The sequence below is a fragment of the Streptomyces sp. CT34 genome, from assembly GCF_000805335.1.
Taxonomy (GTDB): domain Bacteria; phylum Actinomycetota; class Actinomycetes; order Streptomycetales; family Streptomycetaceae; genus Streptomyces.
The window spans coordinates 2,862-59,492 of record NZ_KN708638.1; the positions used below are offsets into that span (position 1 = coordinate 2,862).

The 56,631-nt window shown below is 69.0% G+C and carries 54 protein-coding genes and 8 pseudogenes; 21 read left to right on the forward strand and 41 right to left on the reverse strand.

All coding sequences use genetic code 11. The features are described from left to right. Positions 1-88: 88 nt before the first annotated feature. From RZ84_RS00095 to RZ84_RS00130, 8 genes are all read right to left on the reverse strand, one after another. Positions 89-568: a hypothetical protein gene (locus RZ84_RS00095; protein WP_043262611.1), complete on the reverse strand. Its 480-nt coding sequence runs from the start codon at positions 566-568 to the stop codon at positions 89-91. A gap of 28 nt (positions 569-596) precedes the next feature. Next, positions 597-1,745 carry a hypothetical protein gene (locus tag RZ84_RS00100; protein WP_052229621.1) on the reverse strand — a complete coding sequence of 383 codons (1,149 nt, stop codon included), beginning with the start codon at positions 1,743-1,745 and terminating at the stop codon, positions 597-599. Beyond that, a complete protein-coding gene (locus RZ84_RS00105; RefSeq protein ID WP_043268631.1) occupies positions 1,742-2,545 on the reverse strand; it encodes a hypothetical protein in 804 nt (267 codons plus the stop codon). The genes RZ84_RS00100 and RZ84_RS00105 overlap by 4 nt, the downstream gene beginning before the upstream one ends. Beyond that, complete coding sequence (locus tag RZ84_RS00110; protein WP_107068046.1) at positions 2,542-3,936, reverse strand: hypothetical protein; 1,395 nt, start codon at positions 3,934-3,936, stop codon at positions 2,542-2,544. The genes RZ84_RS00105 and RZ84_RS00110 overlap by 4 nt, the downstream gene beginning before the upstream one ends. A gap of 74 nt (positions 3,937-4,010) precedes the next feature. Continuing rightward, entirely contained in the window at positions 4,011-4,856 is an 846-nt protein-coding gene (locus tag RZ84_RS00115; RefSeq protein ID WP_043262612.1) for an AAA family ATPase, read from the reverse strand. Continuing rightward, complete coding sequence (locus RZ84_RS00120) at positions 4,850-5,674, reverse strand: AAA family ATPase (RefSeq protein ID WP_043262613.1); 825 nt, start codon at positions 5,672-5,674, stop codon at positions 4,850-4,852. Before RZ84_RS00120 ends, RZ84_RS00115 begins: the two co-directional genes overlap by 7 nt. Then, complete coding sequence (locus tag RZ84_RS00125; protein WP_241777460.1) at positions 5,671-7,227, reverse strand: Mu transposase C-terminal domain-containing protein; 1,557 nt, start codon at positions 7,225-7,227, stop codon at positions 5,671-5,673. Before RZ84_RS00125 ends, RZ84_RS00120 begins: the two co-directional genes overlap by 4 nt. 613 nt (positions 7,228-7,840) lie before the next feature. Next, entirely contained in the window at positions 7,841-8,632 is a 792-nt protein-coding gene (locus RZ84_RS00130; protein WP_052229623.1) for a helix-turn-helix transcriptional regulator, read from the reverse strand. Positions 8,633-8,686: 54 nt separating this feature from the next. Here RZ84_RS00130 and RZ84_RS00135 point away from each other — a divergent pair, with 54 nt between their 5' ends. From RZ84_RS00135 to RZ84_RS40180, 8 genes and pseudogenes are all read left to right on the forward strand, one after another. Continuing rightward, entirely contained in the window at positions 8,687-9,913 is a 1,227-nt protein-coding gene (locus RZ84_RS00135; protein ID WP_078894492.1) for an MFS transporter, read from the forward strand. Between the two features lie 315 nt (positions 9,914-10,228). Next, a complete protein-coding gene (locus tag RZ84_RS00140) occupies positions 10,229-11,797 on the forward strand; it encodes an AMP-binding protein (RefSeq protein WP_241777461.1) in 1,569 nt (522 codons plus the stop codon). Continuing rightward, entirely contained in the window at positions 11,794-12,987 is a 1,194-nt protein-coding gene (locus tag RZ84_RS00145; RefSeq protein WP_052229625.1) for an acyl-CoA dehydrogenase family protein, read from the forward strand. Before RZ84_RS00140 ends, RZ84_RS00145 begins: the two co-directional genes overlap by 4 nt. A gap of 80 nt (positions 12,988-13,067) precedes the next feature. Continuing rightward, positions 13,068-13,634, forward strand: coding sequence for a hypothetical protein (locus RZ84_RS38575; RefSeq protein ID WP_043262615.1), 567 nt, complete (start codon positions 13,068-13,070; stop codon positions 13,632-13,634). Positions 13,635-13,643: 9 nt separating this feature from the next. Next, the gene (locus RZ84_RS38580; RefSeq protein ID WP_043268643.1) at positions 13,644-13,877 is read left to right on the forward strand and encodes a hypothetical protein; all 234 of its coding nucleotides are present in this window, start codon (positions 13,644-13,646) and stop codon (positions 13,875-13,877) included. A 38-nt stretch (positions 13,878-13,915) separates the two neighbouring features. Beyond that, complete coding sequence (locus RZ84_RS38585; protein WP_157878699.1) at positions 13,916-14,620, forward strand: thioesterase II family protein; 705 nt, start codon at positions 13,916-13,918, stop codon at positions 14,618-14,620. Then, entirely contained in the window at positions 14,610-15,476 is an 867-nt protein-coding gene (locus RZ84_RS00165) for a nitrogen regulation protein NR(II) (protein WP_043262616.1), read from the forward strand. Before RZ84_RS38585 ends, RZ84_RS00165 begins: the two co-directional genes overlap by 11 nt. A gap of 116 nt (positions 15,477-15,592) precedes the next feature. After that, a pseudogene (locus RZ84_RS40180) lies at positions 15,593-15,852 on the forward strand (peptidoglycan bridge formation protein FemAB); the annotation flags it as partial. A 337-nt stretch (positions 15,853-16,189) separates the two neighbouring features. Here the strand turns inward: RZ84_RS40180 and RZ84_RS40185 are convergent. From RZ84_RS40185 to RZ84_RS34835, 5 genes and pseudogenes are all read right to left on the reverse strand, one after another. Further along, a pseudogene (locus tag RZ84_RS40185) lies at positions 16,190-16,368 on the reverse strand (SAM-dependent methyltransferase); the annotation flags it as partial. A 156-nt stretch (positions 16,369-16,524) separates the two neighbouring features. After that, positions 16,525-17,751 (reverse strand): MFS transporter, encoded by a 1,227-nt coding sequence (locus tag RZ84_RS00175; protein ID WP_052229628.1) that lies wholly within the window; start codon positions 17,749-17,751, stop codon positions 16,525-16,527. A gap of 34 nt (positions 17,752-17,785) precedes the next feature. Continuing rightward, positions 17,786-19,042 carry an ATP-grasp domain-containing protein gene (locus tag RZ84_RS00180; protein ID WP_043262618.1) on the reverse strand — a complete coding sequence of 419 codons (1,257 nt, stop codon included), beginning with the start codon at positions 19,040-19,042 and terminating at the stop codon, positions 17,786-17,788. Between the two features lie 98 nt (positions 19,043-19,140). After that, positions 19,141-19,764, reverse strand: coding sequence for an RraA family protein (locus RZ84_RS00185; RefSeq protein ID WP_043262619.1), 624 nt, complete (start codon positions 19,762-19,764; stop codon positions 19,141-19,143). A gap of 65 nt (positions 19,765-19,829) precedes the next feature. Continuing rightward, the gene (locus RZ84_RS34835) at positions 19,830-22,499 is read right to left on the reverse strand and encodes a YCF48-related protein (protein ID WP_198539914.1); all 2,670 of its coding nucleotides are present in this window, start codon (positions 22,497-22,499) and stop codon (positions 19,830-19,832) included. A 206-nt stretch (positions 22,500-22,705) separates the two neighbouring features. On the opposite strand from RZ84_RS34835, the gene RZ84_RS39440 reads away from it, so the two are divergent. Together RZ84_RS39440 and RZ84_RS40190 are read left to right on the forward strand one after the other, a co-directional pair. Then, positions 22,706-22,912, forward strand: a complete 207-nt coding sequence (locus tag RZ84_RS39440; RefSeq protein WP_043262620.1) for a hypothetical protein — start codon at positions 22,706-22,708, stop codon at positions 22,910-22,912. A 65-nt stretch (positions 22,913-22,977) separates the two neighbouring features. Beyond that, positions 22,978-23,130, forward strand: coding sequence for a YkoF family thiamine-binding protein (locus tag RZ84_RS40190; protein ID WP_241777990.1), 153 nt, complete (start codon positions 22,978-22,980; stop codon positions 23,128-23,130). A 108-nt stretch (positions 23,131-23,238) separates the two neighbouring features. Here RZ84_RS40190 and RZ84_RS40195 read toward each other — a convergent pair whose 3' ends face one another. Together RZ84_RS40195 and RZ84_RS00210 are read right to left on the reverse strand one after the other, a co-directional pair. Beyond that, positions 23,239-23,844 carry an LbetaH domain-containing protein gene (locus tag RZ84_RS40195; RefSeq protein ID WP_241777462.1) on the reverse strand — a complete coding sequence of 202 codons (606 nt, stop codon included), beginning with the start codon at positions 23,842-23,844 and terminating at the stop codon, positions 23,239-23,241. 97 nt (positions 23,845-23,941) lie between these two features. Continuing rightward, positions 23,942-24,913 carry a LysR family transcriptional regulator gene (locus RZ84_RS00210; protein ID WP_043262621.1) on the reverse strand — a complete coding sequence of 324 codons (972 nt, stop codon included), beginning with the start codon at positions 24,911-24,913 and terminating at the stop codon, positions 23,942-23,944. Between the two features lie 789 nt (positions 24,914-25,702). Here RZ84_RS00210 and RZ84_RS00215 point away from each other — a divergent pair. Continuing rightward, entirely contained in the window at positions 25,703-26,182 is a 480-nt protein-coding gene (locus RZ84_RS00215; protein ID WP_241777463.1) for a hypothetical protein, read from the forward strand. Between the two features lie 36 nt (positions 26,183-26,218). Here RZ84_RS00215 and RZ84_RS35690 read toward each other — a convergent pair. The 6 genes and pseudogenes from RZ84_RS35690 to RZ84_RS38595 all read right to left on the reverse strand — a co-directional run. Continuing rightward, positions 26,219-26,476, reverse strand: a pseudogene (locus RZ84_RS35690) (hypothetical protein); the annotation flags it as partial. Between the two features lie 121 nt (positions 26,477-26,597). Then, a pseudogene (locus RZ84_RS40200) lies at positions 26,598-26,888 on the reverse strand (hypothetical protein); the annotation flags it as partial. Positions 26,889-26,952: 64 nt separating this feature from the next. Further along, positions 26,953-27,471, reverse strand: a complete 519-nt coding sequence (locus tag RZ84_RS40205; protein ID WP_043262623.1) for a hypothetical protein — start codon at positions 27,469-27,471, stop codon at positions 26,953-26,955. Between the two features lie 2 nt (positions 27,472-27,473). Then, on the reverse strand, positions 27,474-28,394 hold the full coding sequence (locus RZ84_RS00230) for an amidase domain-containing protein (RefSeq protein ID WP_157878701.1): 921 nt from the start codon (positions 28,392-28,394) through the stop codon (positions 27,474-27,476). A gap of 485 nt (positions 28,395-28,879) precedes the next feature. Next, positions 28,880-29,269, reverse strand: a complete 390-nt coding sequence (locus RZ84_RS00235) for a peptidase inhibitor family I36 protein (protein ID WP_157878702.1) — start codon at positions 29,267-29,269, stop codon at positions 28,880-28,882. A gap of 102 nt (positions 29,270-29,371) precedes the next feature. Continuing rightward, positions 29,372-29,563 carry a hypothetical protein gene (locus RZ84_RS38595; RefSeq protein WP_157878703.1) on the reverse strand — a complete coding sequence of 64 codons (192 nt, stop codon included), beginning with the start codon at positions 29,561-29,563 and terminating at the stop codon, positions 29,372-29,374. Between the two features lie 515 nt (positions 29,564-30,078). On the opposite strand from RZ84_RS38595, the gene RZ84_RS38600 reads away from it, so the two are divergent. Continuing rightward, positions 30,079-30,252, forward strand: a complete 174-nt coding sequence (locus RZ84_RS38600; protein ID WP_157878704.1) for a hypothetical protein — start codon at positions 30,079-30,081, stop codon at positions 30,250-30,252. Positions 30,253-30,279: 27 nt separating this feature from the next. On the opposite strand, the gene RZ84_RS38605 is transcribed toward RZ84_RS38600, so the two are convergent. Both RZ84_RS38605 and RZ84_RS00250 read right to left on the reverse strand, forming a co-directional pair. After that, complete coding sequence (locus RZ84_RS38605; RefSeq protein WP_043262627.1) at positions 30,280-31,674, reverse strand: hypothetical protein; 1,395 nt, start codon at positions 31,672-31,674, stop codon at positions 30,280-30,282. Between the two features lie 1,325 nt (positions 31,675-32,999). Next, positions 33,000-33,854: an alpha/beta fold hydrolase gene (locus RZ84_RS00250; RefSeq protein ID WP_043262628.1), complete on the reverse strand. Its 855-nt coding sequence runs from the start codon at positions 33,852-33,854 to the stop codon at positions 33,000-33,002. Positions 33,855-33,893: 39 nt separating this feature from the next. Here RZ84_RS00250 and RZ84_RS00255 point away from each other — a divergent pair, with 39 nt between their 5' ends. Beyond that, positions 33,894-34,520: a CGNR zinc finger domain-containing protein gene (locus RZ84_RS00255; RefSeq protein WP_043262629.1), complete on the forward strand. Its 627-nt coding sequence runs from the start codon at positions 33,894-33,896 to the stop codon at positions 34,518-34,520. 373 nt (positions 34,521-34,893) lie between these two features. On the opposite strand, the gene RZ84_RS00260 is transcribed toward RZ84_RS00255, so the two are convergent. Beyond that, positions 34,894-35,322 (reverse strand): hypothetical protein, encoded by a 429-nt coding sequence (locus RZ84_RS00260; RefSeq protein WP_241777464.1) that lies wholly within the window; start codon positions 35,320-35,322, stop codon positions 34,894-34,896. A 125-nt stretch (positions 35,323-35,447) separates the two neighbouring features. After that, complete coding sequence (locus RZ84_RS40215) at positions 35,448-35,645, reverse strand: hypothetical protein (RefSeq protein ID WP_241777465.1); 198 nt, start codon at positions 35,643-35,645, stop codon at positions 35,448-35,450. Between the two features lie 475 nt (positions 35,646-36,120). Here RZ84_RS40215 and RZ84_RS40220 point away from each other — a divergent pair, with 475 nt between their 5' ends. Both RZ84_RS40220 and RZ84_RS00270 read left to right on the forward strand, forming a co-directional pair. Next, positions 36,121-36,612 (forward strand): hypothetical protein, encoded by a 492-nt coding sequence (locus RZ84_RS40220; protein ID WP_241777467.1) that lies wholly within the window; start codon positions 36,121-36,123, stop codon positions 36,610-36,612. A gap of 57 nt (positions 36,613-36,669) precedes the next feature. Then, positions 36,670-37,014 (forward strand): hypothetical protein, encoded by a 345-nt coding sequence (locus RZ84_RS00270; RefSeq protein ID WP_052229631.1) that lies wholly within the window; start codon positions 36,670-36,672, stop codon positions 37,012-37,014. A 416-nt stretch (positions 37,015-37,430) separates the two neighbouring features. On the opposite strand, the gene RZ84_RS00275 is transcribed toward RZ84_RS00270, so the two are convergent. Continuing rightward, positions 37,431-37,667, reverse strand: coding sequence for a hypothetical protein (locus RZ84_RS00275; RefSeq protein WP_043262631.1), 237 nt, complete (start codon positions 37,665-37,667; stop codon positions 37,431-37,433). Positions 37,668-37,822: 155 nt separating this feature from the next. Continuing rightward, entirely contained in the window at positions 37,823-38,539 is a 717-nt protein-coding gene (locus tag RZ84_RS00280) for an N-acyl homoserine lactonase family protein (protein ID WP_043262632.1), read from the reverse strand. A gap of 114 nt (positions 38,540-38,653) precedes the next feature. Here RZ84_RS00280 and RZ84_RS37670 point away from each other — a divergent pair. Beyond that, positions 38,654-39,420: pseudogene (locus RZ84_RS37670) on the forward strand (IS5 family transposase); the annotation flags it as partial. Positions 39,421-39,456: 36 nt separating this feature from the next. On the opposite strand, the gene RZ84_RS35450 reads toward RZ84_RS37670, so the two are convergent. Further along, positions 39,457-39,996, reverse strand: a complete 540-nt coding sequence (locus tag RZ84_RS35450) for a hypothetical protein (RefSeq protein WP_043262634.1) — start codon at positions 39,994-39,996, stop codon at positions 39,457-39,459. Between the two features lie 254 nt (positions 39,997-40,250). Further along, positions 40,251-40,433 (reverse strand): annotated as a pseudogene (locus RZ84_RS40225) (hypothetical protein); the annotation flags it as partial. Between the two features lie 111 nt (positions 40,434-40,544). Between RZ84_RS40225 and RZ84_RS00300 the strand changes: the two are divergent. After that, positions 40,545-40,757: a hypothetical protein gene (locus tag RZ84_RS00300; protein ID WP_043262636.1), complete on the forward strand. Its 213-nt coding sequence runs from the start codon at positions 40,545-40,547 to the stop codon at positions 40,755-40,757. A gap of 27 nt (positions 40,758-40,784) precedes the next feature. On the opposite strand, the gene RZ84_RS00305 is transcribed toward RZ84_RS00300, so the two are convergent. Then, on the reverse strand, positions 40,785-41,258 hold the full coding sequence (locus RZ84_RS00305; RefSeq protein ID WP_043262637.1) for a GNAT family N-acetyltransferase: 474 nt from the start codon (positions 41,256-41,258) through the stop codon (positions 40,785-40,787). A 608-nt stretch (positions 41,259-41,866) separates the two neighbouring features. On the opposite strand from RZ84_RS00305, the gene RZ84_RS00315 reads away from it, so the two are divergent. Beyond that, positions 41,867-42,076, forward strand: coding sequence for a hypothetical protein (locus tag RZ84_RS00315; protein WP_043262638.1), 210 nt, complete (start codon positions 41,867-41,869; stop codon positions 42,074-42,076). A 36-nt stretch (positions 42,077-42,112) separates the two neighbouring features. Here the strand turns inward: RZ84_RS00315 and RZ84_RS00320 are convergent, their stop codons facing one another. Next, complete coding sequence (locus RZ84_RS00320) at positions 42,113-43,384, reverse strand: pyroglutamyl-peptidase I (protein WP_198539915.1); 1,272 nt, start codon at positions 43,382-43,384, stop codon at positions 42,113-42,115. Positions 43,385-43,560: 176 nt separating this feature from the next. Here RZ84_RS00320 and RZ84_RS38610 point away from each other — a divergent pair, with 176 nt between their 5' ends. Next, positions 43,561-44,118 (forward strand): hypothetical protein, encoded by a 558-nt coding sequence (locus tag RZ84_RS38610; RefSeq protein ID WP_157878705.1) that lies wholly within the window; start codon positions 43,561-43,563, stop codon positions 44,116-44,118. Between the two features lie 55 nt (positions 44,119-44,173). Here RZ84_RS38610 and RZ84_RS37675 read toward each other — a convergent pair. Further along, a protein-coding gene (locus RZ84_RS37675) for an IS5 family transposase (protein WP_198540106.1) occupies positions 44,174-44,988 on the reverse strand; the annotation gives its coding sequence in 2 pieces (ribosomal slippage) (positions 44,174-44,643 and positions 44,643-44,988; 816 coding nt in all). Between the two features lie 107 nt (positions 44,989-45,095). Here RZ84_RS37675 and RZ84_RS35720 point away from each other — a divergent pair. After that, a pseudogene (locus RZ84_RS35720) lies at positions 45,096-45,921 on the forward strand (IS5 family transposase). A 1,235-nt stretch (positions 45,922-47,156) separates the two neighbouring features. Here the strand turns inward: RZ84_RS35720 and RZ84_RS00350 are convergent. The 8 genes and pseudogenes from RZ84_RS00350 to RZ84_RS40230 all read right to left on the reverse strand — a co-directional run. Beyond that, entirely contained in the window at positions 47,157-47,744 is a 588-nt protein-coding gene (locus tag RZ84_RS00350; protein ID WP_043262642.1) for a hypothetical protein, read from the reverse strand. Beyond that, a complete protein-coding gene (locus tag RZ84_RS00355) occupies positions 47,744-49,447 on the reverse strand; it encodes a helix-turn-helix domain-containing protein (protein ID WP_043262643.1) in 1,704 nt (567 codons plus the stop codon). The genes RZ84_RS00350 and RZ84_RS00355 overlap by 1 nt, the downstream gene beginning before the upstream one ends. A gap of 14 nt (positions 49,448-49,461) precedes the next feature. Further along, entirely contained in the window at positions 49,462-49,842 is a 381-nt protein-coding gene (locus RZ84_RS00360; protein ID WP_043262644.1) for a hypothetical protein, read from the reverse strand. Positions 49,843-49,953: 111 nt separating this feature from the next. Further along, positions 49,954-50,118, reverse strand: a complete 165-nt coding sequence (locus tag RZ84_RS38615; protein ID WP_157878706.1) for a hypothetical protein — start codon at positions 50,116-50,118, stop codon at positions 49,954-49,956. A gap of 440 nt (positions 50,119-50,558) precedes the next feature. Then, positions 50,559-51,977 carry an aldehyde dehydrogenase family protein gene (locus RZ84_RS00365; protein ID WP_043268663.1) on the reverse strand — a complete coding sequence of 473 codons (1,419 nt, stop codon included), beginning with the start codon at positions 51,975-51,977 and terminating at the stop codon, positions 50,559-50,561. Between the two features lie 194 nt (positions 51,978-52,171). Next, entirely contained in the window at positions 52,172-52,465 is a 294-nt protein-coding gene (locus tag RZ84_RS00370) for a hypothetical protein (protein ID WP_043262645.1), read from the reverse strand. 146 nt (positions 52,466-52,611) lie between these two features. After that, positions 52,612-53,427: an SDR family NAD(P)-dependent oxidoreductase gene (locus tag RZ84_RS00375; protein ID WP_043262646.1), complete on the reverse strand. Its 816-nt coding sequence runs from the start codon at positions 53,425-53,427 to the stop codon at positions 52,612-52,614. Positions 53,428-54,160: 733 nt separating this feature from the next. Continuing rightward, positions 54,161-54,632: pseudogene (locus tag RZ84_RS40230) on the reverse strand (IS5 family transposase); the annotation flags it as partial. 289 nt (positions 54,633-54,921) lie between these two features. Between RZ84_RS40230 and RZ84_RS00380 the strand changes: the two are divergent. Then, entirely contained in the window at positions 54,922-55,110 is a 189-nt protein-coding gene (locus RZ84_RS00380) for a hypothetical protein (protein WP_043262647.1), read from the forward strand. Between the two features lie 39 nt (positions 55,111-55,149). On the opposite strand, the gene RZ84_RS00385 is transcribed toward RZ84_RS00380, so the two are convergent. After that, a complete protein-coding gene (locus RZ84_RS00385) occupies positions 55,150-56,310 on the reverse strand; it encodes an alpha-hydroxy-acid oxidizing protein (RefSeq protein WP_043262648.1) in 1,161 nt (386 codons plus the stop codon). Between the last annotated feature and the right edge of the window lie 321 nt (positions 56,311-56,631).

Sequence of the window (56,631 nt, forward strand, 5' to 3'; positions counted from 1 at the left end):
GGGGTGGAAGAGATCACGGGCAACCTCGGACTCGCGGTGACAACGGCACGTCCATCCTCCCGGATCCCGGCCTGCCGGTCGGGGTGGGTTACTGGTACAGGAAGTCCGTCCACCACACCTGGAGCCCGTCGACCAGGGCGACAGCGTTGTCTGCCACCTGACGGCGCTGGGCCGTGTCGTACGTGGCGTACACGGTGTCGAAGGCCGGCGCGGGATTGTGGTGCTCCGCGGCGAGACGGCAGAAGAGCGGCGAGGGGCAAAAGATGGTGTCCGCTGCCGCGTCTTCATCCACGAGCTCTGCGGGAAGCCCGCCATACACTTCGGAGGCGATCCAGCATGCCCAGTCCACCAGCGTGCGCGTCGCCCCTGTATCGGCCGCGACGCGGTCGAGGAGCAGCGGGCGGCAGTTGGGGTCAGGGCATTCGTCCACCGTCGCGTAGAACAGCTGGTCCAGCAGGGCGTCGCCGTTGCGGTCCTGGGGGCCGGATGAGTACGACTTGGACGGCGGGACGAACGTGCGTTGCCGGCGGCGGACCGTGGCCGCAGTGTGTACATGGTCAGCTTCCATCACGTCTCTTTCTGCTGGCTGGTGTCGGTCATCGGGTGGTCGGGCTGGTACGGCGGGGCCGTACGCTGTCTGGCCGCCTGCGGGCGCGTCCTGATCGCGGGGCGGGCGCAGGCGGCTCGTGCAGCGCGCAGGCACGGGCGGCTTCGGTTACGGCCGTCTGATCCCAGCCGCTCAGGTGCAGCGGCTGATCGCCGCGGGCGGGCCGGTCCAGGTTCTTGAAGCAGTCTGCTGCCTCGATGAGGTCCGCGGCCCACGACGGGGGCTGTGTCGGGCGGCCGGATTCTGGCCGGGTGCTGGACGGTGGCGCGGTGGGGCCGGGCAGCTGGGTCTGCGGGCGGCCTGTGAGGATGTGTAGGGCCAGTGCCGCGGCGTGGACGGGGTGGGCGATGCGCGCGTGCAGCCGGTGTGCGAGGAGCAGGGTGTGCTCATCCGGCTCGGGTGTGAAGCGGCCGGATGCGGGCAGGGGGAGCACGGTGGCGCCCAGGTACCTCGATGCCGTTTCGGTGTCGGCGCGGGAGAGCCTGCGTCGCGTCGGCAGCAGGAAGCATGGCTCGGTGGGGTGGGGCGAAAACTGGGCGGCCGCTTCCCACCACGCGAACCGGCCGGGTGCGGGCTCCTCGTGCGGCTCGGTGGCGGCAAGGACGTGGCGGGCCGCGGCCAGGGTGTGCACCTGCTCGTGTGCCAGCGTCGGCAGGGCGGCGGCTAGGGCGGGCGGCAGCGGGCCGTGGCACAGCAGGGTCAGCCGTATCCCGGTCAACTCCCGCAGTGCGAAGAGAGGTTCGAAGTTCCGGGAGCTGATGCGGTGGGTTCGCGTGACGACGAGATGGCCGATCCGCAGTGCGGATATCCAGGCGGCCGCCGCACGCCAGGCGATCTCGGCCTGTGCGGCCCAGCCGACGGCCTCCGGGCTCCCGTGGAGCGGGAGGTGTTTGCCCATGGAGCGCAGCAGGTCGTGGGCGAGCGAGGCGGGGGCGCCGGCCACCGGAGTGGGGTGGACGGTGATCCGGCCGCGGGCGGGGGTGTGGGCGGCCAAGGCGATGGTCATGAAGGCGTAGTCGTCGCCGTGGTCGTGGACCACGGTGAGCGCCGGCAGATCGGGGTGGGTGCGGTTCGGTGACCATGTCGGGCGCCAGGGGGTGGCGACCCGCTTCTCCGTAGCCGTCTCGCGCGGTGTCATCGCCCGGCCCCCTTCTTGGGCGGTGGCGTGCCGGTCGCCGCGTTAGCGGGGCCGTCGGCATCGGCGGCCGGTCCGGTGGCGGGCAGGGGGCGCTCGGTCAGGCCGAGGGCGAACAACACGTCGGGGTGCGGGGCCGGTTGCTCACCCGCGGGGTCGAGCAGCCCGCGCCCTTGAAGGCGCGGGATCTGTCCGGCGGGCGGGGGGTGTGCGGCGCAGTGCAGCAGGCGCATGAGGGCGGCGGCCTCACTCGGGCTGAGACTGGCGGCGCTGTGGCCTCCGTCGTACAGGTTCTGCTGCTGCTCGGGGGTGAGCAGGCCGGGCTGTACGGCCAGGTAGAGGGTGGTGTCGGTGTGGACGAGCCGGTGCGGGCCCGCCTGCTGTTCGAGCCGGGCAGCCAGGACGGCGGCGGCCCGCTCAAGCCGGTGCGCCGGCCACTGAAGTGCCGAGGCCGCATCGTCGGGGTGGACAGGACCGGTTTGAAGCAGAGCCGCGTGCAGCACGGTGGCATACGGGGCCGCCCCCGCCGTCCCTGCGCGGTGCGGGCGAGGCCGCGGGCTCCGGGTGTGCCCGGGAATGCGTAACAAGGACTCGGGGGCGGTATCCAGGGCGCGGGCCAGGGCGAACAGCGCCGCGGCCGAAAGGGTGTACGGGGTCAGGCGCCGGTCCCAGTCGGCGGTGGGGATGCCGGTCAGGGCGGCCATGTCCTCGTCGGTGAGCTGGCACTCCAGGGCGCGCTCACGGGCGAGAGCCAGATCGAAGACGGTCACCTCCCGCTGATCGGGCGGCAGTTGATCCCTCATCGGCACCCCGGGCTCAGGTGTGCCAGAACATCCGGGGCGGGCAGGGTGGGGGTGTGCAGGTGCCAGCCGCGGGCGGCGGTGTGCCAGTCGTCGGTGGTATGCGGGTGGTTCAGGGCGGGAACGGCCAGGCCTGCGTCGGCAATCAGGGCGTTGAGGCGGGGCGTGGTGCCGAAGCAGTTCGCGAACAGGCCGTGCGCGGGGGCGGTGCGCGGGGTGCGGCGACGGAATTCGAGCGCGGCAGCGAGCAGCGGGCGGGCGCGGGGAGGGATGGTGTACAGGTGCCGCGGGGTGGGCGGCGCGCCGATGTTGATCCGGGCGTCGCGGTCGATGGCGATCTGCGTGGCCTCCTCGTCGATGCTGGCGATCTGCGTCATCGCCAGCAGCGGGCTGGCGGTGCCGGTGAACAGCAGGGCCGCGATCGCGGCGGCGCGCAGCGGGTTGGGCAGGTGTGTGGTGATCGTGTGCACGGTGCGCGGGGTCAGGGGCACGGTGGTGATGCCGGGCCCTGCGCGGCGGGTGAGGTCGTCGGGCACGTTCAGCAGCACCGCGCGGGTCAGCAGGCCGGCCTGGGCGCCGCGTACGCGGGCCACGGTGTGCGCGGGACTGGGGCTCAAGACGGTCAGCCGGGACAAGAACAGCCGCAGCGCCTCCGTCTCGCGCAGGCCGAAAGGGGTGGGCTCGGTGGACTCGGTCAGATGGTCGGTCTCTTCGGCGCTGGTGGATGTGGGTGGCTTCAGCGGCAGGGTGCGCGCCCACCAGATACGGGCGGCGGCGTAGCCGGCGCGGTACTGGGCGTCGGTGCGTGCGAAGTCGGCCCCGTTCTGGCGGCGCCAGCACTGGGCGCGGAAGGCGGCGACCGAGGCACGCGGTACGGCGGGCAGGGGCTGTGCGTGATCGGACGGAGGCGGGCCGGTCAGGCGGTCGGTGGCGGCCGGGCCGATCGCGGCAAGGACCTCCACGGTGCCCCCCACGTGCACCATGTCCGTCAGCTGGGCGGCGGCCAGATGTTCCACCAGGCGTCTGACGTCGGCGCCTTCGGGGGCATGGGCCACCAGGGTGAGACGAATGTTGGTCTCGGTGCGCCAGGCGGCCAGGCGGCGCAGCCGCTCGACGGTGAGACGGTGGGCACGCAGCACGATCACCTCCCGTATGCCGGTGGCCAGGCTCCAGCAGGTCACCGCCCGCCAGGCCGGGTCGGTGGACATCCGCTCCGCGCCCTGGTGGGAGAACCCGGCACGGCCCATCGCGCGCAGCACGTCCAGCGCGAGGTAGGCGGGGCTGGTGGTGTTGGGGGTGGGATCGGCGGTGATCTTTCCGCGGGCCGCATCCGCCCAGGCGCAGGCGGCACGGTGCACCGTACGGTCGTCGTCGGTGTCTAGGAGCAGCCGCACCGGCCCCGCCGCCTCGGGCTCCTGTGAAGATGCGGTGGCGGAGGGGGTAAGAACGGGCGAGGGCGCTGTCATGTTCACCGTCCGCCGTCGATCCGGTCGGCCACCGCCTCAAGCAGCAGCGCATCGGGCGCGGCCGCCTGGGCGCGGGCCATGATCCGCCGGGTGTGATGGGTGATCAGGGCCCAGCGGCGCAGCGCGCCGCCGGCCAGCCGGGCGTCCAGTGCCATCAGGTCGCCGGGATCGACGCCCTGCCACACCGGGTGCAGCGCGGGCAGGGCAAGTGGGATCTGGTCACGGGTGAGCGGTTGAACACGCAGCCAGGCGGCGGTGCGGGTGGCGAGCATCCGCTGGGCGCGCAGGCGCCGTTCGCCGCGGCGGGCGGCGATGAGGACCACGCACAGCCCGCCCGGGACGCCGTCGTGCAGGAAGCGCAGGTACTCCATGCAGGACGCCGACAATCGGTGGGCGTCCTCGACCACGACGATGCGCGGCCGGTCGGCCAGAGCGTGCCGGATCAGCGTGTCCGCCGCCCCCGGATCAGCTGGCGCCCCACCAGGCAGCCGAAGTGCCCGGTGCAGGGCCAGGCGCAGATCCGTCGGCGCCGGCTGCGCCCGCAGCTCAAGCGGTACCAGTCCCCCGCCACCGAGACGGCGGCCGGCCGCATGGACGGCGAAGGTCTTGCCGATCCCCGTATCGCCCAGCACACACAGAAACCGGCGCCTAGCCACGGCGCCCGCGAGCGCGCCGCCCACCGCGAGCATCGCCGGAGTGAGCAGCGTCCGTATCCCCTCAACACTCAGGAAATGCAGACCAGATGAGACAGCGTCGTCGTCCAGGACGGCGAACGGTCCACTCGTGGCCGCCTCGCCCCACACGGGGTACGCGTAGCCGGTGGACTCGATGGGTTCGGTGGTCAGCATCGGCCCAACGCCCAGTCCACGACACGGTCATCGGCCTGGTCGGCCTGGAAGTACTCCATGCCCTTGAGAACGTGCTTGGTGACCTTGACCCACTCGCGGAACGAGCCGAGCGCGTACTGGGTGTCAATCCGCTTGAGCAGCGCCTCATCCACGCCCCGCCACACGGGGTGGGAGTCGGGAACGGCTTTGAGGATCTCGTCCTCGGTCATCGCGAGGATCTCCAACCGGATGTAGATCCTGGAAGCGAGCGCCGGGTCGCTCTGCAGCGTCTCGTAGGCCTCACGGCCACCGACGAACACGATCGCGGGCTGGGGGTCGCAGTTGTCCCACAGCTTGCGCAGGAACTCGAAGTTCTCCCGCCGGTACTGCTGCGCCTCGTCACACACAATCACATACGGGCGGCGCGGCAGGCTCTCGCGCAGCAGCTTGTCGAACGCGGTCGGGGTGCCGGGCATTTTGCAGTTGAGCCGCATCTGGTGGAACAGCTCCTCGCGCAGGTCCTTCGGCCCGGGGCGGGAACGGGCAAAGTCCAGCGGAAGGATCAGGTCGGGGTTCATCTCCTGGATCGTGGCCCGGGTCGAGAAACTCTTCCCCAGCCCCGGATCGCCGTAGATCACGGACATCGCCTGCGACTCGACGGTGTCGATGACGGTGTCCTTGATCTGCAGCAGGGTGTCCGTGGCCACCAGCGTGGAGTCCTTGAGACCGAGAAAATGATGCGGGCGCAGATCAGGGCGGCGCCGCGATATCCCGCTCTCGGCCGCAGCGGCCGGCTGGCGGCGGGCGCCAAGATGCTTGCGTTTAGGGGAAGTTGTCACGAAGTGTCATCCTTGGATGCGTTGCCGGTGGAGTCCTGGCCGGGGCGTTTCCACGCAGCCGGGACAGGGGTCAGGGGCCGGTACGGCTGAGTGCGGCGCCGCGGCGCCGCGGGCGGCTTCGTGCCGTCGAGCTCGGCACGGGCCTCCTGCTCGGTCATCCGCAGCACCCGCACGGGCAGTTCGGGCTGAGTGGATGGCAGATGCCGTTCCCGCCGGCGCTCGCCGGAGCGCTTCAGAGCCGCTCGCAGCTGACTGCTGTGCTCGTCGCGCTCGAGGAGCACCTTGGCGCGCAGGTCCTCGCTCGCCTCGCCTGCGAGGAAAGCACGCCCCAGATAGCGGTTGCCGCGGAAGGTGTACAGGTCGATCTCGTGGGTGTGGTGCGGCATCCACCGCACCCGCACCTCCAACCCGATGCGGCCCACCCCGTTCTCGGGCATGTAGCAGCGGCGGTTGAACTCGACCCCGTGGCTGGTGATCTTGTGGACCTTGTGGTCGCTCTCCAGCATGAAGGCGCGCAGCTCGGACGCAGCCGGCTCGGGCCGGATCTCGGTGGGGTCGGCCTGCCAGGCCTGAAGCGGTGTCATCCCGGTGCGCTTGATGACGTGCTCGGTGTTGTGCTTATGGACCCACTCGCCCAGCAGGCCGACGAACGCCTCGTACGTCAGCGGCAGATCCGACTCGCCGATGCGGCGGCGGTGATCGAGCCTGGGTGCCTTCGTATAGCGAGGCAGGTCGGCGAAGAAGCGAGTCATGCTGGTGCGGTTCAGACGTTCGATGCCGCCTTTGTGGCGGGCACTGCGTACGCGGTGCACCGGGACGCCGAGGAGCCCGAACGCCCGGCGGACGGTCTTGGACAGGAAGTCCGCGCCGCCGTCGACGCGGACCAGATGCGGCAGACCGCCCGGCGGGCCGTAGGGGGCCTCGCGCAGCACCGACATGCGCACCGCGGCCAGGACCGAACCCCGGTGCGCCGAGCCGGCGGTGACCGCCCAACCCATCACATAGCCCGTGCCGCGGTCCTCGAACCACGTCACCCACACCCTCGACGGCTTCCCGTCCGGCATCATCACCACGGTCTCGGCCTGCTTGTGATCCCCCTCCCACACCTCATTCCGCGCCACCGCCGGCCGCTGAAAAGCGGGGTCGAAGCCGCGGGCCGCCGGGATCCCCTCGCGCAGGCCCGCCATGAAACCCGGATCGAGATCCCGGGCGATCGCATCATGCAGCGTCGTCAGCCCCGGAGGCTTATGCCCCGCCGCTACCGCCAGCTCGACCAGCCGCTCGTGAGCGCGCTTCACATTGCCCTGATAGTCGGCGAGGACCTCGATGACCTCCTCGGTGACACGGAACCGGCGGCGCTCCGGCTTCTCCGCACTGCCAGTCTCCTCCGCACGGGCCAGCCAGCTCCACACCGTCCGCTTGTGCACACCCACCGCGTCAGCGACCAGCCGCACATGCGCCGTAGTCAATTGGTCCGACGCGCGCAGCCGCAGCAACTGAGCCACCGCCGCAAGCCTGAGCTCATCCCGATGCCGCCCCAAGCCGATGTCCACGGCCCCAGGGACGTCGCCACCTGCCGTCACCGGAGCCGACAGGCGCGCACAGAGCAGACCGGTATCCGAGCAGTAATCACAGCGCCAGCCTCCGGGACATCAACTACCGCCCCATACAGGGCAGTTCACGATGGCGCCCGCGACAAGGGCGACGGAAGAGACGCTAGAGCCGACACCCCGACACAAGTCCCCTCAACCACTTGGACGGGTGATAGATCTCCGTCCCGCCTCCACCCCGCACCCTCATGCGCTATAGAGCACGCCGCGAAGGAGGTTCGAGGAACGCAGCACCGAGCGATCCGGGACCACGCCACCCCGAATCCGGAAACCCACCACCAAGATCAAACAACTGAAAAGCCTACTGACCAGCACAAAAGCAGCCCCGCATCAATGGCGAGGAGACCCGAACACCCCGGTGACATCTTCCCCGAACCTCACACTCGCCCGGGGTGGAGCACGGGCCTTTAGAAATACTTCTCTACCTGGTCGGATTCTCGCCTGCGGTATTCGCTATGGGATATCGCCTTACCATTCCCAGGGGACGATGGATTGCCATCGCAGCCGTCTCTACCGCGGACCCAACGCCAGGTGCACCCCGGGGACTTACGCCAAGTCACCGAGACGTCTCCCGGTCATCGGGCCATGGCGCTCCCGATGTGGCGGATGCGGTCGGGTGCGTGCCGGGGGTGTGTCCGAAGGCTCTGCGGAAGACGTCGATGAAGGCGCTCGTCGACGACCAGCCGCACATGTGGGCCACGGTGGTCACCGGGGTGTCCTCGGCCAGTAGGGCCAAGGCATGGCAGAGGCGCAGCTGGGTGCGCCACTGTGGGAAGGTCATGCCGAGGTCCGCCCGGAAGAGTCGGGACAGGGTGCGGGCGCTCACACCGACCTGTTTGCCCAGCGAGGCCAGAGTGCTGTTGTCGGCCGGATCGGCTTGCAGGATCTCGCACAGTGCCTTGAGTCGGGGGGTGGTGGGTGCGGGCAGGTGCATGGGATGCCGGTGTGAGGCTCGTAACTGGTCGAGCAGGACGGCCCGTAGCCGCCCGCGTTCGGGGCTGTCGTCGTGCGGGGTGCGGGTGTAGGCGAGGATCAATTCGCGCAGCAGGGGGGCGACGGTCAGGACCGTCGGGTCGTTCAGGCCGAGGGGGTTGTCGGTGGCGGGCAGGCCGACCAGGTGCAGTTCCAGTCCGCCGTGGGCGCGGTGGGCGTGCGTGGTGCCGGCGGGCACCCAGATGGCGCGGTTGGCCGGAGCGACCCAGGAACCCGCGTCGGTGGTGATGGCCAGCATTCCGCGGCCGGCGTAGACGATTTGGTGGTCGTCGTGGCGGTGGGCGTCGATGGCCGCTCCGGATGCCAGCCACCGTGTGTGGGTCGGTGCGACCGGCGTATGGCGGATTTGCTTCATTGATTGGCAGATTATCGGAAGTACGACATGGTGGCGAGCGGTGAACATGGTGACGTGCCGAGAAACAAGAGGATCCTTCTGCTGTCCGTCGGGCATGCCTGTGTGGACGTCTATCAGGGCGCTGTGACCGCGCTCGTCCCGTTCTTCGTTGCCGAGCGGCATTACACCTACGCTGCGGCGTCGGGCATCGTGCTCGCCGCGTCGCTGCTGTCGTCGGTGGCGCAGCCGTTGTTCGGCGCGTTCACCGACCGGTGGGCGCTGCCCTGGCTGCTGCCGGTCAGCACGACCCTGGGGGGTCTGGGCATCGCGCTGAGCGGCTTGAGCGGTAACTACGCGCTGACGCTGGCGTTCGTGGCCGTGTCGGGGATTGGGGTCGCGGCGTATCACCCCGAGTCCGCCCGTGTCGCGCGGATCGCCAGCAAGGGGAGTCATACCGCGATGGGCTGGTTCTCTTTGGGCGGCAACATCGGCTTCGCCGCTGCGCCGCTGGTGGTGGCTGCCGTCATCGCCACCGGGGGTCTGAGGTTTTCGCCTTTTCTCGTGATCCCGGCTCTGGCCGGTAGCGTGCTGTGCCTGCCTGCTCTGCGTGCGTTGGACGGGAGGTCACGCAGCGGTTCTGGTGCCGCGGTTCGGACGGGGGCCGACGACGTGGCCTCGTTCGTCAAGCTGTCGGGGGCCGTGTTCTGCCGGTCGATCGTCTTCATCGGGCTGAGCACGTTCATCTCGTTCTATGCCCGGCAGCGTACGGGCGGTGGTACGGCGGCGGGTACGGCGGCGCTGTTCGTGCTCTACATCGGTGGCGCGGTGGGCACCGTGCTGGGCGGTAGCCTGGCCAACCGCTGGGATCGGGTCACCGCTGTGCGCAGGTCGTACCTGATGGCCGTCGTCGCCGTTGCGGGGATCGTCTTCGTGCCCGGCCCGGCGATCTACGTGTTCGTGGCGCTGACCTCGGTCGGCCTCTACATACCGTTCTCGCTGCAGGTCACCCTCGGGCAGGACTATCTTCCCACGCGTGTCGGGACCGCCAGCGGGATCACTCTCGGCCTGGCCGTCAGTGTCGGTGGTGTGGTGAGTCCCCTCATCGGCAGCATTGCCGATGCCACCTCCCTGCAGGCGGCCCTGGCCCCGCTGATCGCGATGCCGGCCGTGAGTTGGCTTCTGTTCCGGATGCTGCCCGAACCGGCTGTGTCGAAGGCCGTGGTGGCGCCGGCGGAGCAGATGGCGGACGGCGGTGGCGAGACCGCGTCCGGGCTTTCTCCCACCCGGCCGCATCACGGCTGAGGGCACGATGGCGCCTCCGGTGGTGTCACCGCGGGTGACGGTTCGAGCATGGCCGCTGTGCAACGTCGCCTGGCCGGATATGCCCTACCCGTGGCGCGGTTGGTCTTGAGAGGCTCCGAGAACGAACAATGATCAACTGTTCTCGCCGGGTGCAGCATGACGAGTTCGACAGACGGGGGCGGGCCGATGGCCGTGTCGCACTATGTCGGTGGATCTTTATGTGTCGGCGCCGAACTTCCCCTGGCTCCGGGGGCGGTGTCCCGGGCGAATGCCTTGGCCCTGCGCAACCGTCGAGGAGCGGACACGGGAACCGCTGTGCTGGAGCAGGTCGTCCGGCATGCGGAGAGCGGTCCGAACCGTGCCGCTGTGACCGACGGCGAACGGACGCTGAGCTACCGGGACTTGCTGGATGAGGTTGCCGCGGCCCGCAGTGCCCTGCTCGCCCGAGGCGTGCGGGCCGGTGATGTGGTCGCCGCGGCCGGTCATCGCAGTGTGGGCACGCCGGTCGTCTTCCTGGCACTGGAGAGCATCGGCGCCGTCTATCTGCCCGTCGATCTGGGCTGGCCGGAGGGCAGGGTCCGGGATGTGCTCGTCCGCGGCCGTGCCGCTTTTTTGTTGGACTATTCCGGCGTCGGTGATGCCGCCCGTGCCGCGTGTTCGGCCGCCGCGGCCGGGGGGATCGTCGTGCTGCGGCTGCCGGAGCGGAGCGGAGCCGGTGAACTTCTGTCCCGCAATGGTCAGCTCCCGCCCTTGAACGGGGCCGGCCGCTCGAACGAGACCCGCTATGCGATCTTTACTTCGGGGTCCACCGGCCGCCCCAAGGGGGCCGCGATCGAGCACCAGGGCATGCTCAACCATCTGTGGGCCAAGGCCGCCGATCTGTCCCTGGGCCCCGACGACGTCGTGGCTTTCACGGCGCCGTTGGGGTTCGGTATCTCGGTCTGGCAGTTGCTCTGCCCTCTCCTGGTCGGTGGCCATGTCGTGGTCGTGGACGAGGCCGCCATGCGTTTTCCGCGACGGCTCATCAGCGCGCTCGACGCTGCGGGCGTGACCGTCGTCGAACTCGTCCCCACCGTCGTCGGCTGGCTCGTCGGCGAAATGCAGCGCCTCGGCGGCGGAGCACTGAAGAAGCTGCGCTGTTTGCTGTCCACGGGCGAGGAGCTCTATCCCGCGGTTGCGGCAAGTGTTCATGAAACGCTCCCGCACGTTTCCCTGATCAACGCCTACGGATTCACCGAATGCAGTGACGATGTCACCCATCACCTGGTGGCACCCGCGGACGTGACACGCACCCGGCTCCCTGTCGGCTCACCCGTGATCGGTACCACCCTGTATCTGCTGGTACGCGAGGCGGAGGGCACATGGCGGGCGGCCGAACCGGCAGAGAGCGGTGAACTGTTCGTAGGCGGGGCCGGTGTGGGGCTTGGCTATCTGGACGACCCCGGTACCACCGACCGTGCCTTCTTCCGCGATCCCTTCGACCGCGACTCGCCGACCGGCAGGCTCTACCGCACCGGTGACCTCGCACGTTTCGACGAGGGGCTCGTGTACTACCTCGGCCGCGGTGACCGGCAGGTGAAGGTCGCTGGTGTCCGCATGGAACTGGACGAGATCGAAGCGGTCCTGAGCCGGCATCCCGGCGTCGAGACGTGCGCCGTCATCGTGTCCGGCGAGGGTGAGCTGGGCGAACTGGTCGCCCACTACAGTCTGCGCGGTCCGGTGCCGTTGGAGGAACTCCAGGACACCCTGAGTTCTGCCCTGCCGTTGTCCATGGTGCCGCGGCGCTGGCGGGAATGGGACATGCTGCCCCTCACCCACAACGGAAAGGTCGATCTCCGGTCGCTGCGGGCGGCCGTCACCACCCCTGGGAAAGAGGCGCGATGACCACGGAAGTGGCGAACCACCCGTGCGCTAACGGGCAGTTCACCGACCTGGCGGCGCGGGTCGCCGCCGTGACCGACGCCGCGGAAGAGCATCTCGCCCAAAGCGAGCGGGAGGCGGCCTTTCCCGAGGAAGCGCTGGCGCAGATGCGCCGGACCCGTCTGCTCGCCCTCCTCGTGCCCGCCGCGGACGGGGGCCTGGGGGGTACGATCGCCGATCTCGTCGACGTCGCCATGGCCTTGGGGCGTACCGATATGTCGGTGGCCATGATCTTCGCGATGCACTGTCAGCAGGTGGAGGCGATCGTGCGCCACGCGAAGCCGCCGTTACGGGACGAGCTGCTGTCCCTGCTGGCGTCCGGAGACCTGTACCTGGCCTCGGTCACCACCGAGCCGGGCAAAGGCGGCCACCTGTTCACGTCGCGCGCGCCGCTGCGCGAGGCCGATGGAAGCCTGGATATCGACCGGATGGCCCCGATCGTGACCGGCGGCACCGTGGCGGACGGCTTCCTGATCACCATGCGCAGTCCGTACGCCACCGCCGACCACCATGTCTCGCTGGTGTATGCCCACCGCAGGCAGCTGCGCGTGGAGGCTACCGGGCAGTGGTGTCCGATGGGTATGCGGGCCAGCCACAGCCTGCCGCTGGCCCTCACCGGGACGATCCCCGCCCACCAAGTGATCGGTGAACACGGCGCTTTCCATCAGATCGCCCAGTCGGTGTTCGGCCCGCTGGCTCATATCGGCTGGTCGGCGGCCTGGTTGGGGACCGCGTGCGGGGCTCTGTCCCGGGTCCTGCAGCTGCTGCGCGCCCCGGAGGGCCGCAAGCGGTTCGATCTGGGATCGGAACTCCTGTTGACGCGGCTGTCCCGGGCCCGGCAACGGCTCGATGGTGTCCACGTGTTGCTGCGCCGCGCGCAGGACCTGGTGGCGCGGGAGGTGGATCTGTCCGCCACGAGCAGTCAGTTGCTGCTGAACAATCTCAAGATCGCCGCTGCCGAGGACTGCTATGCGGCCGTGAACGACCTTGTCGACGCCGTCGGCTTGCGGCACGGATATCTCCAGGACTCGCCGACCCGGCTGGAAAAGGCCCTGCGTGATTTGCGCTCGGCCGCGCTGAACTACAGCAACGACCGCCTGCACCTGGCGAACGGCCGCTTGTGTCTGCTCGATGCGGACGTGCGGCTCGGCTGATCGCCTGCGCCGATCTCATGCTCGGCATGAGATCGATTGCTCTCAAGACTGCGAATGCTCCGCTTACTTCGAGGATCCATATGCCCCAAAACAGCACTGAAAGCTCGAACGAGAACTGGGCCACCGCGCTGCGGTACATCGCAGGGCGCAAGGCCGCCGAGGAGTCCCTGGGGTTCCTCGCCTATATCAGCGCCACGATCCGGACCACCACCGGCCTTACGGACGTCATCCCGGCGGTGGCCGGAGGGTGTGTCCCTTTTCTCGCCTCGGCGATATCCCTGGATGCACCGGCAGTGCATTCCCGGCCCATTGCCCAGTCCCCGGACGGATTGTCGGCAGCGCTGGACGGCGTACGCGCCCTGGCCCGGAGCAGCGACGAACAACAGGTCGTGATCAGCGAGCACGAGGGATGTGCGAAGCGGACCGTCCCTGGGCATCTGGATCTGCTGCGCGAGTGGAAGGCGGACTCGGCAGCTGCCTTCGCGCTGAATTTCCGGGGCGTTGCCGGGGGCCATCTGGTCCTTGTGCGTGCTGCGGGTCACCGCCTGGGCCCCATCGGTCCGGGCGATCTCGCACTCGTCAACGAGGTGGCCGACAGGGTGGCGGCGTTCAACGCGTTCGCGACGTACCTGACGGCCGGGAAGTAGGGAGTGGCCGTGGCAGCAGCGAGCTGGACAGATGTGCGCTCCTGGATCCTCGAACGGAACCCCGACCTGACCGACCTGGCCCCGGACACCGACATCATCGAGACGCGTGTCATCAATTCCCTGCAGTTCGTGGAGCTCGTCCTTTACGTCGAAGAACTGCGCGGCGCAATGCTGCAATCCGACGAGGTCACTCTCGATGCGTTTCGGACGCTCGAGGACATCGACAAGAACTTTCTCAGCTGACAGCGGGGTTCGGCATGACATCCGGACGATCTGTCGTCGTGCAGGGCGGGGTGGAGAGAGCTGACGACTGCGTGGTCTTTCTGCCGCCGGCCGGCAGCGTCGCGTCGCCGTACCTGGCGATAGGAGCCCATTTGCCGGCCACCCTGCCGGCGGTGCACTGCGAGATGCCCGGACGCGGCCGCCTGGCGCACGACGAGGCTCCCGCTTCGGTGCACACTGCCGTGGACCGCTGGGCGGACGACCTTGCCGCGCTGCTGCCGGGACGACGATTCCATGTCTTCGGGCACAGCCTGGGAGCCCTGTTCGCGTATGAACTCACCAACCGGTTCGCGGCCCGGCCCGTGTGCGAGGTCGCCAGCGTGCTCGTCTCGGGCGCCCGTGAGCCGAAAAGCCCGCCCCGGTCCGCGGCGGCCACGGCTTTCGCGGTCCTTCGCCGGCAGAGCGGTGACGCCGAGGAGAGCTGGCTGTCGGCGGACCTCGAGATGCGGCGAAAGCACCAGACCGACGGGCAGCCGGTCGACGCGTCGCTCGCGCTGCTGTGCGGCCGCGCCGACTCATTCGCCCGGCCCGACGAGATGGCCGCATGGAAACGCTTCGTCCGCGGCCCCTACCTGGGGACGTTCACCTTCGACGGCGGACATGACTACTACCTGTCCGGCCAGGAATCCATTGCGGCAGTGATCGGCAACATCGTGGAGCGCAGCCAGAATTCGGGACACAAAGGAGCAGGAAGTGACGACTGACAACGGCAACATCCCTTCCGTCGAGCAGCTGATCGACGTCATCGGGAACAGTTCGGTGGGGATCGCGGTGACCGACGGATCCGGCGCCGTCGTGCTGCACAACAAGGCGCAGTCCGTGCTCATGGGAGGCGAGGCCGCCCACCTCGCCGGGCGGATCTCCATCGACGGTGCGGGCGACGACGGCCTGGCCCGTTTGCTACGGCGCCTGGAGCAGGAGAAGAGGATCGACAACGTCCGGGTCGTCTATCACGGTACCGAGGGCCAGGGGCGCGCCGCCCGCCTGAATGCCGTAGCGGCGGGCAGCGGTGGCACCACACGCATCCACTGGGTGAGCCGCCCGGAACTCGGCGAGCGGCTTCCGATACCGGACACCGGCACACAGGACGCGACCACATCCGACGCCGCGTCCTGGATCCGCGCGGTCGACGCGTGCGCACACCCGGCCCTGGCCCCCGGCAAGGGCCACGAAGAGGCGATGCGCGAGTTCTACCAAGTGGCCCCGGTGGCAATCCACTTGATCGGGGTCAACGGCAACGTCATGTACGCCAACCCCGCGGACGTCGCACTGGTCGAATACAGTTCCTCGCCGTCCGAATACGTCGGCGGGCACATCCGCAAGATCTACGAGGACCAGGGCCTGCTCGACGACTTCCTCTCACGCTGGGACCAGGACTCGCCGATCATCAATTTCCGCGCGAACTTCGTCACCAGGCAAGGGACCCCGAAGCCGGTTCTGATCTTCTCGACGGCGCAGGCCCAGGGCGGGAGCGTCAGCAACACCCGGTGCTTCGTCTTCAACGACCCCGAGCCGGGGCGTGCACGGGACACGATCAGCACCTTCGGCTGGCCGGCCTGAGGGCGGAGCGGGCGGGGCACAGCGAACGCCGTGCCCCGCCCGCGTCTCAACGGTGTTGACCGTTGCGCCGTGAACAGACAGGTTTGCCGGATCACGCAGCTCCACCTTCTTCCCGCGTGGGCGCCAAGGGCCACAACTGGATGCGCCGCTACCCCGCCCATCGCGAAGGCGAGGGCTCACCGCTGCCACGACGCTGCCCGCCGGCGAACACGTCCTCCTACGGCGCCTCGACCAGCCACAAGCGCGACGCCCAGCCGAACAATGCCCCCCAGTGGCAGATGATGCCCAACGCCTACGAACCCAGGGTGACGTCTACGACTTCCGCGGTATCACCGACACCCTGGCGGAGGACAACCACCTGTCGGGACTGCTCCGCCGCCCGCCGCAACGTCTTGCAGTCCCCACCAAGGACGCACGGTCAGGCCGGGCCGTGTCGGGTGGAGGGTGTCGGGTGGAGGCGGGCGCGGTTCGCCGTTCCGCGACGGTCAGGCGGCGCCCACCCTCACCGAGACCGCACAGCTACGCGTCGATCTCCACCACGAACCGAACTCGGCGGGCGCGCCGTATGTGGAGCGCGTTTCGCAGTTGTCGCGCCCGCCGCCAGGGGCCATCTGGGGTGGCGGGCGGGAGGCCGTGAGCGCCGCTGGCGCCCGGATTTCGTGGCGCGCACGGCCGGCGGTGTGCGTTGGGCCTCGGCCGCGGGCGGAGCGTCGGACGCGGTCGGCGGCGATGAGAGCAGGTGCGGGAAGCTGCCGTTGCTGTACGCCGTCAGGAACGTGTCCTCGATGCCGGTGAACAGGGAGGAGTTGGACAGGGAGGAGTTGGCGCGCAGCTCGCCGTACGGGGTGGTCGCCGCGGTGAGGTCCACCATGTGTATCGGCACGGGCCGGTGGTTCGGCATCTCCTTGACGTAGGTGGGGCGCGGAGTGCCGTCACAGGGCGGGCAGGCTCTCGCCCGCCTGCCCGGGGCCGGCCGCGGCGGACCGTCGACGAAGCCGGGGCGGGCGGGTCGGGGCCGGCGCGGGCGGTGGCTGTGCCGGGCGGGGTGTCATGCCGTGACCGAGACCTCCTCGGGGGTGGCTGCGCGCAGGTGCGGGTTCCGGGCGACCAGGGCGGGCATGGCGAGTCCGAGGAGCGCGAATCCGGCCGCCAGGGCGACCCAGCCGGGGGCTCCGTGACCGAGCACCAGCCAGGTGAAGAGCGCGGGCGCGAACATCCTGCCGAGGTCGGTGCCCATCGCGTGAGTGCCCTGGTATTGGCCTTGTGCATGGTCCGGGGCCAGATCGAAGGCGAGGCTCCAGCTCCCCGCCGACTGCCGCACCTCGCCGAGGGCGTGGGCGAGTGCGCCGAGCGCGAGCAGCGCGCATGCCGGTATCAGGGCGGCTCCGCTGGTCAGCGCGAACACCAGGCAGGCGGCCGCCACGCACCCGGCCCCCTGGAAGCTCGCCTTCGCCGCCCGCTCGGGGGTGTCGGTGCCCCGTGCCGCCCTGGTCTGCACGGCGACCACGAGGACCGTGTTGACGACGAGGAGTGCCGCGCTCATCCACCGCGGGGCGCTGGTGTGCTGCACCACCCAGAGCGGCAGCACCACGTCCAGGAGGAGGGCGTGCGTGGACAGCAGCCCGTCCAGCGCGGCGAACGTGAGGAAGGGCCAGTCGCGGAGCACCGCGAGGGCGGGTCCGGCCTTGGCCGGCACCGGCGGTACCGCGGGCTCCCGGAGGGTGAGCAGGCTGGTGAGGAGGAATGCGACGGCCGTGAACAGCATCGCCGCCCGATAGGCCGGCTGCGCGCCGAGTGCGAGGACGAGCCCGGCCAGGCAGGCGCCGATCGAGACGCTCAGATTGGTCGCGGCGCGCACGTACGCGAGGACGTGCATCCGGTCCCCGGCCGGGATCAGGCCCGCGATCATGGCTTTGCGGGCGCTTCGGCCGGCCCGGTAGGCGACGGCCTGGGCCGAGGCGACCAGCAGGTACGGCCAGAAGCCGCTGACGAACAGCAGCGCCAGGGTCAGCAGTGCCATCGCCAGAAACGACCAGATCTGCACGGTCTTCGGTCCCGCGCGGTCCGCGAGATGGCCGAGGGGTGTGCTGCACACCAGGACGATCACAGCGGACACGCTGACGCAGACGCCGAATTGACCCGGCGTCAGGTGCAGTACGGTGGTGGCGTAGATCGCGTTCAGGGCCATCCACAGGCCCTGCCCCAGCGTCATCACCGCGGTGATGACGGCGATGAGCCGTCCGGGGCCCGGGGGGAGAAGGATACGGTTCAGCACCGGGGTCTTCCTTTCGCTCCGTGGCGGGGTGTGGTCAGACCGTTTCGACGGACTGCGCACTGGAGCGCAGGCGGAACCCGAGCCGTCCGATTCCCTCCCGCGCGGCCGACACGGCGGCATCGGGGGTGGCGGCGCGTGCGCGTACGGCGACGGCGCGGGAGTCCGAGGAGGCGAGTGCGCCGACCCGGGCGCCCGGGGCGGCGAGGAGTTGTACGTCGTGGACGCCTTCCACCGCCCGTGCCGCGTCGACGCCGGACACCTCCTCCAGGACGCCGGAGCCGTCGGGCACCGCGAACCAGATGGCGGAGGCGACCGGTTCGCGCGGCTCGGCCAAGGCTGCGCGGATGCGGGGCAGGACGCTCTCGCCGAGTGTCTGGCGGAGCACGCAGTCCGACAGGTCGACGCCGGTGGCGTCGAGGGTGAGCGCGGGGATCTCGTCGCCTCCCACCCGGAGGTGGGTCTCGATCAGTCGCGGCCCGTCGGCGCCCAGCACGATCTCGGTGTGGGTGGCGCCGAACTCGACCCCGAGGGCGTCGAGCACCTCGGTGACGTACTCCGTGACCTCCTTGCGCCGGATTTCGGCCAGCGGGGCCGGTGCCACATGCCCGAGCTCCACGAACGCGGCGGGGTCGGAGAACTTGCGGGTGACGGACACCACGAGGTGTTCGCCCGCCTCGGAGAACGCCTCGACGCTGTACTGCTCCCCGTGGTGGAACTCCTCGACGATGACTCCGGTTTCCACGATTCCCTTGTGGTGGCCGCCGGCGCGGCGCCAGGCCGCCGCGGCCTGGTCCTCGGAACGCACCAGTGCCACGCCGGCGCTGCCGGCGCCCGCGACGGGCTTGACCACGCACGGCCCGCCGTGGTCGCGGAGGAAGGAGCGCACGTCCTGCTCGGCCGATGCGCGCAGGTACGCCGTCGTGTCGATGCCCGCCTCGGCGAGCCGCTGCCGCATCAGATGCTTGTCGTGGACCTGCGCGACCGTCTCGGGGGTGTGCGTGGCGAGCCCGAGCGCCGCGCCGATGGCCGCGCAGCGGTCCTGGTCGCGTTCGCCCACGGTGGCGATCCGGGTGAAGGGGTGCCGGGCGTGCACGGCCGCGGCGAGAGCGATCCACTCCTCGTCGGGCGCGCGTTCGCCGACGGCTATGACCCGGGCGTTGGCGTGGGGGTCGTGGAGCTTATGGACGTACTGGACGCGGCAGATGACGGTCGTGGCCGCGTCGGAGCGGGCCGCGCGGACGCGGGCGGGGAATTCCCGGCCTGTTCCCACGATCAGGACGTGTTCGGGCACAGCGGTTCTCCTCCTCCTTCTTCGGTCTTCGGTATGCGGGTATGCCGTGATGCCGGTATGCGGTCTTCGATCCGGCGGTGCGGGGCTCGGGCCGCGCCTCAGTCCTGGGAGCCCCGCTCGGCGAGGATCGCGTCGATGCGGGCACGGTGTGCGGCCGCCCAGTCGTCGAGGGACTGTGCGGCCTCCTTCGCCGCCTTGGCGCGCGCGTCGCGCAGGACCTCCTCCTGGCGGCCGCGCGGAACGACCACCACGCCCTCCTCGTCGGCCACCACGAGGTCCCCGCCGTTCACGTGGACACCCCCGCACCGCACCGTGCCGCCCAGCGGCGTCACGGCCTTCTTGCCTCCCGGGATGGGGATGACGCCCCGGGCGTAGACGGGGAAGCCCATCTCGCGCACCTCTGCGAGGTCCCGGATCAGGCCGTCGAGGACGAAGGCGGCGATCCCGCGGCGCCGGGCCACGGCGCAGACATTGCCGCCGGCGAGCGCGAAGTCCGTGTCCCCGGACTCGACGACGATGACGGAGCCGGGCTGCGCGCGGTGAATGGCCGCGTGGAGCATGAGGTTGTCGCCGGGCGGGCACTGGACGGTGAAGGCCGGTCCGGCGACCTTCGGGGCGGGCGCCCACAGCGAGCGGATGCCGATGTCCATGACCTGCTCGCGGCCGAGGAAGTCGGCGAGCGCGGTGGTGGGGAGGGTCGGGAGGGCGGAGCTGTCGTTCATCGTCTTCCTTGTCTTCCTTCTTCTCGGTCTTCTTCGGTGCCGTGCCGGGCAGTTGAGCCGGCGGGCTATGCGGTGGTGCGGGCGGGGCCGCCCTTCCGCGGGCTGTAGGGGTGACGCTGCCAGGTGGTACCGCCGTCGGCGGTGGACAGGACGGCTCCCTCGTCCCCGACGATCCACGCGTGCCGTGCGGAGGTGACGTGCACGTCCCACAGGGTCATGCCCGATGTGGTGGTGCCCGCCTGCCAGGTGCGGCCGCCGTCGAGGGATGTCGTCACGGTGTCGCTGCGGCCGACGGCGCGGCCCACCCGGCCGTCCGCCGAGAAGTGCACGGCGGCGAGGTGCCGGCAGGTGTCGCTGGTACGGCGTTGCCAGTGCAGCCCGCCGTCGTGGGTGCCGAGAGGGGTGCCGCCGTCGCCGACGACCCAGCAGGTCCGTTCGTCGATCACGTACAGGCCCAGCAGGTCGTCGTCGGTGCCGGAGTCCTGCGGCCGCCAGGTCCGTCCGCCGTCGAGGGTGGCCAGCACGGTGCCTCCGGTACCGACGGCCCAACCGGTGTGCAGACCGGCGAAGCCCACCGCCCACAGGGCGACGTCGGTGCGCGGGGTGTCCTGGCGCAGCCAGGTGTGCCCGGCGTCGCCGGTCGCCAGGATCGTGCCGCGGTCGCCGACGGCCCAGGCCGTGCGCGCGTCCGGGTGCGCATGGACCGAGAGCAGGTCGCGGTCGGTTCCACTTGCCTGGAGCCGCCACGACGCGCCGTCGTCATGGGTGACCACGATGGTTCCGCCCCGTCCGACCGCCCACGCCGTGGTCGTGTCCGGTGCGGCGAGGGAGTACAGGTTCGCCGTGGCCTCGCCAAAACGCTGTCGCCACGGCCCGCCTCCGCGGGAGGCCAGGATGGTGCCGCCGTCGCCCACCGCCCAGCCCTCCCGGCCATCGGGACGCATCGTCAGGCCGTAAAGGTTCTTTCCCGTGGGGGCCACGCGCGGAGTCCAGGACTTCGCGTCGTGCTCGGCGGCGAGGACGAGGCCGCCGTCGCCGACGGCGTACGCCTCGGCGCCGTCCGGGCGCACCCACAGCTGTTTGATGTCTTGGGGGGCCGCGGTGTCCTGACGGTGCCACAGGCGGCCGCCGTCCTCGGTGGCGAGCACCGTGCCCAGGTCCCCGACCGCCCAGCCCCGCTCTCCGGACGCGGTGAAGCCGATGCCCCACAGGTCGGCATCGGTGCCGCTGTCGCGGGCGGACCAGGTGGCGCCGCCGTCCTCGGTCGCCAGCACCGTGCCGGCGCGTCCCGCGATCCACGCCCGGTCCGGGCCGGCGGCGTGCACGCACGTCAGGTCCGCTGTCACCGGCGGATTCCGGCGCTGCCAGGTGGCTCCGCCGTCGGCGGTGGTCAACACCGTTCCGGCGGCGCCCACCACCCAGCCCCGGCCGGCATCGGGCGCGAAGTGCACCGCGAACAAGTCCTGTGACACCGGCGGGTTCCGACGCTGCCAGGTCGCCCCGCCATCGGCGGTGGCCAGCACCGTTCCGGCGGCGCCCACCACCCAGCCCCGGCCGGCATCGGGCGTGAAGTGCACCGCGAACAAGTCCTGTGACACCGGCGGGTTCCGACGCTGCCAGGTCGCCCCGCCATCGGCGGTGGCCAGCACCGTTCCGGCGGCGCCCACCACCCAGCCGCGCTGTTCGTCGTCCAGGAGGTGAACGCCCCAGAGGTCCTCGCGCACGCCGGTGTCGCGCACCTGCCAGCTGCGCCCCGCGTCGGTGGTGACCGCGAGGGTCCCCCGGGCTCCCACGGCCCACCGGGAGGTGCGGGCGCCGTGGATGCACAGGAGGTCGCGGAACATGCCGTCGAGCTGTGCCCGCCATGCGCGCCCGCCGTCCGGGCAGGCCAGGACGAGTCCGTCGTCACCGACTCCCCAGCCGTGCCGGGCGTCGGGGGTGAACGCCAGCGAGACGATGTCCTTTTCGGTCCCGCCGGCTTGCCGCGTCCAGCTGTGTCCGCCGTCGTCGGAGGCCAGTATCAGGCCGTTGTCGCCCGAGACCCTGAGTCCGGTTCCGTCCGGGGAGGCCCACAGCCCGTAGATGTCGAGTTCGGTTCCGCTGTGACGAGCCGTCCAGGTGATGCCGGCGTCCCGTGTGCCCAGGATGGTGCCCGCGCGGCCGACGGCCCAGCACACCTGGGGGGACACGGCGAAGACCGCGCGCAGATCCGCGCTCGTGCCGGCGTCCCGGACGGACCAGGTGGTCCCGCCGTCCGTGGTCGAAAGGATCCGGCCCTTCTTGCCGACGGCCCAGGCCACCCGGTCGTCGATCGCGTGACAGCGGGTCAGGTGGATGCGGTCCGGCGTCGTCTGCGGTCGCCAGGTCCGCCCGCCGTCGTCCGAGCCGAGAACCGTCCCGTTGTCCCCGACCGCCCAGCCGGCCAGTCCGGACGGGGCGAAGGAGATGCCGTAGAGGTTCTGGGAGGTCCCCGAGTCCGCGGCGATCCAGCTTCGTCCACCGTTCTCGGTCCGCAGCACCGTACCGTCGCGGCCGGCGATCCACCCGTGCTCCGGGTCGGTGAAGCAGACCGCCCGCAGGTCCTTGTCGGTGTCCCCCTGCGGGCTCCAGTGGGCTCCTCCGTCGCGGGTCGCGAGGATCAGCCCGCCGTCCCCGACGGCCCAGGCCGTGGTGGCGTCCACCAGGGATACGCCCTGCATGTTCACGCTGCGCGGAGCGATGCTGCACGTCGTCATCGTCGAACCTTCCTGCCGGGGCTGGGACCGGCATGCGCACGAACGCTCCCAGGGCCGGCTTCTCGATCGCTTCTGATCGGCTTTCGCCGCGCGGGCCGGGCACGCAGAGCCGGCGGAAGGCCGTTCGAAAGCGGCCGGGCCTGAACTGTTCCCAGCGCCGGGGCGGACCCGGGCGAGGCGAAGACCACGGACGCAGGGAGAGAGCGATGACCAAGACCCGGATCGTGACCCACTCGGTACTCGGCCTGGCCGCCGCCACCGCGGCGGTGCTGGCGGCGGTGGTGCCGGTCCAGGCGGCCACGGGCGCGGCTCCCGGCGACACCCACGGGAGCACGCCGGCGGCCGCCGTCGCCACGGGCGCCGACGACACCCACTGGGGCACGACCGCCGGGTCGGACGACACCCACTGGTGAGGGACGGGCGAGGCCGAACCGACCGAACCGAGTACACCATGATCGAGGGTGAATGGGACGAGGCCATGAGCGTGATCAAGCGTGCTACGGAAGCGGTGGCGCTCAAGGCACCCCGTGTCCAGGTGAGCATCAAAGTCGACCTGTGGCCGAACATGCCGGCCCCCTCGACAACAAGATCGCTCTCCTTGAGCAGCGCATCACGGTGCTGGAGGCAATGACCCAGTGCCCGCCGGTCCGTGATGTCCGGCAGCAGCCCGCCCGGCGATCCGCCTATGAGCGGCATGGGTCTGCCTGGGCAGGCCCATGCGCGTCACGCAACGCCGGGGTCACGCCACGTCCGGCGAAGCCGACCCGCAGCCACCCCGGCAAGGCCGGCGACGCCCGTTGAGGAGACAACGATGTTCGGTTACCGCGTTCCCGCTCCCGATCAAGCCATGCTGATCTCGGGAGGCAGGCGTGGCCAGGGCGGTGCTCCGTTCCGCGTGGTCACCGGCCACGGCACGTTCGTACTGCCGGTCTTCGCACGGTGCGCTTCCTGCCCCTGGCGATGCGTGAGGCCGAGGTCGCCGAAAAGTGCCGCCGCTCCTCGGATCGATCGGGTGACCGCTGATGATGAACGTGACCTTCGGGCCGACCATCACGCGCTCGCCGAGCCGAATGCCGGCGTAGTCCAGGAACATGCAGTTCTGGTTGATGAACACGCGCTCGGCGAGGTGGAGGTGGAGGCCGTGGTCCGCGGAGAAGGGCGGACAGATCGTGACTCGCGTCGGCAGCGGCTTGCCGAGGATCCGTTCGAACAGTTCCGCTTTGCTCGCCTCATCCTCGAAGGGCAGGGCGTTCAGGCGGGAGGTGAGCTCGGTGACCGGCAGGACCCTCTCGGACATGGCCTGGAACTCGGCGCCGTGGATGCGCATGAGACGGTCGCTGGACATGCCACGCCCCTTTGTGATGTACCGGTAACTGGACATGGCTCACCAAGACGCTGGTGGAGGCTGCTGTCAACAGCCGGCCGAGTCACCTTTGTCAGAGTTACGCCCTGCGAGCACGCGGGATGTCGCTGTCGCCGCGCCGTGGCGTCGTTGCCCAGGACGGAAGCCAGACCGTCTCAGGGAGCCTTGGCAGGGTTCCGAGGTGGGTGATGATTCCACGGAGTCCTGGATGTGGATTCGCTCTGGAAAGGATGAGCGAGAGTGGGTATGCAAGGGTCGGATTCACGATAGGGATGCGGCGTAGGTCGTAGTTCGTCGGCCAGATGTACCGGTCGCGTGCCCCGACGAGGGTGGCCACCTCCGCGGAGTCCGCGAGCGTGTCCAGGAGTACCTCGTCTCCGAAGTGCGGGCCTGCCGCGTCAATGCGTAGGTCGAAGACGGTGGCGAGCTGAGCGTAGAACTCTGCCCATTCGCTTCGGGGTGCGATACCCGGCACCCATATCCGGTGCTTACGCAGCTGCGATGGCGTCAGTTTTCGCGCGGCGGCGAGTGGATGTCTTGGGCCGACGAGAAGTTCCACCGGGGAGTCGAACGCGCGGATCATCTGCACGTCGGACGGCAGTGTGGCCGGGGCAGTGACGGTACGGAACGAGGCGTCGATATCGCCTGATTCGACGGCGGCGACCGCCACGCGTGGGTCGTTGACCCTGAGGGTCACCACGTCGAGATTGGTTTCGGGATGCGACCGCCAATAATCGTGCAGAACAACGGCCTGCGCGCTGCGCAGGCCCAGAACGTCGATCCGAAGGGCCCGGGAGCTCGGCCTGACCGCGGTGATGGCGCGCTCGACACCCACGACGATGCTCCGCACGTGAGGGAGAAACGCCTGACCATCGAGCGTCAGCTCAACCCCTCGGGCGGTACGTGTGAACAGGCGGACCTCCAACTCGCGCTCCAGGGCCGCGATCCGCTTGGAGACTGCCTGCTGTGTCACGCCCAGCTCATCGGCCGCATGCTGGAACTGTCCGAGCTCGGCCGCCCGGAGAAACGATCGCAATGCCTCGGTGTCCACGTGTTCACCTTAAGCGTGCCCAACTGACCGTTGTGGCTTGCGAGGTCGGTTGTTTGATCACGCTCCAGCGTGGCCGTTGTGATGCGAGATCCAAACCGTCCTGCCCGACGACGAACTCGCCCTCACCGAGCTCAACGGATGCGACCTGCGCGCCATCCCCATGGCCTTAATCCAAGCCATGCTGATACGGAAGAGGCCCGAACACCGGGATCGGGTTCGGGCCTTGCTCGCTCGTGTGGGTTTCGCGCCGGCGGCTGTGTCAGCCCGCGTTCGGGTTCCCACCCACCAGCTGGGACAGCAGCTCGATGCTCTGTGCCTGGTTGGCGTCCAGCTTCTGCTCCATCTCGGCAAAGCCGTCCCGGACCTCACGACGGATCGCGGCCTGGCTTTCGAGGATGGTGCGAAGTTGCCGCCGGTGTGCACCTGCAGCACTTCCACACGGTCTTCAACCGCCTCGACACGGCCGGATCAACGCGTTGAGCTCGCTCTGCGCGATGCGGTCCTCAGCCACGCGGAGCCCCCAGATCACGAGATGCGGCGGTCATCAGGCCCCACGGTATCGCGCCCGAGCAGGGCCGGACCCGCCCTTCCCCGCCCGGCTCCCCACCGCACGAGCAGGTCGATCCAGAACAGCGCGATGCCTCCAGCGAGACACCGGTCAACCCACACTCCCACCTGCTCATCGGCCCGGCGCGCCTAGCGACCAGCTGGTGCGGCGCGGCCGGGCGGGTGCCCGGAAAAGGGGTTCGATGCCCCCGCAAGATCACGTAATGTATACACCGCCCGAAAATGAACAAGTGTCGCAGTCGTTGCGACCGTGACTGCGCGGGGGGAAGGGAGAACTCCCTGAAGGCATCCCGCATCCGGCGCGGTGTCGCCGGTGCCGCCACCGTCGTCGCCCTGGCCGGGGCCGGCGTCCTGGCCACCGCGCCGATGGCCGCGGCCAAGGCCAACCTGATCGCGATCGACAAGGTCTCGCCGGACGGGCCGGGCCTGCGGGTGAACGTCACGTACTCCTGCGACCCCGGCATGAACCACCACCTGGTCGCCAACGCCGAGGAGATCACCTCGTCCAAGCTCACGGGGTACGGCGCGGGCACCCTCAAGGTCGACACGCTCGTCTGCGACTACGCCGACCAGACCGCACAGGTCCGGCTCAAGCCGGCCGCCACCCTGGGCTTCGAGAAGGGCGACAGGGTGAAGGTCACCGTCTTCTACTTCGACGACGGCTTCCGCTACGCCGACACGACGGCCACCGCCACCGTCTGAGCGCGGCATCGGCCGCCGCCAGGGCCCTCGACCCGGCTACGTCCGGCAACTGGGCACATCACCATCGGTGTTGAGGGCCTTCAGCGCCTCCACCGCGCCGTCCAGGGTGGTGACGGGGATCAACCGCATCCCCTTGGGGAGTTCGGCGCGGGCGCCGGTGCACTCCCTGCGTGGGACGAGGAAGACCGTCGCGCCGTCGCGGTGCGCGGCCTGGGTCTTCAGCGCCACCGCGCCGACCGCGCCGCCGGCTTCGATGGTGACGGTGCCCGCGATGGTCCGGCCGCCGGTGTGCTCGTCGACCTTCAGCGGTCGGGCCGTCGATGACCGCGTCCCGGAGGTGGGGGCCGTTGTCGCGTACGTCGTTGACCGCGGTGGACACCGGCCGGGCGTCCAGGTGGCCGGCGGCCCCGGTGCCCAGCAGGGCGCGGAGTTCGTCGGTGTCGTGGTGGGCGGGGTCGCGCCCGGCGTTCCCGTGGTCGGGGCGCTGGTCAGCGGCATGCGGGGGTGGACGCGGTTCGGCGGCGTCGGTGGCCTCGGTCGTGCTGATCGTGCAGGTGGCCCACCACGCCCACGCGCCGGGATCGTCGTTCATGGTTGCCGGGTCGCGCCAGAACTCGTACAGACCGGCGAGCGCCATGACCCGGCCGTCTCGGGGCTGATGGGCCGGTCGCTGCCGCGACGGCGCGCAGAACCGCTTCCCGACCATCCCCGTGCATGGAGAGCACCAGTGGGTCCGCCGCGTCGAGGTCCACCTCGGCTTGAAGGGAAACTCAAAACGCCTGGAACGGGACGGGTTTGTCACTCGCGTCCAAAGGTTGCGGTCTGTCGCCGCCCGACGCGAAGGAGATCCAGTAGCGGCCCGCCGGGAGGCCGTGGCTGCGTGGGAGGGGTTTTGTGGGCAGGAGGGCCCCATGGGCGCGGATGCGGACGGCGCGGGTCGGGAGGGGGCCGTAGCTGACGTACTTGCCTGGTTTCCCGCCCGGAGCGCGGCCGCCGGTGTAGTACCCGCTGCCCGGGTGTTCGTTGTCGAAGCCGCATCCGGCGCTGGAGGTCGCCTGCTCCGCATACCGGTCCGGCCCGGACAGCGCCATGCACAACTGCTTGCCCTGCTCCCACGCCCACAGGCCCCAACGCGCACCGTTCGTGGTGCCGGTGGCGAGGCGGACCCGGGTGACGGGCGAAGTGGTGGGGTTCGGGGCCGGCCTTCGACTCGTGCACCCCGTAGCGGCCGACGCCAGCACGGTGACGGCGACCGCGACGGATGCGACGGTGCGTATGCGGCTGACCATGGTCAATTCTTCTCGTACGGGACCGCGACCCACAAGCCCATGTTCGGGTGGCCGTCGGCCCAGCTCGACTGGCCGGGCACGAGCCAGAGCGGCTCGTCCTTGCGGTTGTTGGTGTGCTGCGTGATGTAGAGATTGTTCCCGTCGTTGCCGGTGATGACGCCCGTGTGATCGATGTGGTTCCAGTCGCCGCCGGTCCAGTTGACCCAGATGATGTCGCCGGGCTGCGCCTGGTTGGTGTACTGCAAGAACTGTGCGCCCTGGCGGTTTTGGTAGTCGGAGAGGTTGAAGGCCCCGCCCCAGGAGAAGCTCTCCAACTGGCTGCCGTAGGGGTTGGTGGTGATGTCGAACCAGTAGTCGTCGTCGCGGTACTGGAACCCCGGGAACCACGGGATGTTCTGCGGCATGCCACCGCCGTACAGCATGGCGCGGGAGGCGAAATCGGTGCAGTCGTCGTCGTAACCGTTGTTGTCGCCGTTCCAGTTGGCGCGGGCCCAGTCGGCGATCCCCGCCAGGTTGCCGTGGTGGTCGTTCGGCTGCCGCACGGACGGGCCCGAGATCGGCATACCCGTCGCCGGGTCGGTGACGACCGGCTTCGGCGCCGGGCGCTTCGACGGGGTGCGGGAGCGGTGGGCCGGGGCCGGCGTGTCCGTGTCGATACCCCGATATCCCGTTAGCCGGACGTGGCCGCCGGTGACGGTGAAGGTCCACACACCGGGGGTCTGGTCCGCGCCGTGGAAGCGCTTCACCTTGCCGCCGCTGGTGTCGACGGTGGTGAGGGTGCGGTCGGCGGTGGCCTTCACGGTGACGGTACGGCCGTCGGCCGAGCGCCTGACCGATGCGTGCACCAGCGCGGTGCGGTCGTCGGTGAGACGCTGGTGGCCGGCGGCCAGGGCGTGGTGGATGGCCTGATCCGTCGGAGCCACGGCGGCGAGCCAAGCCGCGTAGGGCACCCTCGACGGGACGCCAGTAGCGCCGAACTTGCCGTCCTGCACCCGGCGGCCAAGCGCACCAGTTGCGGCGCGCCGTAGTGGGCCGTCGGTGCTCACGCCCGGACCACGCCGCGACGGGTCGTTCGTCGCACGGACGAGGATTTGCTGGCCAACTCCCTTTCATTGCTGGTGCCGTGAGGTCTCGGAGATGCCGGCAGCTGGCACCCCATCCAACGGCCTCCTGACCAGCACACATCCAGCTGCAGCCCGCGAGCACATCAGGTGTTTGCGGGCCGTAGCTGTTCACGGGCAGGCTCAACGCCTGCCGGGGCAGAGGATCGAGGCGGCACGGCGGCGAGCCCCCGGCCCCGACGCGAAACCGGAGGTCAAGCGTCCCGTCTCAGTTGATTCCTGAAGCTCGCCGTATTCCTGACCGCTGGACATCACCTCAGGTCAGTCAGCGGACTTCTGCTGGAGTACTAGCTGGTGCTGGTGACGCGGAAGGCGCTGACCCAATTGCCGATTTCGTGGTAACCGGATCCGTCGATGGTGATCGAACCTCCGGTGCAGTCGGCGTTGTCCCACAGCTCCACCTTGGTGTTGGAGCCGTCGGCGCGGGCGGAGCGGATGTGGTCGTTCCAGTTGTCGCCGACGTAGTGGCACTCCCCGACATCTCCGGAGAATGTCGTAACCGCACCCTTCCAGTCCGTCTCCCAGTAGGCGTGCCAACTACCGGATGCCAGACGGGCATGGCTGGCGGAGGAGCGAGAGGACGAGGACGTGAGGGGTTGGGCGGACGACGGGTAGGCGCTGACGACTGTGCCGGCCAGGACCGCAGCCGTGACCAGAATCTTACGCAAGACAGGCAAGGCAACTCCTTCAACGTTGGGCCCCAGAATCTCGGAGTCCGTCTCCTGGGCATCCAAACGGACTTTTCGGCCGTGCTCCGCTGCCGGCGAATGGCGAGTCCGTCAAACACGTCGAACCACACCGACAAGCACAACACCGGCAAGCGTGACATTGAAAAATAAACGATAAGTAAATACGTGAATGACCTTGCAATGACCTTGCATCGCAAACCCGGGCGTCACTCGGTGCTGCACGCCACCTGCCGTAGACATACAAGAACATTCATTAACCGGTCCTTCCTTCTCTTCGATCACGCCGGCACCCGAAGCTCGCAGTGCTGAATGCGATCTGGTGTAGTCGGAGAACGTTGTTCGGTGTCGATGGCATGGTGGCGAACAACAACATCCGAACAACCAGGATTGGCGGAACTCGAACAACGTCGCTTCAGGGCACGGCGGGCCGTTGCCCGGGGAACGGAACCGGATGGAATCCGCAGGACACCCACCGCCCTGGCAAGTGATCACGAAGACACCGGCAGCCGACTTGCCGCACCAACAAGCCGGACAACCAGCTTGCACCCCAGGAAACCCTCATCTGACGCCACGACCTTCCGCCGATTCCGCTTACGCCTTGGCCGCTTTGGAAGGGAACCGCTCATGCCCATCATCGGCTCCGGCTACGACGCCCCCGAGTACGACACTACGACCCGGCCTGGAAGACCCAGGACACGCCATTTCGGCGGTGACTGTTCGCGAAACTCACCGAGGCCGGCGCCAGCTGTCCCGCCGACGGCGCCACCCTGTTCGCCCCCGCCAACCGCTATCTGGGTGTGAACGACCGCGACCTGGACCTGCTCGCCACCCTCACCGACACCACCGTCGAAGACGTGCAGGCCGCTCACAAGGCTGACCTCGCCGAATGGTCGCGCGAGCGGCAGCTGCGCGACCACCCGGACCTTGCCGTCCTCGACGCGGACCTCGACCGGGTCCGGCACCGTTCCTGACCCGGAGCCCAGGGCCCCTGCGGCTGGTCAGCGGCCGCGGGCGGCCAGGAGCTGGGCGCGGCTGTAGGTGACGGTCGTCTCCGTCTCGGTGGTGACCAGCTTCATCAGGCCCGCAGGCGGTTGGGGGGCGTGGTGGTCGACGGTGGGCGCGGTGATGTCGTCCAGGAGGCGGTCGAGGAGTTGGGCGAGGGTGACGGCTCCGCTCCCGCCGTAGCCGTAGTTGATGCCGTTGTCGCCGAGTTGGGGTGCCAGCCACAGGCCGCCGTCGGCGCTGTGGACCCAGACGACTTCGCCGCTGAAGGTCACCGCCTCGAGCTCGGCGTGGGCGGGAAGACGCTGCGGGACGGCAGTGACGATGTTATCGGGGAACTCCTCGTCGCCGTGGATGCCCTTGCGGACGACGGCGGGCAAGTCGGTCGCCGGGTCGTAGAGCAGCTGCGCGTCCTCGTCGGCCTCGTCCAGGAGCAGCTTGTCGAGGACGGTGGGCTGCCGCCCCTCCGGCGCTTGGGTGAGCGTCGCGGCCCACTGCGCGGCGGTCGCGCATTCGGTGGGGCGGACTTCGACGGCGGCGCCGGTGGGCCAGTCCTCCCCCGAGTCCCATCGCTGGACCAGGTGCGCGACCCGGTAGGCGAGCACGTCCCGGCGTTCGGTGAGCTCCAGCCATCCAGCCCGGCGGACCAGCTCGGGCAGTTCCCCGAGGTCGTCGTCGTGCGCTCGGGGGCGTGGCAGGGCGCCGAGGGTGAGCCAGTGGCAGTCGCTGTGCTTGTCGTCCTGGATGTCTTCGGCGATGTGCTCGAGGTAGCGCTCGGCCGCGTGGTGGGCGCGCTGCCGCATCGTGCGGGCCAGGTGTGAGGCGACCTGGGCGACCGGGGAGCCGTCGGGCTCGTCGACGGCGAGCAGCGCCAGGTCGGCGGCCGGGAGCTCGACGTCGTCGGCGGGCACCAGGGCCGGCGCGGCGCCGGGCCGCCAGGCGGTGATGGCGTCGCGGTCACGCAGCGCGCTGTGGAACCACGGGGCCTTGGTGCCGAACAGGGTGTTCAGCTGCTGGAAGGTGGGGTGGTACTGGGCGGAGCGTTTCGGGCCGGGCAGGAGGTCGAGGGCAGTGAGCCGGGGGCCGTTGTCCCAGTACGCCTCGCCGACGACGACGGCCACGACGTGCTGGTGGGCGTTCTTGCCGTACCGGCGGAACACGGCGCTCGACAGGGCGCGCACGCTCCCGTTGCCGCTGGTGAGCGAGTAGCCCAGCAGGACCGGGCCGTACGCGGTGCTCCAGCGCAGCACCGCGTAGTCCCCGATGATCTCGGTTCCGTCGAAGGCGGCGTCCCGCCCGGCCCCTTCCCATATCGGCCGGGTCAGCAGCGGCTCGTAGGCCGGCTTGCCGTCCGCGGTGACCTCGCCCTTGCGTCGGTTGAACAGCGCCACGTCGCCCTCCCCAGAGGCCGCTGCCCACTCCGGGGCTCTCCCGGGTCGGACACGGCCACCCTCCAGTCCGGCACGCGCCACTGACACTCGGCCCGTCGTACGTGCGCACCTCAACTCCCCGACGGGCGCCGCGCCCGCCGTGGCGGCGATGTCCAGGTCGTCCAGGCCCGGAAACCGTCCCGCCACTTCAGCCCCTCCCGCACTGCCCCATGTTGATCGTGCACGCTACTCCCGTACACCGACGGGGACGTCGCACTCATGGTGATCGCTTGCTGTGCTTCGTCCACGGCTGGCGGGGAATCCCGCGGGCTTTCATCTGCGCCACCACCTTGGCGTGCAGCTCGCGCAGCGGCTCCAGTTCGGCCGGCAGCGTCAAGGGCGCGACGGGCGCCCTTGCGCCGGGTGAGGCCGGCGCTCAGGTCGCCATCGCGTGTCTCCCAGAACCTCACGGGCAGCGTGCCGCGGTGGGTGTGCACGGGCCCGCCGGCGGCTTCCCGCTCGGCGATCATGCGGGTGAGGTTGCCGTAGAGGCGCTGCAGCGGGCCGGTGTCGTCGGGCAGCGGGACATGCCGGACGGAGGCTTCGGGGCGGGACTGATGGTCGGCGGCACGCAGTCCTCCGTAACGGTCCTTCCACACCCACACCGTGACCGTGTTCACGGGCGGCTTCGCCCGCCCGGCGCCCGAGGCGGTGCCCCACCACCCCGTCGCGACAGTCCCCTCGACATGTGGCGCACGGTGTGACGCCGAATGATCGACGTCAACCTCCTGGCCGCCGCACACCTCACCTGGGCAGTGGCCCGGCACCTCATCGACCGCGAGGCCCCGGCCACGTCGTCAACGTCGGCTCACGCGGGGCGTTTCGCGGCGAGCCGGAGTATCCCGCCTACGGAGCAAGCAAGACCGCCTTGCACGCGTTCGGGTAGTCGATGGCCGTCGCCCTGGCCCCGCACCGCATCAGCGTCACCGCCGTGGAACCCAGTTTCATCGCCACCGAACACCAGACGCCCCAACTGGCCCGCCCTCGCGGCGAGGAACTGCGCAGCCAGAGCCACCGCGGCCGGGTCGGCACCCCTGAGGAAGGCGCCGCCGTGCACTACCTCACCTCCGCGGAGGCAACATGGCCTCGCGGACGATCCTTGACCTCAATGGAGCCTCCCACCAGCGCACCTGACACCCCCAGCCCGTACGGCCTTCAACACGATCCCCCGACCGGAGTGGAGTTCCCATGCCGCAGATGACCGTCAACTACTCACGCGCGCTGGCCGCTGGAACATCGGCAGCGTCACCGCACTCCTCACCCGGCTCCGCTTGTGATCGAAGAGATCAACCCTGGTGCTCCAGGAACTTCCGTACGTGCGCGAGCACTTCCCCAGGCCGCTCCTCGGCGATGAAGTGCCCGCAGTCCGGGATCTGCGCTCCCATGACGTCCTTGGCGTACTCCCGCCAGATGTCGAGCGCGGGCAGCCGTGCTGGAAACCCCTCCGAGCCCCACAGTGCGAGCACCGGCATCTCCAGGCGTCGCCCGGCCGCGAAGTCCGCGTCGTCCAGAGCCCGGTCCTCCTCCAGGGCCCGGTAGTCGTCGAAGCCCGCGCGCAGCGCGCCGGGTCGGGAGAATGCGCGCACGTACGTGTCCACGGTCTCGGGCTCCAAGCCGTGGCGGTTGTATGTCCACCGCTCGTAGAAGTACTCCAGATAGCCGCGGACGTCGCGTCCGGCCAGGCGCTCGGGCAGGTCCGGCTGCAGATGGAACAGCCAGTGCCAGTGCGAGGAGGCGAGCAGCAGATCCATCCGCGCCAGCATCTCCCGGGTCGGGATGATGTCAAGCAGTGCGAGGCGCTCCACCTCCTGTGGCCGGTCGAGGCCCCAGCGGTGCGCCACGCGGGCCCCTCTGTCGTGGCCGATCACGGCGGCGGCGCGGTCGAAGCCGAGCCCGTGGATCAGCTCCGAGATGTCGGCGGCCATCCGGCGCTTTCCGTACCCAGATTGCGGCTTGTCCGTCAGCCCATAGCCGCGCAGGTCCGGCGCAACGACCGTGTGGGTCCGCGCCAGTTCATCCGTGATCTTGCGCCAGCAATAGCCGGTCTGCGGCCAGCCGTGCAGCAGCACCACGAGCGGGCCCGAGCCCGCACGCCGGTAGTGCATCCGCAGACCGTCGACCTTGGCGACCCCAGTCTCCATAACTAACCCCCTTAGATGGTTAGCGCGTAACCTAGCAGCATGACAGCGACGGGGTCGGCGGCGGCCGACGATTGGGTCTTCGACGGCGGGCGGCTCTGCCTGGACTTCGTCAATACGCTCAGGGACCGCAAGCGGACCCCACGCGAGACGCTCCCCGACCCGGCGGCCCTGGCGCGCTGGCTGCGCCGCTGCGGACTGCTCGGCGCAGACACGGAAGCCGACGAAAGCGACCTGGCCGGGGCACGCCGACTGCGCGAGGCCGTCGACCGCTGTACCCGGACCGTCGCAGCGGACGAGCTCCCGGACGCCGCCGACCTGGTCCTGGTCAACGCGGCGGCCACAGCCGCACCCAAGCCCCCGACCCAGGCCGTGATCGAGAACGGCAGGCTCGTGCCGGCCACCCCGTCGCACTCCGCCGCCGACACCGCGGGCGCACTCGGCCTCGTCGCGCAGGACGCCGTACGGCTGATCCTGGCCGCCGAAGTGCGCCAGGTCCGGATCTGCGGCGCCGAGCTGTGCGGTCTGCGCTATGTCGACCGCTCGCCCGCCGGCAACCGCCGCTGGTGCTCCATGTCCCGCTGCGGCAACCGCACCAAGGTGCGGCTGCACACGGAGCGCGGTCGCCGGGCGTCACGGGCCCACGAAGATCGGGGAGACAGTCTCTAGCAGGGGTGCGTGGGGAGACAAAGAGGCCCCCACCCCGGGATGCCGGGAACGGGAGCCAGCGGCGGTAGAGCCAGCGAGGGATTTTGGTGGAGCTATCGACCTCGCCTTAGCGCTTGCACCGTACGTGAGGGAGCTCGGCTACGACCTCGAACGTCCAGTGCCTCTATATGCGGTTATGGGGCGTCATCCTGGCAGTGCCTGCAGCGCTTGGTCAAACCGTGTGGTCACAGGACCCGCATCGGGATCACGACGCATGAGTGCGTCCAAGTGGTACTGACAGTTAGGGAGTTGGGAAGAGCCTCTGAAACCTCAGCCATGTTGCGGGCACCATCGTGGGAGCGCAGATGACGCCCGGTCAAAACTCGTGGTCAGGTCATCCGGTTTGTCCCAGCTGGCGCGGGCTCTGCGCCTTCCCGGCCCGCTCGGCACGGGCCCGTCGGAGAGCAGCGGCTTCGGTCGCCGCAGCCTGGCGGCGGCGCTGTGCGCGGGCCGCTTCCATCGGGGCTGGCGCATCGTCCGTGATGACGTCGGGTTCAGGGAACGTGCGGCGGGACAGCGCGCGCATCGCGGCGGTCTGCCGTTCCACCGCTTCCGCGATATCCGGGTCGACCAGCTGTGCCGGCGCAGCCGCCTGCTGCGCGGCGAGCGCCTGGTGGAAGTCGGGCGAGGCCATCTCCCTGGTCTTCACCGGCGTGTTGGGCGTGGCCGCGGCTGACTGGGCGGACTCCACCGTGCGCACCGGGGACACAGCGCCGACGGCCAGGACCCGGTTGCTCGCGCCCGTCTCGGCACGGCGCAGCATGATCACCAATCTGCCGAAACAGCGCGGGCTCACGTGAACGGGCCTATCCAGGACGGCTGCGACGTCGTGATCACACCAGCCCCCGTGAGTTCCTCACGCGATTACCGCCAGCGGGGTCGTGCAGATCACGTGCTGGACAGGCAGAGGTCCCCGGACCAAGTACCGCACCGGACACGGCCGGAGTCGAAGGTGATCTCCAGCGCGATCCGTCCGGTGCCCGGGTCCCTCTCCTCGCTGACCGCCCGCATCGTCTCGCCGAGGTGGTCCGCGAACGGAGTCTCGCTGCGGATCGGGGCCGCCTCAACACGGCCCAACTTCGCCATGCCGTATCCCGCGCACGGGGCCGACCTTTTCACGATCAGGCACCAGTCCGACCCGGTTGTCACGTGGGTGGAGACCTGCTCACTGTCGATCAGCCACAGTCCAACGGGACGGACGGGGCCTCCGAGCCGTACAGGTGCCACGAAGCGACCACCTGCTCAAGACGCCGCCCGACCAGGTACTTGGGACGCAAGCCGGCTCCGTGCAACGGGCACTCGTTCAACTTCTTCGACTCCACCCGATGACCGTACCGTCAAGCAAAGCCTCAGCTCTCACGCTTATTCGGGACAAGCCTTAGCCGGCCTGACTAATGGAATTTCGAGGTCCGCTTCCTGTGGATGCCCACTCGTCAAGCAATTCAGATTTGCGGCGTGTCGGCCAGAGGGCCCAGTTCGAGCCGAGGGGGTAGAAAATCGCTCGACCGAACAGTACGGAGCTGCTAGAAATGATCGCGCAGGATCAAAGAAAAGGGGGAAAATGAAAGGCCAGATAGGCAAGAAGTTCGCACGCCTCAACAGGGGCCGTAACCTCGGCATCACCTTCGCCGCCACTGTCGCCACATCAGTGTCTGTGTTGGCGATCCCCGCGGCCAGTCCCGCAAGTGCCCAGACCCCTGGGCCCACTGGCGTCGCCATCAACAGCGTCGACGCCACATGCAAGCACAACGGCCGCAACTACATCGTGCGGCAGTACTTCCGCGGGGTCCAAAGGTACACACTGCGCTGCGGAACAACGACGTGGGGCTGGAAACACATCAAACTGCGCCACGGCTGGAACAGCGGCATGGACGGCAAGATAAACAACGCCATTGCCAACGGGGCCCCAAACGGTCGAGGCGGATTCTCGATCTACACGAATCAGTGCCCGCCGGTGGAAAAGTTTCGCACCATCATTGGCACTCCAGCCGGGCTGAATGACGTTCTCACCGCGTACAATGTCACAAACCTGGCCAGCGGCGGCAAGTGCTAACTCCAGCACGGAGGGAAGCCGTCCATCACTGACGAAAGCGAAGGGTGGATGGTTCGCATGGTGGATCAGACGCCAGCAGAGCGAGCCCTGGCCTGCTCATACACCACCGGTGACGGACAAGTCAGATTCGACATCTCCAGCCTGTCGGTCCACCATCACGCCGACCGCAGCGCGACCTTGACGTACGAGATCGCCGTGGTGCGTCGGGGCCACCAGGACGAACACTGGATGTTCACCTTGCCCTGGGACGACAAGTCCTTCGTGGACGTCCTCACCTCCTCCCACCCCGACCCTGATCGACTCCAACAACTCGTGCACTTGGTTCGCGCCTCGTTGGAGGAGTGGTGGGACACCAAGGGACAGAACAGGCGAACCGCAAAGATGGGGCGTCAACTGCACTGACCGGCTCCCCAGCAGTCCCCGCCCTGCTTCTTGGGGCGGGGACTACCCTGTGCCGGGCCGAAGCGGGGCAGGTGGCCGACAGCGAGGCGGGCCTGGCGAGGCAGCCGGTGACTTGTCCGGTTCGGCGGCGTACTCGATCAGCGCGAGCAGCCCGCACGCGGTGCCCTTGGCACAGCGCCACCGCTCCTGGCGCTTGTCGATCTGTCCGCCGCAGTTCGGGCACACCTCAGGCAGCGGCACCTCCTGAGCATCGGCCGGACGGCGCTCGACGACGGGAGCCTGGACGCGCGGAATCACGTCCGCGGTTATCTCTGCATTTGCCGTGTCCCACACAGGTCGTGTCGCTTTACGCGAAGTTGCCGTGGTTCGAGATCCGCAGGCGGCAGGACGATTTCGACGTCGCCACCTGACCCGATCTACGAGCGCTGGGAGTTCTGCGAGGGCGTGTCGGGCGACTCGTCGCCGCTGCCGGTGCCGAACCAGGAGCGGAAGCGCTCGCGCAGGAACTGGAAGGCGGCGACGCCGAGTACCAGCAGGATCACGGCGCCGAAAAGGCCGAGCACGAAATACAGGCCACCGACGGTGTGGACGCCCCTGAAGATGCCGAGTATGCCGGACGCGATCTCGACCGTTGCGTGATGGGGGAGGCTCACGCGAAGAGCATCGCCGCTGCCCCCAGTCGTTGACAAATCCATGTCAGGGTGCGGTGGGTCCGCTGCCGACCTGCACTGTCCTGGCCTCCGCCAAACATCCGGAGCCGGATCAGCCACGGTTGAGGTAACCTGTGTCCCCTTCAGTGAGAGTGCCGTCAGTCGTAGAACTCGGGCGCGATGCGCAGAGTGCCCCACTGCTGTTGGTCGTGGCTGTGCACGACCAACGCGTTTTCCCGGGCAGCCAGATTCATCAGCTTGCGCGTACTCGCTCGCACTGCCTCGCCGTCGTGGTCGAAGACGTCGCTGACCGGGCGCGACTCCGGATCGGTGTGGTCGGCGCTGGGGACGGCGTCACCAGTGATCAGCAGTGGTCCGCTGTTGGCAAGCCGTACCAGCACCGACTGATGTCCCGCGCTGTGCCCGTGGCTGTCGATCAACTCAACGCCGGGGAGCAGTTCCACGTCACCGTCCACCTGGTCGTAGGTCAATCCCGGCGCGTCCCAATGCTCGCGCATCCAGGTGTATTTCATCTCCGTCGACGCGCGAGCCTCTTCCAGTTCCCGTCGTTGCACGACGAATCGAGCCTGCGGGAACAGATCGTTCGACCCCGAGTGGTCTGGGTGCAGGTGGGTGCACACAACGATGTCGATGTCCTCGGCGTTCAGCCCCAAACGGCCGAGTTGCGCGCTGACATGCTCGTCCTCGCCGACGGCGAAGGCCGCCGATTCGTCGCCAACCATGTTCCTTGCCGCGCCGGTGTCGACCAAGATGTTCGTGCCGCCCGGATGCCGGATCAGGTAACCGGGCACCGGTACTTCGGCGAGGGGGCCGCGTGGCCGGACGGTACCGAGTCGTAACAGGTACAGGCGCATCGTTCCTCCATTAGCACTCTCTGCATTGTCCGCGTTCCTCGCACATCTGCTCGTCGCACAGCACTAAGACGTCGTCTCATTTGGTCTTGTTGGTAGCCTTGACTCGTGCTGATCGTGGAGCGTTTGGTGCCGGACGAGTTGTACGACGTGTTCCAGCGGGTGGTGCCGCCTACTCCGTCACGGCCGCAGGGTGGGGGCCGGCGCCGATACGGTGACCGCGAGGTACTCGCGGCGATCATCTTTGTGGCCACAACGGGCTGCACCTGGCGGCAGTTGCCGCCGGTCTTCGGGCCGTCGGGACCGACCGCGCACCGACGCTTCACCGAGTGGTCCGCTGCCCGCGTCTGGGCGAAGCTACACCGGCTGATCCTTGATGAGCGGGGCTCGCGCGGTGATCTGGACTGGTCGCGCTGCGCGATCGACTCGGTGAACATGCGAGCCCTCAAAGGGGGGAACTGACAGGTCCGAATCCTGTCGACCGGGGCAAGAAAGGCTCAAAGATCTACTTGATTACCGAGCGGACCGGTGTACCCCTGTCCATCGGTATCTCCGGCGCCAACCTCCACGACAGCCAGGCCCTCAAGCCCCTCGTACGCGGAATCCCACCCATCCGCTCCCGCCGCGGCCCGCGCAGACGACGCCCCGCCAAGCTGCACGCGGACAAGGGCTATGACTACGACGACCTGCGTCGATGGCTCCGCAAACGCGGCATCCGGCACCGAATCGCCCGCAAGGGCATCGAGTCCCCCACCCGACTGGGCCGGCACCGCTGGACCATCGAGCGCACCATGTCATGGCTCGCCGGCTGCCGCCGCCTCCACCGCCGCCACGAACGCAAAGCCGAGCACTTCCTAGCCTTCACCGCCATCGCCTGCAGCCTGAATCCGCTACCGCAGACTCACCAAATGAGACGACGTCTAAGAGGTCGAAAGGGTCTCCGTCCGGACCGTGTAGCGGAGACCGGGCCCAGGTGTCGTACCCCGCTGTGCCCCACCTTCCGTGTGTGCTGGGCTTGCCCCGCCTTGTGTGCTTCCCCCGTCTTCCTTGCCTCCGTTGCCCTCTCTGCCCTCTCTGCCCTCTGAGCCTCCGCCCTTGCGTGCGTCGCCTCCCTTGTTTCCGTTGCTCTCTCTGCCCTCCGAACCTTCACCCTTGCCTTCGTCGCCGCCCTTGCTTCCCTTGAAGGCGACGCTGTTGACGCAGCTCATGGATGAGCCCACCCTGGCGCTCTGCGCACCTGCGGTGCCCTCACCGTCGAGTGCGTTGCCCGCCAGGCCGTTGGCGATGCCGGCGTCGTCGAGAGCGTCAACATCCGCGTCGTTCGACCGGCACGAGTTTGCCTGTTTGACGTTGAAATCGGTGCCGCCGCTCCCGCTGGCGGCGTAGGCGATGCCGGCTCCGAGGAAGCCGAAGCTGCCGAGTGCGGCGGCCATGACGGCGGCCTTCTGAAGCTTGCGCATTTTTTCTCCGGTGGTCGAAGGATACAATCCGTGATATAGCGACTTCGTACAGTCATAGGAGGCTAATGCGAAATATGTCGCAGTCACCTAGCGACGCGCCGCGTCCTTGGCCGTCGCCAACGAGTGGCCGTCCGGGAGCCGTCCCACACCCCGAGCGGGTCAGGGCATCGACTTGCCGCGCCAGGCGCAGACGCTCCGTCCCAACGCCCTGTCCGGAGCTGGCGAAAGCGCCGGCCGGGATGCGGCGGAAGCCTCCGTAGCCACGACGGGAGCGGTGCCTGTACTCCGGCCAGGGCCATGACGCGGGCGAGGCCGCCGGCGACCCACGGCAGGGAGGCGGGGATGCCGGCGGCGTCGACGATGGCGGGGAGCGGGACGGCGAGAGCGACGGTGGTCTGCACGACGGTGCGGATGGTGCGCCGGGTGGCGTCGGTCATGGGGCGTTTCTCGTACAACGTGGGCAAAACACTCTGTCTCTGACCTGGGGAAACGCAACGAGGTGCCCTCGTTGGGAGAGAGCCCGACGGGGGCGCTGCTGCGTTACTGGGTTGCTGCATGCCAGGGGCACCCTGGCCCAACTCCCACCACCGCAGCCCCCCCCCGCACAGACCCGGGCTCTGCACCGCTACCTGCGCCGGCACATCGCCAACGCCAACGCCCGCCACCCCGACGTACTCGCCGCCCAGCGCAAGGAACGCGCCCGCATCCGCAGCGAGAAGGGCATCCACTGGGGCGGACGCCCCCTCGCCGCTGCGGCGTGAGCCTTCGGCTTGTCCGGGCGGTACGGATTACTGAATGCTGTGCGGTGTCCAGCGAAGCGTCATGTCGGGCAGGTTCTCCATGTTGCGGTCACCATCGTTGGTGTCGAGGACGATGAAACCGTGGCGCTCGTAGAACGCGCGGGCGTCGGTGTTCTGCTGAAAGACATGCAGGGACAGCCCGTCAGAGCTGTGCCGCCTGACCTCATCGAGCAGTAGCGTGCCGATTCCCCGCCGACGGACGTCCGGGCGCAGATAGAGGTGTTCCAGCATGCCACCGTCAAGGGCCGCATAGCCGATGAACTCCGCATCACGCACTGCGACCCAGGTACGGCATTGCATGAGCAGGACGTCCTGGACCCATTGGGTCACCTGCTCGTGACTGCGCTTCTGCGGCGGCAGATAGGGCATGGTCGCCGACCGAGAGGTCATGTGGATGCGCGCGATCACGGCGGCATCTGCCTCCTCCGCGAATCGGATCCGAGTCTTGCCGTCATCACTCACGTCGGGAACCTACAAGGCCAGCGAAGACTCGATCCAGCGGTTGACCCGGTGAACGTTGCCGGTCACAGCACTGGTCGAAGCCGACCATGCCCGCCCCCGTACTGCGAGCACCTGGCGGACGATCCGCGAAGCGGGCCGCTACCGACTCGTCAGGCAGCCCTAGTGGGCCGCCAGCATCCCCACAACGAGGCCGACGACCGTCACCACGCCGACGGCCAGTAGCGCGTGCTTGGGATCCACTCCCGTGGAACGGTCCGATGACCCACGGCGCCGGAAAGCGGGGATCGAGACGAAGCCCTGTGCGTCCCCGGTGTGATGGTGGTGGCCGTGGTGGCCCAACCCACCGCTGTGATGGTGCCCGCCAAATCCACCCCCGTGGTGGCCGCCCCCGCTGAATCCTCCGCCGCCGTGCATGGTGCTCTCCCCGTTGTCCGTGATCCGTTCTTCAGCACCCCCTGCCCGGGGTGCGCCGGCCTACACCTGGACGACCGAGGCACCTCCGCGCCTACTCGCTGACTGCGTATCAACCACCTGGCTCATCGGAAAGCACACCTCGCCCTCGCAGGGGCCATCTCCGGCGCCACCAGTTGGTAAGTACGCTTGGGCACGTGAAGCAGTACAACCAGCGCGGTACCGATGCGCACACCTATACCGTCCTCGCCTTGACTCTGATCGGCACCGCCATCGGCGGCTTCGCCTTCAGCGCCGCCTCGGAGTGGCAGGGAAAAATCCTCGCGCTGATCATCTTGATCGGTTGGGGACTCGGCGTCCGATGGTGGAGCCGCACCCGGCCCCACCACACCAGCGACACCCACTGACCTCGCGAGGCGACGGGAAGGCGGGCGGGGACGACGTCACTTCAGCGTCGTATGCGCCGCCACCGTCAGGATCGACCGTAGCTGCGCAATGATGTCCAGCCGGTTCCGCACGAACTGCGGATCCGTGATCCTTCCGGTCGCCGGATCGGTGTTGCCGGCGCCGAACTGGAGCACCGGTGTGTGCACGTGCCCGCCCGGCAGCGTGTCGTGCAGGCCCAGCCGGTCGCGCAGCAGGGTCGCGCGGTAGGCGATCTCATTGGAGAGGTAGTTGCCGCCGCCGCCCTCACGGGCCGTGGAGCCCGGGGTGGGGCCGCCGGGGCGTACGACGGGTTCGGTGCTCCCTGCCGGGATCTCGGTCACCTCGGTGTGGTCGTAGGCCGGGAACCGGCCGGTGTGCGCGGTCACGATCGCCTTGTAGGGGAGGGTGGTCGTCGTCCACTGCGGCTGTGTGGCCGGGGCGGCGACCGGGATCGTCCCGGTGCTGCTGATGTTGTCGTTGTCGGGGGAGCCGCCACGCCAGGCCCCGTTCGTCCGCTCGACGTCGAAGCGGCCCACCCGGCCCTGGCTCACCGTCGTGTACAAGTCGACCTTCGGCAGGTACGGCGCCAGCGTCCGCTCCACCGTCCCCTCCGCGAAGTCCTGCCAGCGCACCGGGAACGTGACGGCCTCGATGCGGGCCGGACCGGAGTCGGTCTGGATCACCGTCCCGTCGAGAGCGAGCGCGACGGCCCCGGACGGGTTGGAGATCCTGATGTCCCGGTCCAGTGTGAACGGGTCGAAGCCGGTGACGAGAATGCGCTTGATGCCCGTGGCGCGCGACGGGTAGCGGATGTCGGTCTGGCCGCGCGAGGTCCGCTCCAACTGGTCCAGCAGGGACGAGCGTTGCGCGTCACCGAGCCCGAAGCCCGGCTCCCACGTGCGCACGTCCCGCGTCATCCCGAGCCGCGCCCAGTACAGCGGCCGGTCGTCGTCCCGGCCGAGGTCGCCGCCCGAGGGGCCCCGCCCCTGCGCCCGGTCGACGGCGCGCCGCCACAGCGCCGTACCGTCCCGTACGACGATGCCGCGGGCCTGCTCAAAGGAGTGCGCCCGGGTCAGGTCGCGGACGAAGTCCGCGTCCACGGAGTCGAATCCGGAGCGTCGCAGTATCTCCTGCGGCGCCGCCTTGTCGAGGCGCTGCTCCTCGACGGTCGGGGTCGGGGCGCCCTGAGCGGCCCGGGCCGCCGCCGTGGTCGCGGGTGCCGCCAGCCCCGCCAGCCCCGTCAGCAGGGCCATGCCGAGGATGCCGATCCGAACACGTAGGGAATTCAAGGGACTTGGGTCCTTCCGTCGCTGTGGGGGCGCGCGCACTGCCGGACCGCTGCAGTATCGCGTGACGGAAGTGGCCTACGCCATGGGGTGTGGCTCAGGAGCCTCGAACTCATACCGCAACCAGTAGAGATGGGCCGCCTTCACCATCAGCGTCACCTCGACGGTGAGTTCCGCCCTTGATCCGTCGGCGCTCCAGCGGCGAGGCGGCTCGCGCCGAGGCCGCGGTCGCGCGGCACGAGGACGAAGTCCCGGCCGTGCCGGTGACTCCGGTCGTGTGGCCCGCGCCCCGCCCGACCGCCGTCACCCCGGCCCCGGAGCCGGAGCCCGCCGACGTCAACGTAGACCAGGACCTGGTCCTCGAGGACCTCACCCGGGAGCAGGTCCTGGACTGGCGCAACCGCGCCTCCGCCGACCATCAGCTGGTGTTCGACCACATCGGCCGGTACGGCGAGCACTCGGCACAGCGCCTGTTCACGCGTTGTCGCCTCGAGGTCGACAGTGAGCCCCGCCGTGGCCACCACGTCCTGGATGAGAATGTCGGAGACGTCGGCCCGGTGGGGCGTTGCAGCGGTGTACGCGGTCGTCGTGATCACTCCTTGGCTGCGGGGACACACCGGTTCGCTGGGAAGGTCTTCCGGGACTTTTCGCGCAGCACAGGCGCCGCTTTGCACAATGCAGCAGCCCATCGCGCCGGGCAATTCTCCACGCCGGGCAGCACTTTTCCGGCCTGGTGAGTTCAAGAGATGCTCCGCCTTGCGGACGGGCGGCGCAGCGGATATTCCGTGCCCTTCACGTTAGACGTCGTCTCATTTGGTGAGTCTGCGGTAGCGGATTCAGGCTGCAGGCGATGGCGGTGAAGGCTAGGAAGTGCTCGGCTTTGCGTTCGTAGCGGCGGTGGAGGCGGCGGCAGCCGGCGAGCCATGACATGGTGCGCTCGATGGTCCAGCGGTGCCGGCCCAGTCGGGTGGAGGACTCGATGCCCTTGCGGGCGATTCGGTGCCGGATGCCGCGTTTGCGGAGCCATCGACGCAGGTCGTCGTAGTCATAGCCCTTGTCCGCGTGCAGCTTGGCGGGGCGTCGTCTGCGCGGGCCGCGGCGGGAGCGAATGGGTGGGATTCCGCGTACGAGGGGCTTGAGGGCCTGGCTGTCGTGGAGGTTGGCGCCGGAGATACCGATGGACACGGGTACACCGGTCCGCTCGGTAATCAAGTAGATCTTTGAGCCTTTCTTGCCCCGGTCGACAGGATTCGGACCTGTCAGTTCCCCCCTTTGAGGGCTCGCATGTTCACCGAGTCGATCGCGCAGCGCGACCAGTCCAGATCACCGCGCGAGCCCCGCTCATCAAGGATCAGCCGGTGTAGCTTCGCCCAGACGCGGGCAGCGGACCACTCGGTGAAGCGTCGGTGCGCGGTCGGTCCCGACGGCCCGAAGACCGGCGGCAACTGCCGCCAGGTGCAGCCCGTTGTGGCCACAAAGATGATCGCCGCGAGTACCTCGCGGTCACCGTATCGGCGCCGGCCCCCACCCTGCGGCCGTGACGGAGTAGGCGGCACCACCCGCTGGAACACGTCGTACAACTCGTCCGGCACCAAACGCTCCTCAATCAGCACGAGTCAAGGCTACCAACAAGACCAAATGAGACGACGTCTTAGAGCTCCTAACGCAACACCGGTAGCCGTGTCCTTCGGACGGTTGTGTCGGTTGCTTGGATATGGGCAAGCGGAACCCTCAACCATGGCTGGTTGATGATGAGTTGTGGTCGAGAATCGAGCCGTTGCTGCCATCGTCACCTGATGGTGAGCGGCGGCCGGGACGCAAGAAGGCGCTGGAGGACCGCAAGGTGCTGTGCGGCATCTTGTTCGTCCTCTACACAGGTATCCAGTGGGAATGGCTGCCTGGTGAGCTCGGGTTCGGCTCGGGGATGACCTGCTGGCGGCGGCTGCGGGACTGGAACGACGCCCGGGTGTGGCAACGGCTGCACGAGGTGTTGCTGGACGAGCTGCGGGCCACCGACCGTCGGACCTGTCGCGGGCGGTGATCGACAGCTCCCACGTACGGGCGCTCAAGGGCGGCCCAAAACCGGACGGAGCCCGGTCGATCGGGGCCGGCCGGGCTCCCAGCACCACGTGATCTGCGACGCCACCGGCATCCCGCTGGCTGTGACACTGACTGGCGGAAACCGCAACGATGTCACCCAGCTGATGCCCTTGCTGGCAGCGGTCCCGCCCATCCGAGGCAAACGCGGCCGGCCCCGCCAGCGGCCGAAGGAGATCTATGCCGACCGCGGCTACGATCACGACTGCTACCGCCGCCAGGTCCGGACGAAGGGCGTCAAGCCGGTCATCGCCCGACGAGGTACCGACCACGGCTCCGGGCTCGGAACCAAGCGGTGGGTCGTGGAACAGACGATCGCGCTGCTGCACTGGTTCGGCCGCCTGCGCATCCGATGGGAAACCCGAGACGACATTCACGAAGCGTTCCTCAAACTCGCCTGCTCGCTCATCCGCTGGCGACGCCTGCGAACCGTGTTGCGTTAGGAGCTCTAAGTGACACCGATCTCGTAGCGCGTGGCGTCCATGCCCGTTGCCAGGCACTTCTTCGTGTAGGTCTCGACCGTCCGCAGTGTGCTGCACCACCGGCGTGGTCCTCTCCCTGACCCGACACCGGGAGTTGGGCGCTGACCTCATCGCCGCCGGATCGATCCCTGGGAGGAGGCATCCAGATCAACCTCCCCTCCCGGAAGTAGGGCACAGGGCTCTCTGCCGCCGGGCTCACCCCGTCCGGCGGCAGAGGCCGGCCTCAGCCGAGTGGCCCTTGCTCGTACCGCGTTGCGCCGGGTCGGCTCAGCCCGGTGGAACACCCAAGGCCTCTGGGGTGCAACGGGCCGTTACCGTGTGAACGGCACCGGCCCGGCCGGCAGGCGGCACGGCGCGGTCACGCGCAAGGGGCCGGCATTCTCCCGGACCTATGGGTGCCGTTATCGAACGGCGAACCAACCGACATGTCGTCGCGTCCGAGCGGTTCTGCTGCCAGGCAGCTCACGATTTCATCGTCATTCCAGCGGCGTTCGTCATGGTTGGTAATGCAACGCAGCAACTGCGGTTGTCGTGCGTACCGTACGGGGCGGCACGGCCGCCACCTTCAACCCGGCGCCGGGTGTACGGCCCACTCCGAACGTTTCCTTCGTCGGAGTCGACCCGTGCAAGAGCGGGAGAGCGATCGACTTCAACCAAAGCATCGTTAGCCGACACGATCGTCGAGCAAATCTGGATAAGCTTGCTCGCTCCGACTCGAATAGGAGTTAGGTCTCATGAAAAAACGTCTCTTGCTGGGTCTCGTTACGGCCACTGTGGCCGCCTCCACATTGGCCACCGTGCCTGCGACTGCGGCTAACGCAACCGGTCCCCGCAACTCGCCCGCTCCAGCCGTGGCCCCGGCCGGAGACGGTGCCTGCGATCTGGGATATGTGTGCGGATGGCAAAACCCCTCCTTCGAAAAGCCGCGGAATCTATACACCACGACACCCACAGATTGCGTCAATACGGCGGCCGTGGTGCAATCCATAACCAATGCGACCGGGAGGCCACTGCGGGTGTGGAGTGATTCCAACTGCACGGGGGCTAGCGAAGTGGTAGATCCGAACAAATCCGTTGGGGATTTCAACTACACGATCTATTCGGTTTCCAACGCATAGCTCGGGGCAGGCGAGCAGACCATCGGATACACCCCGCACACGACCAGGCCGCCGATGAGTACATCTGACGAGGGGTGATCAGGCGGCCCAGCCGACGGAGGAGACGTAGGTGTAGGCGTCCCAGTCGGTCCCGAGACCGCCTTGGATGATGTCGTCCCAGATCGCCTCCAGCTCCCGCGCGTCATGGGCGATCCAGGCATCGACGGCCCGGTCCCAGACCGTGCCACGGACGTTGATGGAGCGGGTTTCGACGTCACGGCGGTGGCGGGGGTCGACCTGGGACTGGTCAGCCGGGTCGATCTCAATACGGGTACCGCGCCCCCGATTGGCCAGCCGGCGCTTGAGATCGGCAACCACGTTCCGGCGCCGAAGATTCCAGTAGGCATTGTCGAGGCGAGCCAAGTTGGCCTTGCTGGGGGTGCGTTCCTCGGCGAGCCAGGCGATCAGGGTGCGGGGACGAACATGGATGCCGGCGCGGTCCATGGCCTCGTAGCCGGCATCGGAGGCGGTCAGGTAGCGCAGGCGGGCCGCCAAGCCGCGTTCCGACGTCACGGACGATTCGATTCCGGTGACCATCTTGTCGATGCCCTCGGCCACGCAGACCCAGCCGGGCAGCGCCCTGGCACCGTAATGGCCGATCCTACGCCAACGGGAATCCTGGGCCATCAGCGCGCCACCTGGCCGACGGTGTACTCACCCGAGGCTTTCGCGTCGCTGTGCTTGACCTTCATCTGGGCCAGGCCTCGGCCTTCGGAGAAGACCTGGCGCCAGTCGCCGGTGACGTGCAGTTCGTCGGTGCCCATCATGGCGATGACCTCCAGGCCGGCCTGGTGGGCCTTGTAGGCCTTGCCCCAGAGGTTGGCGTATGCCTGGCTGTGGATGATGTGCATCCAGTCCGGCCGCTGGATCTCGCGGTTGTGGATCGACTCCCCCATCGTCGAAACGAACTTCGAATACATCGCCTTCACATAGCCCTCGGTGATCGTGTCCTCCTGCGCGAGGGCGGTCTCGCGAGCTGCGGCCAGGACCTTGCGCAGGGCGTCGAGGAAGTTCTCCGTCGCACCCGACGTCCACGACTCGTGAACGGTCGGGGAGGCGATCAGCCCGTATTTCGGGCCGGACAGGCGCAGCAGGAGGCGGAGGGTTGCGTCGGTGATCCACAGGGCGCCGGGTTCTTCACGGTCGCCGAGGGGGTCGGGCAGGTGCGGATGATGCCATTCGGCGGGGGTGATCAGGTGGACACCGGACCGCTTCGGGTCCACGCCGTCGCTGCCGGTGTAGTGCTCCAACTTCCCGATCGGCAGCCAGCACTTGAGGGCGGAGAGATAGGCGGCGTTGGCGTCGAGGGCTGTGACGCGGATGTCGCCGGGGGCTTTGAGGGAGTAGTGGGGGTGGTGGAAGTTGGGACGGGCCTCCCAGATCTGGCCCGGCTCCCGCTTCGACGGCTTGTGCAGGATGTCCGGCAGGGACGGATAGGCGGTGTACTGATAGCGGGCGGTGGCCCGGGTCTCGTCGAACATCGCCATGACGTCAGGGATGGCGCGCTTGATCAGGGCCTGCAGCGCGGCGTCGGCGTCGCCCTCGGCGCGCTCCAACTCCTCGTGCACGGCGCGGGTGATGAGGCCGGTGGTCTCCGCCTGAGCGCGGGCCGCTGACTTCGCTCGGCGCTGCGGACGCGACGGTACTCGAGCCGGTGCCTGCGAAGGCAATTCCGGTGCGACCGTGGCCGGGGCCGGGGAGCCGGCGTACTGGGGTACGTCGGTTGCCGGAGGCGTAGCGGTGGGAGGTTGGCACATCGCACCGGGGTGGAGGGAGCGGCCGTCGGTGGCCTTGAAGGGGGTCACCACGCCGCAGCGGATGCACGCCTCCGGCTCGCCCTGCACCACCAGGCCGTCCGCACGCCACGCCGTCTGCGGCAGCTGAGAGGCAGTCACGGGCGCCTGCGGAACCGGGGACTTGGACAGGTCGAGGCCGGACGGATGCTGCTGGTGCTCGGTCGCCGGTGCCATGCCGACAGTGTCAGTCGCGCCAGTAGCACCGGCTTCGGGCGCCGGTGCGGCGGCGCCTTCCGGCCGGACATCCGTCGTCGGAGCCGGCGGTGGGGAGGGTGCCGGGAAGCGGTGGGCGAGGCCGTCGAGCAACTTGCGGTACGCCTCCAGACGCTGTCCCTTGGGCTCGGCGCGGCCCGCCTCCCACGCCTGGATGCTCTGGACCCGCACCCCCAGGGCCTGGGCGACGGAAGCCTCGGTCAGACCAGCTGCCTCGCGCAAGCGGACCCGCTCGGGCGGGGCGGGCAGCAACGTGTTGTCGTCGACAGCTTGAAGGAGCGAGTCGATGGCGTCGAACAATCCCCGCGGCTGATCGGTCATCTGCTGCTTCTCTCCTATCGGATGCCCTGGCGGATCTCTTCGAGACGGGTGGTCAGCCGCTGATAGCGCTGCGAGGCGGCCTGGGAGGAGTTGAAACCCTGGTGCCGGGAGATCTGCTTCCAGTCCATCCCGCAACGCCGCGCCTCCACCACCACCTGCGCCTCCAACTGGTCCAGCGCCAGGCGCATCTGATCGAACAGACTCAGCGCCGCGGCCACCTCATCTGTCATGTCCCCCTGCTTGCCGTCGTTTTGCCGCCGGTCGGCGGCAGCTGCCAGCAGTCGACCCAGCAAGGCGGCATCCTGCTCCAGATCGCAGGCGGGAGACTCGGCGGCGGGATCGTCCGATAGCGCGGCCAGCCGCCGGCGAGCTGCTTCCCGAGAGTCTGCTGACATACGGGCCACCCTACCTCAAACACACAACGAAACAACAGAAAGTTGTTTCGTTCGCGAAGCAGGTCGACCAGCTCGTCCTGTGCCGGAAAACCGTCACCGCCACTCGCCCGGTCAAGACTTCGCGGACGCCGCCGCAGGTGGGTGCAGCTTCTCCATTCCGGCGTAGGTGTCGATGAAGCGGTGATCGCAGTGGCGCAGCAGATGCGCGAGGTCGTCCAGTTCGGCGTGGTGCACCACAACCGGGTCCGCCTGGGTGGTGCGGTGCAGGTGGACCAAGACCGCACAGGCCGGTCCCGATCCGGTGGGCGCGCAGAATCGTCAACTGGCATGCATCAGCAGCCGGCAGGGCAGCATGCACCGCACGCTCCTGCTCCTGCCGGGTCGCGCGAAGCCCCCTCGACCGCGCGGTGGTGGTGCCGCCGAATGCCTGGAGGATGTCGTGCCACAGACAGCGGCCGGCAGAGGTGATGGAGGTGACCGTGGGGGAACACGACGCCTCCGGCCGCCGGATCATGCCAGGCCAGAGCGGCCCGGGTGAACCTCACATCGTCACCGCGGTCCAGGACCACGGTGCAGGGCGGCTGCCCCCTGCTGTGCAGCGTCTGTGGATCCGGCAGCCGGGGAACAGGCGGCGCCGACGCCGTAATGGGATGACAAGGGTTCGGTCAGAGTTCGGGGCAGGCCCGCCGGCGGCGTCACCAGGTACATCATCACTGTCAGAGTTGTAGCGACTTTGTCTGGAGAAATTCCATGAGCCCGTGCTTGCCGAGTTCTCGCCCGACGCCTGATTGCTTGTAGCCGCCGAAGGGAGCGAGCGGGTTGTACGCCCCGCCGTTGACCGTCACTTGGCCGCACTCCATCGAGCGCGCAAAGGTGACTGCCTGATCCTCCTTGGCCGCCCAGACGGCCCCCGCCAGGCCGTAGTCGGAGTCATTGGCGATGCGCAGAGCGTCCCCCTCGTCCTCGTATCTCATGAACGAGAGCACAGGGCCGAAGATCTCCTCGCGAGCAATGCTCATCTCGGCAGTGACGTCAGCGAAGACTGTAGGGCGGATGTAGTGGCCCTTGTCCCGTCCTTCGGGGTCCTCAGGTCCACCCGCGACGAGACGGGCGCCCTCTGCCACGCCACGACGGATATAGTCGCGGACTTTCTCCCGCTGGGCGCTGCTCACCACAGGGCCCAGGCGGCAGCCGGGATCGGCCGGGTCGCCGGGAACATAGGAAGCAATCTCCTCGACGGCAAGCCGAACCGCTTCTTCATAGTCATCGTCATGCACCAACGTGCGCGTCAACGCGTTGCAGGACTGCCCAGCGTTGCGCATCACGTCAGCGACATTGGCGCGGACAGCCTGTGCGAGGTCTGCTCCGGGGAGGATGACATTGGCGGACTTGCCGCCAAGTTCCAGGGCCACACGCTTAACATCAGCGCCGGCAAGTGACCCGATGTGCCTGCCGACAGTTGTGGAACCCGTGAACGAGATCATGTCGACCCCAGGGTGGCGCACCAGTGCCTCCCCCGCTTCCGCTCCCGTGCCGGTGACCAGGTTGAAAACCCCCGCAGGCAAGCCTGCGGCCACCACGCACTCGGTGAACAACTGGGCCGAAAGAGGCGTCAACTCCGCAGGCTTGAGGACCACCGTGCAGCCAGCGGCGAGTGCAGGAACAACCTTGCAGACGATCTGGTGCACCGGGTAATTCCACGGTGTGATGGCGCCCACGACTCCGACGGGCTCAAGCAGGACGAGCGAGTTGCCAACGCGCTCCTCAAAGACGAAGTCGGCCGCAAGCTCAGCATGCAAGCGCGTCATGGTGACCGGCAGACCGGCTTGCACCCTGCGGGAGAACCCGATGGTGGTTCCCACCTCGGCTGTGATGAGTGAGGCCATCTGATCCTGGCATGCAGCGAGTTCGTCGGACAACGCAGCCAGTAACTCGGCACGGCGAGTGGGCGCGGTGGCCGCCCACCCCGGCAGTGCCGAACGAGCCGCGCTGACTGCAGCATCAACATCGGCTGCAGAACCGGCCGGGACAGCTCCGATGACTCGCTCGTCCGACGGGTTGACGACCTCAATGACGCCTGTTCCTGCCGCAGATCGCCAGTCCCCTCCGATGAAGACCTCATCGCGTGCATTCACAAACATGCTCATGCTCCTCCATACGTCGGGCGGCAGCGGAAACACAGCCGTGGAAACCGTACGACACACCAGCCGCGATGATTCATGAGGGGCCGATACTCCTTGGCACTACTCAGCCGGGGCTTGGGAGAGTATGCAGCCCGTCGAGCACACTCGTGATCACTCGGTGCTCGGCCGGCCCTGCCGCGGGCGCGTCAAGGCATACGAGCCCCGTCCACGGCGGTCCGTGAACGGGGGCTCAGTTCCCCGTCGACGACGAACGCAAGTGTTCCGGCAGGGCCGTTCGCCGGACAGACCCCCTCGACGACCCGCTGTGGGAACACCCCTTCACCGCCAGTTGCCAGGGCGATCGACGCGCCATCCTCCGCATCGACATCCTGCCCCATCCCGACGACCGCGCCCTGACCGGACCACAGTGGGCTGAGGTCGGCCACCGCCTCGCCCACACCCCCGCCATCGAAATCCCCGGCGACGAGCACGGCCGCCACTGGGGCGCCATCCAGCCCAGCCTCTTTCTGGGGCCCTGGCCCCGGCCATGGATTCTGGCCCCGCATTGGCTCCGGCCCCGCCGGGGCCCTGTGGAACGGGCCTGTCCGGTAGTCCGCTACCGACGCGGGGTACGCGCCTCAGTCCGCTACCGGCGCGGGGTGCGCGCCTCGATCCGGTGGTCGAAGGCGGCACCGCCGACGCCGACCGTGGTCACCCCGCCGTCGACGGTGAGGACGGCCCCGTTGACGTAGGACGCGGCGGGCGACAGAAGCCAGTCGATCGCCTCGGCGACCTCCTGCGGATCACCCGGCCGCCCGGCGGGAGTCAGCCGGTTCGCCTCCTCGTATGCCGCCTCGGCACCGCCCGCCAGCCCCGCCTCCGCCGCGAACCGCGCCATCCGCTGGTCGGCCATCTCGGTGCGCACCCAGCCCGGGCACACCGCGTTGGCCCGCAGCCCCTGCGGCCCGTAGTCGACGGCGAGGGAGCGGCACAGGTGGAGCAGACCCGCCTTGGACGTCGCGTAGGCGGCGTTGCCGACGCTGTTGCGCAGCGCGGCGACCGAGGCGACCGCGACCACCGCGCCGCGGGCCGCCAGCAGATGCGGCAGCGCGGCACGCAGCAGCAGGAACGGGCCGGTGAGGTTGGTCCGTATCAGCTCTTCCCAGTCCTCGACCGCGGTGTCGCCGACCGCGCCGCCCCGCCCGATTCCGGCGTTGAGCACCACACCGTCGAGTCTCCCGTAGGCCGCGACCGTCGTCTCGACGAGCTCGCGCACGGCCTCGGGGTCGGCGGCGTCGGAAGGGTGGGCCAGCGCTCCGGTCTCCTCGGCCACCCGGCGCAGTGGCTCGGGCCGCCGCCCGGAAATCACCACCTGGTGCCCGGCGGTGCGCAGCAGCCCGGCGGTGGCGGCCCCGATTCCCGTTCCCCCGCCCGTCACCAGGACAACACGCTGTTCCGACATGGTCGTTCGCCTCCGAAGATGGTCAGCTTCCGGTTCCCCGCACCGCGAGCATACGAAGCGCCGGCACCGCCGGGCCGACCGGGGGCAGCCACCGTCGGCACCCCGGCTGGGCGCGGGGCCAGGAACGACCGCGGCGAAAGGCGACAGCGAGCAAGCGGCGATGAATCGGTGGAATGGTGTGACGGCGCAGGCTTGCGGCACAAACACACCGCATCGAGACGGACCTGCTCCTGAACCCGGCACTCGGCACTGTGAGCGGCAGACCGCCCAGTCCGTGCCGACCACGTCAGCTCAGCTCGTGCTGTTTCTGGTACTTCTTCACCCAGCCCCGGAGTGTCTCCGGGTTCAACTCAAGCTCGCTGCTGAGGATTTCGATTCGGGGTGACGTCATGACGGGGCAGGGATCAGTCCGGTCTCGGTGATGAATCCGTCGAGCAGGCTGGGTTGGTACCGCATCCGTTTCAAGCGTGTGCGGGCCAGTGTGGCGAGTTCGTCGATGGTGCACGGAGCCAGGTTGGCCAGGCCGTACTTCCAGGTGGCCAACCGCGTCTTCGTCGCGCTCGGCGGCACGGCGCACTGGGACCTGCACTGTCCAGCCCATCTGGTGCAGGATGCGCCAGGTCTGGGCAGTGCTGAAGCGACATGGAAACGCCGCGCGATCACGGTGGCGACCCGCGCCAGTGTCCACCGTTGGTCTTCCACCCACGGCTTCTGATGGCTCTTGGACGGTGTCGCGGAGCCAGATGACGATCGCCGCGACGGTCAAAGTGCCATTGAAGAGGTAGTCGCGTTTGTCGAACCGGCTGGCCACCGCCCGAAACTGCTTCCACTTGTTCACGCACCGCTCCACGGCACTCCGGCGGCGGTACTGGGCCTTGTCGAAGGCCGGTGGCCGGCCCTCCCACGACACCTGCGGCCGGCCCGCTGGTCATCGGGCTGAGCGAGGGTGGACTTGATCCCGCGCCGCCGCAGATGGGCACGATTGGCCTCGCAGGAGTACGCCTTGTCACCGCGCACGCGGTCCGGACGTGTCCGTGGCCGCCCCCGACCGCGCCGACGGAAGCGTAAGCCAGACAGCACGGGGACGAACATGGGGCTGTCACCGCGCTGTCCGGGAGACGTCTGCCACGTCATCGGCCGGGCCCGGTCGTCGGACAGCAGATGGACCTTGCTGGTCAGCCACCCCGCGAGCGCCCCAACGCCTCGCGCCCATCAGCCTCCTCACGCGCACCGCCCCCCTCCGTGCGCCGCAACGACTCGTACGGCGCCAACGGTCCCGCCATCGCCAACGGCACCGGTCCACGGCACCGCGCTCGACTCACATCCGTGATCTTCTCCCGTCTGCAGGCCAACTCGCCTGTCCAGACAGGGATATAGACCCCGCAGGTCGTGGACGCCGATTATGCTGAACTTTCAAAAAATGGACTGCAGGTCCGTCACGCTCTCGCCCCCGCGGTCGGCATAACCCGGCGTGCGGCATAAGCCGAGGAATGCGTGACCAAGCAGAAGGCCGGTGCCGAAGCCTTCGAGGCCGCCCGCACCGCGCTGGGCGAGGACGGTGTGGCGATCGCCACCATGCTCATCGACCACTACGTCCTGAACGCGATCTTCGCGGAAAGCCTGGAAGTCGACATCAACCGGCAGCCGCCCGACTGGTCCGCCCCTGACAAGAAGGACAGGTAAGGACAGGTCGCCTGCCGACACATCCGCCTCCGGCGGGCGTCAGCGGGTGCGGTGGATGGCGTCGGGGGTGAGGTCGGCGATGGCGGGGTAGCCGTCGACGGCCATGAGCAGGTCGGCCTCGGCAAGGAGTGAGCGCAGGACGTGGACGATGCCATCGGTGCCGGCCAGGGCCGCGCCATAGGCGTAGGGGCGGCCGATGCCGACGGCGGTGGCACCCAAGGCGAGAGCCTTGATGACGTCGGCGCCGGTCCGGATACCGGAGTCGAACAGGACGGGCAGGCCGTCGGCGGCCTCGACCACGCCGGGTAGGCAACGCAGCGCGGGCAGGCCGCCGTTGGCCTGCCGACCCCCGTGGTTGGAGCAGTAGATGCCGTCCACGCCGTCGTCCTTGGCGCGGCGGACGTCGTCGGGATGGCAGATGCCCTTGAGGATCAGCGGCAGGTCGGTGATCGATCGAAGCCAGGGCAGGTCGTCCCAGGTGAGGGGGTTGCCGAAGATCTGTGCCCAGTGCATCACCGCGGCCGCCGGATCGTCCTCGGGGGACTTGGCGAGCCGGGAGCGGAAGACCGGGTCACTGGTGTAGTTGGCCAGGCAGTGGCCGCGCAACTGGGGGAAGTTGCTGACCGTCAGGTCGCGGGGGCGCCAGCCGGGGATCCAGGTGTCGAGGGTGACCACGATGCCCTTGAATCCGGCGGCCTCGGCGCGATGGACCAGGCTCTCGGCCACCTCCCGGTCGGTGGGAGTGTAGAGCGAGAAGAAGCCGGGGGTGTCGCCGAACTCGGCGGCGACCTGCTCCATGGGGTCGACGGTCAGGGTGGAGGCGATCATGGGCACGCCGGTGCGGGCAGCGGCCCGTGCGGTGGCGAGGTCGCCGTGGCCGTCCTGGGTGCACAGGCCGATCACACCGACCGGTGCCATGAGCAGCGGGGTGTCCAGGCGGACGCCGAACAGCTCGACGGACAGGTCCCGCTGGGTCGGGCTGACCATCATGCGCGGGATCAGGCCCCACTCCTCGAACGCAGCGACGTTGGCCCGCTGGGTGTACTCGTTGCCAGCGCCCCCGGCCACGTAGGAAAGCACCGAGGGCGGCATCGCCGCCTGGGCCGGCGGCTCCAGTTCGTCGTAGGTCATCGGCAGGCTGGGGAGAACCCCGCGCAGCCCGTCGAAGTAGATCTCGTTCTGGTAGTCGGCGTAGGTCACGATCCTGCCCTCCGGCGCTCTGGCCACGGTGGCCCGCCGGCGCGGGCCCAAAGCCCTACAGGGAATCTAAGGCACGGCCAGCCCGCGCATCGCAGGATTCTCGCCCCAGAGAGGGCCGAATGCAGGAACATTGTGCTCCGCACGACGAGGGGCCCGGGTACTGCCGAACTCCGCCGCCATGCCAGGGCAGGCATGTCGATGCGGACTGTCATGCGGGAGGACGGCATCGGATTACTCCCGTTAGGAGACTGATCAGCCGTGGTACCCCTCGTGAGCCGGATGCCCCAGCGCCACCGCCACGATCAGCACACCCGGCAGCGA

Bases quoted from the DNA above. Each gene is read 5' to 3' on its own strand.
- RZ84_RS00095 (WP_043262611.1), bottom strand. From the start codon at position 568: ATGGAAGCTGACCATGTACACACTGCGGCCACGGTCCGCCGCCGGCAA.
- RZ84_RS00100 (WP_052229621.1), bottom strand. From the start codon at position 1,745: ATGACACCGCGCGAGACGGCTACGGAGAAGCGGGTCGCCACCCCCTGG.
- RZ84_RS00105 (WP_043268631.1), bottom strand. From the start codon at position 2,545: ATGAGGGATCAACTGCCGCCCGATCAGCGGGAGGTGACCGTCTTCGAT.
- RZ84_RS00115 (WP_043262612.1), bottom strand. From the start codon at position 4,856: ATGCTGACCACCGAACCCATCGAGTCCACCGGCTACGCGTACCCCGTG.
- RZ84_RS00130 (WP_052229623.1), bottom strand. From the start codon at position 8,632: ATGAAGCAAATCCGCCATACGCCGGTCGCACCGACCCACACACGGTGG.
- RZ84_RS00145 (WP_052229625.1), top strand. From the start codon at position 11,794: ATGACCACGGAAGTGGCGAACCACCCGTGCGCTAACGGGCAGTTCACC.
- RZ84_RS38575 (WP_043262615.1), top strand. From the start codon at position 13,068: ATGCCCCAAAACAGCACTGAAAGCTCGAACGAGAACTGGGCCACCGCG.
- RZ84_RS00185 (WP_043262619.1), bottom strand. From the start codon at position 19,764: ATGAACGACAGCTCCGCCCTCCCGACCCTCCCCACCACCGCGCTCGCC.
- RZ84_RS34835 (WP_198539914.1), bottom strand. From the start codon at position 22,499: ATGACGACGTGCAGCATCGCTCCGCGCAGCGTGAACATGCAGGGCGTA.
- RZ84_RS39440 (WP_043262620.1), top strand. From the start codon at position 22,706: ATGACCAAGACCCGGATCGTGACCCACTCGGTACTCGGCCTGGCCGCC.
- RZ84_RS40190 (WP_241777990.1), top strand. From the start codon at position 22,978: ATGAGCGTGATCAAGCGTGCTACGGAAGCGGTGGCGCTCAAGGCACCC.
- RZ84_RS40195 (WP_241777462.1), bottom strand. From the start codon at position 23,844: ATGTCCAGCGACCGTCTCATGCGCATCCACGGCGCCGAGTTCCAGGCC.
- RZ84_RS00215 (WP_241777463.1), top strand. From the start codon at position 25,703: ATGAACAAGTGTCGCAGTCGTTGCGACCGTGACTGCGCGGGGGGAAGG.
- RZ84_RS40205 (WP_043262623.1), bottom strand. From the start codon at position 27,471: ATGGTCAGCCGCATACGCACCGTCGCATCCGTCGCGGTCGCCGTCACC.
- RZ84_RS00250 (WP_043262628.1), bottom strand. From the start codon at position 33,854: ATGGAGACTGGGGTCGCCAAGGTCGACGGTCTGCGGATGCACTACCGG.
- RZ84_RS00255 (WP_043262629.1), top strand. From the start codon at position 33,894: ATGACAGCGACGGGGTCGGCGGCGGCCGACGATTGGGTCTTCGACGGC.
- RZ84_RS00260 (WP_241777464.1), bottom strand. From the start codon at position 35,322: ATGCTGCGCCGTGCCGAGACGGGCGCGAGCAACCGGGTCCTGGCCGTC.
- RZ84_RS40215 (WP_241777465.1), bottom strand. From the start codon at position 35,645: ATGGCGAAGTTGGGCCGTGTTGAGGCGGCCCCGATCCGCAGCGAGACT.
- RZ84_RS40220 (WP_241777467.1), top strand. From the start codon at position 36,121: ATGAAAGGCCAGATAGGCAAGAAGTTCGCACGCCTCAACAGGGGCCGT.
- RZ84_RS00270 (WP_052229631.1), top strand. From the start codon at position 36,670: ATGGTGGATCAGACGCCAGCAGAGCGAGCCCTGGCCTGCTCATACACC.
- RZ84_RS00280 (WP_043262632.1), bottom strand. From the start codon at position 38,539: ATGCGCCTGTACCTGTTACGACTCGGTACCGTCCGGCCACGCGGCCCC.
- RZ84_RS35450 (WP_043262634.1), bottom strand. From the start codon at position 39,996: ATGCGCAAGCTTCAGAAGGCCGCCGTCATGGCCGCCGCACTCGGCAGC.
- RZ84_RS00350 (WP_043262642.1), bottom strand. From the start codon at position 47,744: ATGGCCCAGGATTCCCGTTGGCGTAGGATCGGCCATTACGGTGCCAGG.
- RZ84_RS00355 (WP_043262643.1), bottom strand. From the start codon at position 49,447: ATGACCGATCAGCCGCGGGGATTGTTCGACGCCATCGACTCGCTCCTT.
- RZ84_RS00360 (WP_043262644.1), bottom strand. From the start codon at position 49,842: ATGTCAGCAGACTCTCGGGAAGCAGCTCGCCGGCGGCTGGCCGCGCTA.
- RZ84_RS00375 (WP_043262646.1), bottom strand. From the start codon at position 53,427: ATGTCGGAACAGCGTGTTGTCCTGGTGACGGGCGGGGGAACGGGAATC.